At 45.1% G+C, this 57,671-nt stretch carries 42 protein-coding genes and 3 pseudogenes (2 of these 45 only partly in view); 20 read left to right on the top strand and 25 right to left on the bottom strand.

Going from position 1 to position 57,671, the window contains the following annotated elements; all coding sequences use genetic code 11:
- Positions 1–758, bottom strand: partial view of an EamA family transporter gene (locus ACJJIS_RS08320; RefSeq protein ID WP_445361659.1) — the 5' portion only. It extends 142 nt beyond the left edge of the window; the window shows 758 of its 900 coding nt (coding positions 1–758); it begins with the start codon at positions 756–758; the stop codon falls past the left edge of the window.
- 215 nt (positions 759–973) lie between these two features.
- Here ACJJIS_RS08320 and ACJJIS_RS08315 point away from each other — a divergent pair, with 215 nt between their 5' ends.
- Genes ACJJIS_RS08315 through ACJJIS_RS08305 form a run of 3 tightly spaced genes read left to right on the top strand, consistent with a single transcriptional unit; the run spans position 974 to position 4,193 of the window.
- Complete coding sequence (locus tag ACJJIS_RS08315; protein ID WP_413662328.1) at positions 974–1,591, top strand: trimeric intracellular cation channel family protein; 618 nt, start codon at positions 974–976, stop codon at positions 1,589–1,591.
- A 59-nt stretch (positions 1,592–1,650) separates the two neighbouring features.
- Positions 1,651–3,303, top strand: coding sequence for an alpha/beta fold hydrolase (locus tag ACJJIS_RS08310; RefSeq protein WP_444897035.1), 1,653 nt, complete (start codon positions 1,651–1,653; stop codon positions 3,301–3,303).
- Positions 3,304–3,362: 59 nt separating this feature from the next.
- Positions 3,363–4,193, top strand: coding sequence for a sulfurtransferase (locus tag ACJJIS_RS08305; protein ID WP_475709983.1), 831 nt, complete (start codon positions 3,363–3,365; stop codon positions 4,191–4,193).
- A gap of 321 nt (positions 4,194–4,514) precedes the next feature.
- Here ACJJIS_RS08305 and ACJJIS_RS08300 read toward each other — a convergent pair whose 3' ends face one another.
- The 3 genes from ACJJIS_RS08300 to msrA (ACJJIS_RS08290) all read right to left on the bottom strand — a co-directional run bounded on the left by ACJJIS_RS08300 (position 4,515) and on the right by msrA (ACJJIS_RS08290) (position 7,577).
- On the bottom strand, positions 4,515–5,234 hold the full coding sequence (locus ACJJIS_RS08300) for a YopT-type cysteine protease domain-containing protein (protein ID WP_475709982.1): 720 nt from the start codon (positions 5,232–5,234) through the stop codon (positions 4,515–4,517).
- An 808-nt stretch (positions 5,235–6,042) separates the two neighbouring features.
- Positions 6,043–6,678 carry a YopT-type cysteine protease domain-containing protein gene (locus tag ACJJIS_RS08295; protein ID WP_475709981.1) on the bottom strand — a complete coding sequence of 212 codons (636 nt, stop codon included), beginning with the start codon at positions 6,676–6,678 and terminating at the stop codon, positions 6,043–6,045.
- Between the two features lie 359 nt (positions 6,679–7,037).
- On the bottom strand, positions 7,038–7,577 hold the full coding sequence (gene msrA / locus ACJJIS_RS08290) for a peptide-methionine (S)-S-oxide reductase MsrA (protein WP_475709980.1): 540 nt from the start codon (positions 7,575–7,577) through the stop codon (positions 7,038–7,040).
- Positions 7,578–7,886: 309 nt separating this feature from the next.
- Here msrA (ACJJIS_RS08290) and ACJJIS_RS08285 point away from each other — a divergent pair, with 309 nt between their 5' ends.
- Entirely contained in the window at positions 7,887–8,903 is a 1,017-nt protein-coding gene (locus ACJJIS_RS08285) for an IS630 family transposase (RefSeq protein ID WP_444897030.1), read from the top strand.
- A gap of 1,181 nt (positions 8,904–10,084) precedes the next feature.
- Complete coding sequence (locus tag ACJJIS_RS08280; RefSeq protein ID WP_475709979.1) at positions 10,085–12,139, top strand: FG-GAP repeat protein; 2,055 nt, start codon at positions 10,085–10,087, stop codon at positions 12,137–12,139.
- A gap of 212 nt (positions 12,140–12,351) precedes the next feature.
- Here the strand turns inward: ACJJIS_RS08280 and tnpA are convergent.
- From tnpA to ACJJIS_RS08240, 8 genes and pseudogenes are all read right to left on the bottom strand, one after another.
- Positions 12,352–12,786: pseudogene (tnpA, locus tag ACJJIS_RS08275) on the bottom strand (IS200/IS605 family transposase).
- Between the two features lie 861 nt (positions 12,787–13,647).
- Complete coding sequence (locus ACJJIS_RS08270) at positions 13,648–14,115, bottom strand: type III secretion system chaperone (RefSeq protein ID WP_444897028.1); 468 nt, start codon at positions 14,113–14,115, stop codon at positions 13,648–13,650.
- Positions 14,116–14,146: 31 nt separating this feature from the next.
- Positions 14,147–14,380, bottom strand: coding sequence for an EscU/YscU/HrcU family type III secretion system export apparatus switch protein (locus ACJJIS_RS08265; RefSeq protein WP_475709978.1), 234 nt, complete (start codon positions 14,378–14,380; stop codon positions 14,147–14,149).
- Positions 14,374–14,718 (bottom strand): hypothetical protein, encoded by a 345-nt coding sequence (locus tag ACJJIS_RS08260; RefSeq protein WP_475709977.1) that lies wholly within the window; start codon positions 14,716–14,718, stop codon positions 14,374–14,376. The genes ACJJIS_RS08265 and ACJJIS_RS08260 overlap by 7 nt, the downstream gene beginning before the upstream one ends.
- A gap of 17 nt (positions 14,719–14,735) precedes the next feature.
- Positions 14,736–14,948: a hypothetical protein gene (locus ACJJIS_RS08255; RefSeq protein ID WP_444898300.1), complete on the bottom strand. Its 213-nt coding sequence runs from the start codon at positions 14,946–14,948 to the stop codon at positions 14,736–14,738.
- A 47-nt stretch (positions 14,949–14,995) separates the two neighbouring features.
- Positions 14,996–15,445, bottom strand: coding sequence for a hypothetical protein (locus ACJJIS_RS08250; RefSeq protein WP_475709976.1), 450 nt, complete (start codon positions 15,443–15,445; stop codon positions 14,996–14,998).
- Positions 15,446–15,743: 298 nt separating this feature from the next.
- Positions 15,744–16,646, bottom strand: a complete 903-nt coding sequence (locus tag ACJJIS_RS08245) for a helix-turn-helix transcriptional regulator (protein ID WP_475709975.1) — start codon at positions 16,644–16,646, stop codon at positions 15,744–15,746.
- A gap of 55 nt (positions 16,647–16,701) precedes the next feature.
- Positions 16,702–17,547, bottom strand: a complete 846-nt coding sequence (locus ACJJIS_RS08240; protein WP_475709974.1) for a hypothetical protein — start codon at positions 17,545–17,547, stop codon at positions 16,702–16,704.
- A gap of 2,038 nt (positions 17,548–19,585) precedes the next feature.
- On the opposite strand from ACJJIS_RS08240, the gene ACJJIS_RS08235 reads away from it, so the two are divergent.
- From ACJJIS_RS08235 to ACJJIS_RS08225, 3 genes are all read left to right on the top strand, one after another.
- The gene (locus tag ACJJIS_RS08235) at positions 19,586–19,939 is read left to right on the top strand and encodes a hypothetical protein (protein WP_475709973.1); all 354 of its coding nucleotides are present in this window, start codon (positions 19,586–19,588) and stop codon (positions 19,937–19,939) included.
- Positions 19,940–20,306: 367 nt separating this feature from the next.
- Positions 20,307–21,445, top strand: a protein-coding gene (locus ACJJIS_RS08230; protein WP_475708187.1) for an IS3 family transposase whose coding sequence is annotated in 2 segments (ribosomal slippage) — positions 20,307–20,556 and positions 20,556–21,445 — 1,140 coding nt in all. Because the reading frame shifts where the segments join, the coding sequence is not laid out codon by codon here.
- Positions 21,446–21,484: 39 nt separating this feature from the next.
- Positions 21,485–21,994, top strand: coding sequence for an OTU domain-containing protein (locus ACJJIS_RS08225; RefSeq protein ID WP_444898305.1), 510 nt, complete (start codon positions 21,485–21,487; stop codon positions 21,992–21,994).
- A 127-nt stretch (positions 21,995–22,121) separates the two neighbouring features.
- On the opposite strand, the gene ACJJIS_RS08220 is transcribed toward ACJJIS_RS08225, so the two are convergent.
- Entirely contained in the window at positions 22,122–23,435 is a 1,314-nt protein-coding gene (locus tag ACJJIS_RS08220) for an alpha/beta fold hydrolase (protein ID WP_475709972.1), read from the bottom strand.
- A gap of 1,375 nt (positions 23,436–24,810) precedes the next feature.
- On the opposite strand from ACJJIS_RS08220, the pseudogene ACJJIS_RS08215 reads away from it, so the two are divergent.
- Both ACJJIS_RS08215 and ACJJIS_RS08210 read left to right on the top strand, forming a co-directional pair.
- Positions 24,811–24,942 (top strand): annotated as a pseudogene (locus tag ACJJIS_RS08215) (IS481 family transposase); the annotation flags it as partial.
- 264 nt (positions 24,943–25,206) lie between these two features.
- Positions 25,207–25,411: pseudogene (locus ACJJIS_RS08210) on the top strand (integrase core domain-containing protein); the annotation flags it as partial.
- Between the two features lie 325 nt (positions 25,412–25,736).
- On the opposite strand, the gene ACJJIS_RS08205 reads toward ACJJIS_RS08210, so the two are convergent.
- Complete coding sequence (locus ACJJIS_RS08205; RefSeq protein WP_444897020.1) at positions 25,737–25,940, bottom strand: transposase; 204 nt, start codon at positions 25,938–25,940, stop codon at positions 25,737–25,739.
- Between the two features lie 1,458 nt (positions 25,941–27,398).
- On the opposite strand from ACJJIS_RS08205, the gene ACJJIS_RS08200 reads away from it, so the two are divergent.
- Together ACJJIS_RS08200 and ACJJIS_RS08195 are read left to right on the top strand one after the other, a co-directional pair.
- Positions 27,399–30,929 (top strand): hypothetical protein, encoded by a 3,531-nt coding sequence (locus tag ACJJIS_RS08200; protein ID WP_475709971.1) that lies wholly within the window; start codon positions 27,399–27,401, stop codon positions 30,927–30,929.
- A 273-nt stretch (positions 30,930–31,202) separates the two neighbouring features.
- Positions 31,203–32,153, top strand: coding sequence for an IS5 family transposase (locus ACJJIS_RS08195; protein WP_444959510.1), 951 nt, complete (start codon positions 31,203–31,205; stop codon positions 32,151–32,153).
- Positions 32,154–33,402: 1,249 nt separating this feature from the next.
- On the opposite strand, the gene ACJJIS_RS08190 is transcribed toward ACJJIS_RS08195, so the two are convergent.
- The 7 genes from ACJJIS_RS08190 to msrA (ACJJIS_RS08160) form a co-directional block, all read right to left on the bottom strand.
- Complete coding sequence (locus ACJJIS_RS08190) at positions 33,403–33,684, bottom strand: hypothetical protein (RefSeq protein WP_444897018.1); 282 nt, start codon at positions 33,682–33,684, stop codon at positions 33,403–33,405.
- Between the two features lie 32 nt (positions 33,685–33,716).
- Positions 33,717–35,603, bottom strand: coding sequence for a VCBS domain-containing protein (locus ACJJIS_RS08185; protein WP_475709970.1), 1,887 nt, complete (start codon positions 35,601–35,603; stop codon positions 33,717–33,719).
- 750 nt (positions 35,604–36,353) lie between these two features.
- Complete coding sequence (locus tag ACJJIS_RS08180; protein WP_444897016.1) at positions 36,354–36,584, bottom strand: hypothetical protein; 231 nt, start codon at positions 36,582–36,584, stop codon at positions 36,354–36,356.
- 1,134 nt (positions 36,585–37,718) lie between these two features.
- A complete protein-coding gene (locus ACJJIS_RS08175; protein ID WP_444897015.1) occupies positions 37,719–39,494 on the bottom strand; it encodes an FG-GAP repeat protein in 1,776 nt (591 codons plus the stop codon).
- Between the two features lie 871 nt (positions 39,495–40,365).
- Entirely contained in the window at positions 40,366–41,013 is a 648-nt protein-coding gene (locus tag ACJJIS_RS08170) for a hypothetical protein (RefSeq protein WP_475709969.1), read from the bottom strand.
- 1,642 nt (positions 41,014–42,655) lie between these two features.
- Positions 42,656–43,135, bottom strand: coding sequence for a YopT-type cysteine protease domain-containing protein (locus ACJJIS_RS08165; protein ID WP_444897013.1), 480 nt, complete (start codon positions 43,133–43,135; stop codon positions 42,656–42,658).
- A gap of 623 nt (positions 43,136–43,758) precedes the next feature.
- Complete coding sequence (gene msrA, locus ACJJIS_RS08160; protein WP_282932528.1) at positions 43,759–44,382, bottom strand: peptide-methionine (S)-S-oxide reductase MsrA; 624 nt, start codon at positions 44,380–44,382, stop codon at positions 43,759–43,761.
- A gap of 157 nt (positions 44,383–44,539) precedes the next feature.
- Here msrA (ACJJIS_RS08160) and ACJJIS_RS08155 point away from each other — a divergent pair, with 157 nt between their 5' ends.
- Positions 44,540–45,049: a DnaJ domain-containing protein gene (locus tag ACJJIS_RS08155; protein ID WP_445358510.1), complete on the top strand. Its 510-nt coding sequence runs from the start codon at positions 44,540–44,542 to the stop codon at positions 45,047–45,049.
- Here the strand turns inward: ACJJIS_RS08155 and ACJJIS_RS08150 are convergent.
- The 3 genes from ACJJIS_RS08150 to ACJJIS_RS08140 are packed head-to-tail and all read right to left on the bottom strand — an operon-like array spanning position 45,046 to position 46,883.
- Positions 45,046–45,837 carry a methyltransferase gene (locus ACJJIS_RS08150; RefSeq protein ID WP_475709968.1) on the bottom strand — a complete coding sequence of 264 codons (792 nt, stop codon included), beginning with the start codon at positions 45,835–45,837 and terminating at the stop codon, positions 45,046–45,048. The genes ACJJIS_RS08155 and ACJJIS_RS08150 overlap by 4 nt on opposite strands.
- Positions 45,830–46,165: a nucleotide pyrophosphohydrolase gene (locus ACJJIS_RS08145; protein ID WP_475709967.1), complete on the bottom strand. Its 336-nt coding sequence runs from the start codon at positions 46,163–46,165 to the stop codon at positions 45,830–45,832. The genes ACJJIS_RS08150 and ACJJIS_RS08145 overlap by 8 nt, the downstream gene beginning before the upstream one ends.
- Entirely contained in the window at positions 46,152–46,883 is a 732-nt protein-coding gene (locus ACJJIS_RS08140) for a DUF599 domain-containing protein (protein WP_108733516.1), read from the bottom strand. The genes ACJJIS_RS08145 and ACJJIS_RS08140 overlap by 14 nt, the downstream gene beginning before the upstream one ends.
- Before the next feature lie 177 nt (positions 46,884–47,060).
- On the opposite strand from ACJJIS_RS08140, the gene ACJJIS_RS08135 reads away from it, so the two are divergent.
- The 4 genes from ACJJIS_RS08135 (at position 47,061) to ACJJIS_RS08120 (ending at position 53,374) form a co-directional block, all read left to right on the top strand.
- Positions 47,061–49,970 carry an insulinase family protein gene (locus tag ACJJIS_RS08135; RefSeq protein ID WP_475709966.1) on the top strand — a complete coding sequence of 970 codons (2,910 nt, stop codon included), beginning with the start codon at positions 47,061–47,063 and terminating at the stop codon, positions 49,968–49,970.
- 101 nt (positions 49,971–50,071) lie between these two features.
- The gene (cmoA, locus tag ACJJIS_RS08130; RefSeq protein ID WP_108733518.1) at positions 50,072–50,815 is read left to right on the top strand and encodes a carboxy-S-adenosyl-L-methionine synthase CmoA; all 744 of its coding nucleotides are present in this window, start codon (positions 50,072–50,074) and stop codon (positions 50,813–50,815) included.
- 7 nt (positions 50,816–50,822) lie between these two features.
- Positions 50,823–51,800: a tRNA 5-methoxyuridine(34)/uridine 5-oxyacetic acid(34) synthase CmoB gene (gene cmoB, locus ACJJIS_RS08125; protein WP_475709965.1), complete on the top strand. Its 978-nt coding sequence runs from the start codon at positions 50,823–50,825 to the stop codon at positions 51,798–51,800.
- A gap of 188 nt (positions 51,801–51,988) precedes the next feature.
- Entirely contained in the window at positions 51,989–53,374 is a 1,386-nt protein-coding gene (locus ACJJIS_RS08120) for an L-serine ammonia-lyase (RefSeq protein WP_444917444.1), read from the top strand.
- Between the two features lie 104 nt (positions 53,375–53,478).
- On the opposite strand, the gene ACJJIS_RS08115 is transcribed toward ACJJIS_RS08120, so the two are convergent.
- On the bottom strand, positions 53,479–54,378 hold the full coding sequence (locus tag ACJJIS_RS08115; protein WP_475709964.1) for an NAD(P)/FAD-dependent oxidoreductase: 900 nt from the start codon (positions 54,376–54,378) through the stop codon (positions 53,479–53,481).
- A 116-nt stretch (positions 54,379–54,494) separates the two neighbouring features.
- Here ACJJIS_RS08115 and ACJJIS_RS08110 point away from each other — a divergent pair, with 116 nt between their 5' ends.
- The 3 genes from ACJJIS_RS08110 to ACJJIS_RS08100 all read left to right on the top strand — a co-directional run.
- Complete coding sequence (locus tag ACJJIS_RS08110) at positions 54,495–54,923, top strand: Rrf2 family transcriptional regulator (protein ID WP_444908007.1); 429 nt, start codon at positions 54,495–54,497, stop codon at positions 54,921–54,923.
- 678 nt (positions 54,924–55,601) lie between these two features.
- Positions 55,602–56,441 carry a right-handed parallel beta-helix repeat-containing protein gene (locus ACJJIS_RS08105; protein ID WP_445361648.1) on the top strand — a complete coding sequence of 280 codons (840 nt, stop codon included), beginning with the start codon at positions 55,602–55,604 and terminating at the stop codon, positions 56,439–56,441.
- Positions 56,442–56,594: 153 nt separating this feature from the next.
- Positions 56,595–57,671: the 5' portion of an alpha-hydroxy acid oxidase gene (locus ACJJIS_RS08100; protein WP_475709963.1), read on the top strand. 87 nt of this gene lie beyond the right edge of the window; the window shows 1,077 of its 1,164 coding nt (coding positions 1–1,077); the start codon lies at positions 56,595–56,597; the stop codon falls past the right edge of the window.

The raw sequence follows: 57,671 nt of genomic DNA, 5'->3' as shown, positions 1-57,671 counted from the left end.
CCGATTATTCCCACAATAGGAACCAGCAACCCAAATGGTGAAACGCAGGCAGAGGAATAGCGACGAATTAAATCACCCCATAAAATATAACCAACCAATGTCACCATGCACACTTGGTAAACAATTGAAAACCAACTGGCCGTATTCGCCTGAAAAAAGAAAACCCAGGGAGTATGGCTTTCATAAAATATCGACAAAACCAAAAGAGGTACTGGCGGTACCAATGAAGCCCACACCATTAAATGAAGTAAGTTAACTCCTGGCATCCTGCGGAATACGATATTCGCTATCGCCCAAGACAGCCCCGCCCCCATAATAAGGATAAATCCCACTATCGTTGTCGACCCACCTTTATCGGCATAGTAGAAGAATACAGAAAACCCTACAGCCGCTATTACCAAACCCAAGCACTGCTGCATATTTATCTTATCGCCAAACAGCATTGCGAATAGTAATAGGGTGAATGGCACCTGCGACTGCATTAGCAGTGACGCTACACCCGCTTGAATATCGGCCTTCATGGCGTAGTACATCAACCCCAGAGAGAGAAACTCTAAGAAGAAGCCGAGCGCAACAACATTGAGGATCGAGGTCTTGGGGAATGGACAAAAGAAAACCAGAGGAACAGCGACGAGGGTGAAGCGAACCGAAGCCAATAACATTGGCGGGAAGTCGGCCAGCGCCACCTTGGTTATCGGGTAATTCAGTCCAAAAATTGAGACTGCCAGCAAAGCTAACAGTATGCTTTTATACGGCATCTCTACAGCCAGTGAACAATGGACGTAACCAAAGGGTAGCAGCCTCTATTAGTCTTCTGCGCCTAATGGGCCCTTTGTCATTGTTTCAATAGCTCCCTGGTACCCATCTATTGCGGCGCCTCACACTTCTCACCAGTAGATCGCTGCTCAATTCCCTTTGCGTAGACAGAAGTGCTATTCTCCCCTGCCCGCCAATCTCTGGATGTAACGATGATATGGATGAGCTGCTGCACTGGTTTGAATTGATCGGTATCGCGGTCTTTGCCTTCAGCGGCGTACTCGCCGCCGGCCACAAACAGATGGATTTATTTGGTGCCGTGGTACTCGCCTGCGTCACCTCTATTGGCGGTGGCACCGCCCGGGACATTATTCTCAACGTCCCTGTATTCTGGCTTGAGCACACCTATTACCTGTGGATCGCCTCAATTACCGGTGTAGTAAGCTTTTACCTGATACGCTATCTAAAGGTCCCTATGCGCCTGCTAATGGTGGCAGATGCCATTGGACTCGCCGTTTTTGTGGTGCTCGGAACCCAGAAAGTACTCGAACTGGGCTATTCCGCGACCATCGCAATCGTGCTCGGCGTAATGACCGGTACTTTTGGCGGGGTGATTCGGGATGTGCTGTCCGGTGACATTCCACTTTTACTCCGGCGAGAGATCTATGCCACCGCTGCCCTTACCGGTACGGCCATACTCGTTGCCTTGGACAATGTAGGGTGGCTACCCCATGAGCTAGTGGTGGCTATTGCTGTATTTGTGACCCTAGCGATTCGCCTCGCGGCATTGCGCTGGAATATCTCCGCGCCAGTGGCACGCTTCGGCAAGCACTGACCGTTCAAAGGCCTGGAACCATAAACCACTACTTAATAGCAGTCACAGGAATAATCTAAGTGCAAAAAGCCCGATTGCGCATACTCCTCATTATTCTCATTTCCATGGTGATTGGAGCCTGTGAGCGCTCGACAAACTCTGCCCAAACCGGTCAATCCCAGCAAAAACAATACGCTCGCCTGGTAGCAAAGCCCTGCTGGTTCAAAACCGATGAAACCTGGCCTTTCACCCAGTGTTTCATGATGGAGGTGCCGGAGAATTATGCCCACCCGGAAAAGCGCAAAATCCGCTTTCCGGTCGTACGCTTCCGTGCCACAAACCCCGATCCCAAGAAAATCCCCCTACTCCATCTAGGCGCCGGAGGCCCCGGAGCCAGCATGGGGTTAGAGCCCGAGAACGCCAGCGATTGGTTGTGGCTTAACTATGCCGCCATGACAGTAGAAGACGGCCGGGATCTCTTTGTTATAGATCCCAGGGGCACCGGTATGGCCCAGCCACGCCTCACTTGCAGCGAGTTTATCGAAGATGCCGATACCGCCTTCCGGCGCAACCTGTCTCCGGAAGAAGAGGCCCGTGTTTTCTCTTTCAGTATGGAGCGCTGTTACAGTCGCCTGAGCAAAGGTGCCGACTTGGCCCAGTACAACAGTTCTGTGATCGCCAGGGATGTAGAAGAGCTGAGAAAAACCCTCAAACTTGATAAATTCGATCTCTACGGGGTGTCCTACTCCTCCCGCTACGCCCTGACTGTGGCCCGCGACTTCCCAGAGTCAGTGCGCACCCTGGTGCTTAACAGTGCGGTCTTCCCCAATATTGTCTACACGCAGCAGCTCCCACAGGACTCCCTGGCGGCCTACGAACGCGGCCTGAAGCATTGCATCGAAGACGAGAAATGTAACAGTCGCTATCCCAATTTGCGCCGCAGATTGGAAAACCTGATCCAGACCTTAGACGAAGAGCCGCGCACCATTCCGATCAAGCACCGCTACTCAAAGCAAAGCTATCCCTTTGTGCTTACTGGACAGCGCTTGCTGAGAGTTCTATTCCAGGCGCTGTATAACGAAAACTTCTACAGTGAACTGCCCAAGATGATCGAGGGCCTGGAAAATGAGGGCGATGAAGGGCTACAGCCGGCCCAGGATGCCATCGCACACTTTATGGAGATCGTACTGGACCCCTACTTTGGGGATGCAGCCGGCGTTAGCCACTTCTGCTATGAAGAGGCCCCCTTTGTCGATTTTGATCAGGCCAGGGCCAACGCTGCAGACACCGGCATTCTCGGCGGGGCCGTGCGATCAGATTTAAATTTGCTGCAGCTACAATGCCGCATCTGGGCAATCCCCTCTGCTCCTCTCACTGAGTCAGAAGCCATCTCCACCCCAGTTCCAGTGATAGTGTTACACGGCGGCCTGGATCCGGTACTGGCTGCAGATGATGTCGATATCGCACGCAAAGAGCTACCGAATCACCAATGGCTGCTATTTCCCAACCTGGCTCACGATATTATTTCCGCAAGCAACTGCGCGGAGCGGGCTGTAGCGCGCTTTCTCGACAACCCCGCCGAAGATCAAACCGAAACCACCATGACTTGCCGCAAAGCAGAGCTGGCAGACCAGATTTCTACCGAAGAAGAGTCTGAGTCCCAGCAAGAAGCCGAACAACAGGCCGTTGAACCCCAAGCAGCAGAAGTCCCAGCCCCGGAAAGCGGCCAATAACCAAAGACAACAGCTGAAGTTACACGACAAAAGCGGTATCAAGGATTGAGGAGAGGCCGATGGAGAGCAACAACAACCCTGCCCTGATTGAAGTTGCGGATTTGGTAGAGCTCAAAAAGACCGGCGAACCTGTAATATTGGACTGCCGCTATAGCCTGGCGGATCACGATAGTGGTGAGCGGGACTATCGGGCTGGCCATATTCCCGATGCCCATTACGCCTGCCTGCACCGTGACCTCTCTGCCTCCGTGCAACGCTACGGCGGCCGCCACCCAATGCCGAGTGCTGCACAGTTCCAGGACTACGCTCGCAATCTGGGAGTCGATAGTGACACACAGGTAATCGTCTACGACGACACCCGCCTGGGTTTCGCTGCCCGTGCCTGGTTCCTGTTTTTCTTCTTTGGCCACAAGAAAATTGGCATTCTGAATGGCGGTCTAAAAGCCTGGCTCGATGCAGGGGAAACATTGGACACAAGCGAGCCCACTCGATCCAGGCAAGGAAACTTCAGTGCACAACCAAAAGAAAATCTCTTGGTTCATTACGAGACCATCAAACAAAACCTGGGTAAAGCACCCTGGCAGTTAGTAGACGCCCGGGACAGTCAGCGCTTTGAAGGAATTGAAGAGCCTATCGACCCGATTGCCGGACATATACCCACCGCCATCAACCAGCCCTGGCAAAACATTACTGACAAAAACAATGGCAAAGTGAAATCTATTCCCGAACTCAAAGAGCAATTCGGCAACTTGGCGGACAGCAAACCACTTCTCAATTACTGCGGCTCCGGAGTTACTGCCTGCGTTAATTTCTATGCACAATATTTAGCTGGTCGCCACGACTCACTACTCTATCCAGGGAGTTGGAGTGATTGGTGTTCGCATCAGTGAAGATAAAATAGGAGTCATGGAACTTAAATACAGCAGTGCGAGAAGGCTCATGCGAACTGTAGATATAAAATAAAGCTAATAAGCCAGTTACAATTTTTACTATTGCTTATATGCCCAGCGAATCCCCCATCTCCAAATCAGAACACTCCTGCATGGGCGGTAATTGGGCTATTTGATGCTTATTCAGTCGGGCACCAGAGAATTCGCAACGATTTTTACACATAAAGATTATAAAATTAGTTAAACCGATATCCACCAGCACCTCTTTACCGCATAACATGTTAGAGGAAGCCTCCTCATAACACCCCGCCGCTCTGCACTTTATAAGGTGTAAACATGGGTACGCCAACGATCTGAAAGACCTAGGGAACCAAATCCATTCGACAGAATCTTCCGCCGATAATATTCACGGAAGAAATTAAAAAAATCCTGCTTGTTATTAAAACAGTACTCTCCATGGTTAGGGTCAAAAAAAGTGCACTGTTGAGCCATCCCAGCGGGTCCAATATAGAGAGAAACAGCATGGGCCGCCGAAAAGTGCCCAAAGACTTTACCTGACACAGTAATTATTACGTAATGATCGTTTAATTGATCTAATGATGCTATTAAAAAATCGGTCATTGATAAAGGCTGAGCTCCAGGATTAACTATTTGAATACTCGAATCTTCTCCAAGCCCAGGTACTGGATATACTCCACGCTCTCTCAGCCACGCCCCTACATTATTCATATAAGAATTATCTTTATCATGTGCCCACCCCCACTGAGACTTGGCAACACTTCTTAATTCACGAATATTTAGAGAGCGAAGTCGAGTGAATGTAAATGGACCTGCTCCAACTTTCCACTTTCCATACAAGCCCAATTTGCTTGATAGAGATACCCCTTCAGAAGCCCTACAATGTATCCAATGTGCAGTTAAGGCTCCACAAATGCCAAACGTGCTAAATCCTGCATAGTGCACCCAAACTCTTAGCGAACTCTGGGAAAAACCCCAAATTTTTTGCCCTCGATGACGCTCGGCAATTGTACTAACACGCATACAAGCAACCTCCCAACAGACAATTAAAATCCAAAAATCATCTATTTTAATTCGAACAAAAACCTACAATAAATACTGATCCGCACCTAGCCAGAGGCTTTTACCTACAAGGACTGATAACTCTCTTAGAAAATGGGGTGCGCAGATTGACACACTCTTATATTTACGCCAACCCAACAACAATAAAATAGGTCAATCAATCCTTTACCCATTGACTCAAATGAACATTGCCAAATTGATCAACATCACCAATTTTGGACTTTTAATATCTCTTTATAACCAATTATGACAAGCAACTACTCACAGCCCAATACCCGCACAGGATCTAAGTAATTCCAATATCAGCAAAATTTACTTCTCTAACACTCCCTTTCCCAGACTTAACGCCCACTATATCCAGCGCACTGTTAAAACAGTAAAAGTTAAATATGCCAAACCTGAAATAATGAATTTGGTTATATGGAAAGAATTGCGCCTCCATGGCTTTAAACCACACTTACCCCTTACCGGACAATTTTCCACCCTCTCAACCTGCAACTTAAAGGGTAATTCATCCCTAAAAGCCAAAAGAATAGCTCTCTCTTTAGATCTATATTGTGTCGGCTCTATCAAGTAGCGCTTTAGATATTGGGCAAATTTTTTTAGGTTTTGGACTTTCTTTAGGGAAAGGAAAATACATGCAGATTGGGTTGTTTTGTATGGGGAAAGTAAGATGGCCAGAACTCCAACCATCTTAAGCAAACCCCAAAACTCTATACGAGATGAAATACTTCCTGCAACACTAAGCAGAACCAATTTATGAATAGAGCTAGCTTTTCCATACCCTATCGATCTGCCATGAATCGAATTTATGTTCCGCCCGATAATGCATATTACTGACCAAGTGAAAGAAGAAGTAAAAATCCTCTTTATCCTCAAACCAAAACTCCCCAAAGTTCGGATCAAAGAAACAAGCATCCTGCTTTTGCCCGCCAAATGACTGGGCACCAACCCAAGCAGCTACTGCATGAGCGCCCGGATTCTCGTCTCGACTAGAGCGCATTTCAATTAACGCATAGGCTCCATTAATCTGTTTAAGCCGCTGTCGCAAGGAATCCCTGTTTGATCTTCCGGTAGCTGAAGAAAGCACTCTCAACCGATTTAAAAGTAACCATGCCCTATGAGAAGCTTCCCAGTTGGCACTTTGCTGCCAGGCTTGCTGTTGTGCCGCTATTCGTTGGTATTTCCCCATATTGAAAGGGATAAATCTTCGCTGATCCCAAACGCCACCCAAGTGATTTACTAAAGAGTCGTCATAAGCATGATACTTAATCCAGTGTGAAACCAGCGACAAACAGATTCCACTGCCAGAAATCTGTCGGATATTCAACACAGGAAATGATTGGGAAAAATCCCAAGTACATACTCCACCCAACTGGCGCGCCATAGAGTAAACGCTGTACATAAAAGGTCCTACGAAAAAATTATTGTGACTCTGTACTTAAGGAGCCTCTGAATAACTACGCGGATAGAGTGAAATCTGTAACGGCCCCCTTATTAACCGTAACCATTTCTGCTCAAGGTGAAAGTGAGGCTCAAGGGTTCTTTTCTCCGACGCAGGAGTTGGAACTTTACGCGCCAACCCCACCGCCGACTTTATGATTTGGGCGCAAGTTTTTAGATTTTGGTCATATTTTAACGACAACCAAATACAGGGAAGCAAATTCAGAGAAGACAGGAAAAAGACAAAAAAGTGGAGGGGAATTAACTGTGCTAAGCGTCACAACAACAGGCAGCACTCACCGCGCCGCCTGCTTCTGCAATCTAACAACGTTTAGTCGTGCATTGGGTTGCGAAGAATTGGGCAAACAGCGTCTTCTTTCTTAGCCATATACCACTGGTGGTATTCATCGGCATAGTAGAACGGTTGGGCCATGCTGATCTCAGTGGTGATTGACCGCGATCTTTAGCATCCAGCGCCTCCTGCACAGCCGCCCTACTTGCTTCCGCCTCCTGTTTCTGGCCTTCATTCAGCCAGAAAACACAGGAACGGTACTGGGAGCCGATATCGTTACCCTGTCGCATCCCCTGGGTTGGGTCGTGGTGATCCCAGAAGATACGCAGGAGCTCTGCATAGCCCACCTTTTTCGGATCAAAGATTACTTTTACCACCTCCGCATGCCCGGTACGACCGGTGCAGACCTCATCGTAGTTCGGGTTTTCAGTGGCGCCATCGGTGTAGCCTACGGCAGTGGCAAAGACAACATCCGTATCCCAGAACCCATGCTCTGCGCCAGAAGCACCCCATACCAAAAATGGCGACCTCCAGGTGCTCGGGGAGTGGCTCTTTAATGGTGTTGCCATTTACAAAGTGGGTCCCACTGGGTATTGGATAAATATTTTTAGATTTTAGGCGCTTTTAGACATAAAGTAATTAAAGTTAAGTTGAGGGGACCGGCCTCCAAGAGCCCCAGATAACCGAGGGAGCCTTTAAATAATCTCACAATATCTCTACGGATTGTGATTACATTTCACCAAAAATACGACAGGCACTTCAAGCACAAATACAGGCCAATTTTAGGCTTACCCGAAGGCAACAAGCTGCTCACTCTTTTGGGGGAGCACTTACTAGCCAGGCAGAAATAATCAGTACACTCTGGCAATATAAACTGCATGAAATACGATGCCAGAAAACTTAGTACTGAGAAGCAGCACCTCATACGTAAAATTGCTGTTCAGCGAGTATTTGATGGAGAATCTGCGGCGGAGGTTAGTCGTAGCTTAGGGCTGGGGAGCAGAACTATTTTCCCATGGTTAAGGACTGCTCGGGAGAAAGGTATTAAAGCGCTATCTCCAAAAATTAGACCTGGACGCGGTAGAAAGCTATCAGCTATTGAAGAAAAGGAAGTCAAGCGATGGATTATTGGTAGCGATCCAAGGCAATATGGCTTTGACTTCGGATTGTGGACACGTCAGATCGTATCGGATTTGATTTTTGAGAGATTCAAGGTTGAACTTAGCATTTCTGGTGTCGGCACACTGGGCCTGACGCCACAAAAGCCTCTACGAAGAGCTTACGATAGAGATGAGAAGACGGTGAATAAATGGGTAAAGGAAGTCTACCCAAAGATTAAATCTTATGCGAAAAAAACTGGGGCAGAAATATTTTGGCTGGACGAGGCTAATATCAGATCAGACGATCCACTCCAAAGGACATGGGGAGAAAAAAGAAAAACTCCAGTGGTAAAAACGAGTGGTCAAAGACAGTCAATCAATGCGATCTCAGCTTTATCGAACAGAGTTGGCTTCTGGTGTCATATTTATAGTGAAAAGTTCACGGCAGAAAAGTGCGTAGAATGCTTCAAAAATTTCCAGAGAAGTCCGAAAAGACCAGTGATTCTCATTGTTGATGGGCACCCAGTACACAAATCGAAAAAGGTATTGGAGTATATCGATTCACAGGATGGCAAGCTTGAAGTGGTGTTCTTACCGCCATATGCACCAGACTTAAATCCAGATGAGTTGGTCTGGAATCATATGAGAAATATAGGGACCTCAAAGAAGCCGCTGAAAAAAGGTGAGACACTACTGAGTCGTGCAAATGCAGATTTGCAGAGCATCAAGAAAAATAGAAAACTTGTAAATCATTTTTTCAAGAGTCGTCTGTATTCTTTGCTGCTGCCTAGGTAATAAGCTCGAAAATCCTGCCTGTCAGCACAAGCATTCAGTGCTTCTACTAACCTATGATATCGTGCCTTATTGTAGCTAAACTGGTCTTAATATAGCGAAAGGGTTGCTCCAGCTTGGTCCCAACCTGTACTTCTTTCCATTATACGAAATCAAATTTTCTCCGGAAGAGATTTTTAGCTTGCTCGGCTTCAACGTTATGTTACAGACCATATTTCGATCTTCCCACATTTCCACGCCGATGTAGTGCCAACGGCGTGTACGATTCCGGTCTCATCATCAACACCAATAATAAGTTTCATATCAAATACCATTGCCCACCCTTCTTGATCTTGTAGATCTCTGGATTATGAGCTTTTCTTATTTTTGGTAGAACTGCGCGCACTGATAGTTCACTGATAGTTGTTGCATCTACGATGCATCCTTTTTTCAGTAATACGCCATTTTCTATGATCTGCTTGTGAATAGCCGTGAAGAGTTGACGAGCAAATTATTGTGTCTCAAGCAAATAGCAAAACTTAAAGATGATTTTTTTATCCGGGATAGGCTTTGTCAGTGCCACCCCAGCAAAGCGACGCATGACTTCGATTGCATAGAGGACGCCACATGTACGAGCTAGAATTACTTACTTTTTCCCTGTTTTCTAGTAATTCAGGCTTAAACTAACAGTGGTTACATTCTTGCTTCGCTCACTGGGAGTAATTAGTCCACCGCTTGTGATAAGTACGTTTTTTCAAAGTTCCCACTGGAGACAAAATTGCGTCGACCGGGAAGCTTCGTCTGAGTTTTTAGTCAACTAGGTGCTTGGAACATTTGGAGTAAATTTGTACTATTCTATGCGAATAAGATAATCTCGCCACCCCTGAATTAATAGCTTGATTTTGTTCTGACGATGTATTGTGCTTTATTGTATTAACCTGCTGATTATTTATCCTGCCCCCAGCATACTATATCCACCTCTCTGAAGCTTCTGTAGACTTTCGATGCCTGAGTGTTTCACTCCTCACTTGTAGCTCATTCCTGGGCCTTTTTTACCTTTACGCGGCAATAGATATTCCCGATGACTCATTAGGGCCATCTATTCCCGAAATCTTTAGAAATCAACAAAATAATGACCAAAAACTAAAGATGAGATATGGGTGAAATCTAATAATACTTGAACCTTGTGAAACCTATAAGAGTTAATGAAAGTGACTATCCCGTTTTTTAAATCCATGGCTATAGCTATGCTTCTATTCACCCTTGCAGGCTGTAGTGGCGGAGGGGGTAATAATGGCGCTACTGGCGGTGAAGATACCACTATAGCGGGGTCGCCTGCGGAAGACCCAGCTGCTGAGGACCCACCTGCTGAGGACCCACCTGCTGAGGACCCACCTGCTGAGGACCCACCTGCGGAAGACCCACCTGCTGAGGACCCACCTGCTGCCCCCGAAGCAGTTCAGGGTTTTACCCTGAGCTTCGAGGCAATCAAGGTTTTCCGTTTTAATTGGAGCGATGCGGAAGGGGCTACTCATTACCACCTGCTGGAAAATCCTGATGGAATTTCCGGTTTCACACGTTTAGTCGAGGATATTCCCAAGGGTAATGGGACCCTTGAGGTACAAGTCCCACTGCACGCCCGAACAAATGCGCTATATATACTGCAAGCTTGTAACAAGGTGGGAGAGCAAGATCTTTGCACTGATTCTACCTCCCTTAGCGTAAACGACACCTTGGTGGAGAGCATTGGCTACTTCAAGGCAAGTAATACAGGTATTAGGGACGTTTTCGGAGTGTCAATCGCCCTCAGCGCAGATGGCCACACCCTTGCAGTAGGCGCTACCTTAGAGGAAAGCGATGCGACCGGTATCAATGGCGACCAGGAGAACGATGATGGAGTCAACCCAGATGGAACTAGCCCAGCAGGTGCGGTCTATGTGTTTACACAGGTAGATAACGCCTGGGTACAGGAGGCCTATATCAAAGCCAGTAATAATAATGGAGGGGGTCTTTTCGGTGTTTTAGATCTGAGCGGGGATGGCAACACTTTAGCCGTTGGTGCATTCTATGAGAACAGTGGCACAACGGGTATCAATGGCGATCAAACCAATACTGACGCCCCTCAATCCGGCGCGGTCTATGTTTTTACACGTCTAGATGGTGCCTGGACACAAAATGCTTATATCAAAGCTAGCAATACATCCCCCTATGACTTATTTGGACGCTCTTTAAGCCTCAGTGATGACGGCCGTCTTCTAGCTGTAGGTGCGCCTTTTGAAGATAGCAGCACTACTGGCATCAATGGCGATCAAACAGATCCAACTGTTATACTTGGCATCCCTGACGAGAGTGGAACTTGGCAAATAGAGGATAACAATGAGAGTCAGGAAATCGGCAATACTGTGAATTCAGGAGCGGTATATGTTTTCTCCCATATAGATGACACCTGGGTGCAGGAGGCTTATATTAAGGCTAGCAATACCGGTCTTCTGGATGAATTCGGAATTTCCGTCAGCTTGAGTGGGGATGGTACAACTATGGCTGTTGGCGCGACCGGAGAGGATAGCAAAGCGGTGGGTATTAATGGCGAGCAAAGCAATGATGATGCCCTTTACTCGGGCGCTTGCTACGTATTCTCCCGTACGGATGGTAATTGGGCGCAACAGGCGTATATCAAAGCGAGCAACTCTGATTATGACGATGAGTTTGGCTTGTCAGTTGACCTAAGTGCTAATGGTAACATCTTGGCCGTTGGTGCTAATAATGAAGACAGCAATGCCATAGGCACTGATGGCGATCTAAGCAATAATGCAGCCAAAGACTCTGGTGCTGCCTATGTCTTTGCCCGTGCAGATGGCCAGTGGGCGCAGCAGGCCTATCTCAAGGCCAGCAACTCAGATGCCTCTGACAATTTTGGTGAATCAGTTAGCCTGACTGCCGACGGTCGAACTCTGGTAGTTGGAGCACCCAGAGAGGGCAGTATCGCTAAGGGTGTAGGGGGAGACCAAAACAATAACAATGCCGAAAATGCTGGCGCAGCTTATATGTTTGCTCTAGTTGATGGGACCTGGTTGCAGAAAACATATTTGAAAGCAGGCAATACTGATGCAAATGATGCTTTTGGCTTTTCCGTCAACCTCAGTGCAGATGGCGATACCCTGGCTATTGGGGCTCCCAATGAAAGCAGTAGCTCTACTGGTATTAATGGTGATCCGGATAATAACCAAGCTGAGGGATCCGGTGCGGTTTATATATACTGATAGAAGCCTGACGCCCAGTAAAATCCCCCATCTTATTTCTTGGATTGGGGGGGTAGTGGCGCTTGCGTAGGCAGTTCGGTTATAGGGCTGGTATCTTTCAAAGAAAATCGCATTCTAAGAATTTAGTAAGAACTTTGCTTTTAAGATCGGCCCTCAAATCAGCAACCACCCGCATAGCGGGTGGTATGGTGAAAGCCCCCAGAGGGGGCTATTTACAACCCCGCCAGTTGCATCTGCACTTGCCGGCGTTCTTCAACCTCTTGATGCTTGATGTACTCTCGAATCATCTGCTCATCAAGACCTACTGTGCTCACTCAGTAACCCTGAGCCCAAAAGTGTCTTCCTGTGAAATTTCTCTGCACATGCCTGTACTTCCGAAATATCTGGATCGCAGATTTCCCTTTCAGAAAACCAACCGTATTGGAAACACTTAACCTTGGAGGAATCATTAACAACATATGAATGTGATTCCTCATTGCGTACCCCTCGACCAACTCAATACCTTTTTGACGACATAAGTCTCGGAATATTGCTCCAATCTCATGTCTCAATGCTCCAAATAACGCATTCTTTCTATACTTGGGCACAAATGCCACATGGTACCTGCAATAATGTTTCACGTGAGCATGGCACTGCCAATCTAGCATATGGCCTCCTTAAAGAACTTGCCGGTTCATGGAGGCCATATTTTACTCTGCACGCCGGAACGGCGGAGCCTTGTCTAGTCTCACCGCCTGAGGCGGTGGTTTACCTATTTGTTAATTAGAATGCGTTGCAATTACTGCTAGTACATCAGTTAATGGTTGCTCTTCAGCATAAAATTTAAATGGTTCACTCCGTAGATCTTCAGCCAATACATAATTAACCGAAACAGCACAAAAATTAATTAGAAAAAATAACACTAAGGTGCAATATATTTATATAGCTGATTTTCCTTAATTTCGTTAGAGTTAATCTTTGGCAAAACACTTTCACACAATGAACAATGATAATTTGTAAATTCATAAAATTCTTCATAGGAGACGCTATTTTTGATAATGGTCTGAAAACCGAAATATTTTACAACGTCAGCTATTATAGATTTTGCAAACCCAGGCCATGCATAGCCCTTTCGCATAGCATTCGTTAGGAGCACCCCTCTATGGATAGTTCCAGATTAACACTAACTAGCAAATATTCATTTCGTAACTCATAAAATAAAACGCTAAATTTTGAATCAAAATTTAAACAGTAAGATTTATCAGGGCCATCTATGATCTCAGATATGAGAAAATCGAGGCATAATTTTGTTAGTTTGTCATTCAGCGGCATAATGATCCGAAGCACCGCCATAGTCATTTATTCGAACTTCAACAGCGAAAACATAAAAATTCTTTTAATTTTAACTTTTTTATGCAAAGGACAATTGTATAGCGATCTGAAGATATTTATTGATCATGCAATATACAGCTTGATTAACATCCAATCAGCAGTATTTTGCGCACCTCATGAACAAGGTGCACAAAAAGTTATACTTTTATACCGAGCTTATTATCAACACTGAGATTACCTGATAATGCTCCTGAACTTATTGAGTTATTTTTTGATGTAATCAATTCATACCAATACATAGCCGCCTGATACAGTTCATTAACCCTTTTTACTAATGAACCCACCTCAATATTTTCAAAATATTCTTTATCACAAAGTACTACCTTTTGTGACTCTGGATTGATTGATAGCGTTGCATACTCTGTTCCTATCCACAGGTAGTTTGCTTGAAGCATCAAGTTACAGAAATGCAACTCCTGACCTTGGGGTATGCCACATATATCTAGAGTTAAAACTACAAACTCTCGGCTGTTCTCTTCATGGTGATAGATATGCATATCAATATCATCCCAAGAAATACGACATGAATCTTCTACCGGCTCCATTAATGGTTGCTGTAAGTTAATTGATAAATCCTGGATCAGTCTTTGAAAATCTAAATTCACAGTGAGTACTCTTTATAAGATCTCTAAATAGTTAAACTTGTTTTTCATGAGCCCTCAGCCAACGAATAACATCAGCTACAGGTTCAACAAATTCATCGGTTATACTTTGATCAACGCCTATCTTAGAATATAGCGCCCTTGCTAAGGGTACATTTTCAATAATTGGGACATCATTCTTGCTTGCTAAAATTTTTATCTTCCAGGATAATATAAATTCACCTTTCATAGTTACATACGGAGGCCCCGTGCTTGTATAGGTCAGCATACATTCTTATGATCTATGCCGGCTTCGTCAATTAAAGACCTGGCACCATACTCTAAAATACCTCCTTTGAATTCAAATGATGATAATACTGGCTCCTGCTCTCTATCAACTTTCTTCAATATTTTCGAATTACTAATCGAAGCACTTGCTGACTCCGAAAGTTGTGACCTCAATGAAAGAAGGGCTATTCCCTTCTTTGTTATATCTAAAGAAAAGTGTATCGAAAACCTCTTGAACTCTTCTAGAGTTCCAGCTTCAGTAAACTCATCCTTGTTAATTGCGCTCGCCAGCTCAGAAACCCTACTCACATCCTTCACATTTAAAGAAGCTTTTGTCATTTTTTAATGTTCTAGCATCAATATCCTTTCGGGATAACTTTAGCTCTATTTTGGTTTAGATTCTTATATTTATGCAAAAATGATGAAAATTCTTTAAGGCTATTATCTATTGTCTGAAGCATTGATTCCCCTAAAGGGGGCAGCTCAACTTGACGTTGGATACTATCTATAGCCTTGGGATTTTCAACGATACGAGTGACAACAAGTGGCGGACCGTTATATGAGTTCATTTAGCCCCCTTAAGTATAACAAAATAAATTAATGGCTATGCGTACAATTAATTATCGTGCATTGCTGTCAAGCAACTCCTATTTTCCTGAAGCTTACTAAAATTATTCATTATCGTTTCTCTCTCTTCTGGAGAAAGACTTCGAGGATTCAAGCCCATATAGAAACATCCAGGCTCAAAAAATTCCACCTCGTATAACTCTAAATCATATTTCCGAACCGTATGCTCCATGTAATGCATCGAGTCCCAACTCTTGGTTGCAATAACATCTACATCGCCCTCTTTAAGCATGTCTATACACTTACTTATAGATTTACAGTCAACAAATGCAAAAGCATTTGGATGTAAATTTATCAAACTTGGATCAACTCTCAAGGACGAGTCATCAGCAACATGGCTTATAGTTTTTACTTTCGAAAAAACATCCCTGCCAGAAATATTTGCTAGGTTATACCTTTCCTTGAGAGTAAAGCAATTAATAGATGCCTCACCAATCAACCTTTTTCCCAGCTTGTTGCACCCCCCTGATCTGAGATAATCCATTGACTAATGACAACATCATAATTACCTAACGCTAGCTTTCTTTGAAGATCTCTAGCTGATAGTTTGTCAATTGAAAAAGGGGCGAATCCTTCTAAGCAATTATATTTTTAAAACAAAACATCTGACGCTTTACTTGATATTACGCTTTCAACTTGCACTCCAATACTTAGTGTCGAACTTATCTCTGCATCACTTGTCTTTTGTACAGCACCACCTATTATTATAGAACCAAATAGACACGATAAAAAATATCTCAGGTACATTTTTGTCGAGCCTCAGATGGAGATATTCCATATTTTGACTTATACAGCTGGGTAAAGTACGACTGACTAGAAAAACCGCTCTCTAGGGCAATATCCACCAGTCTTCTATTGGTAGTACGAATTTGGATATCTGCGTGTCGGAGCCGCTTTTCGTTAATCCAGGCTTTTGGTGAATTTTCTTTATAAACTTGTCCAAACATTTTTTTAAAAGATGTCAAGCTCATGCCTATTTGCTTCGCATATGTAGCCACAGACCAGTTCTTCGTAGTGTTGGACTCCATGAATCTTCTAAATTTCTCATGTGTAGGATTAACCCTATTTAGCAGTTCGTCAGCAAGAATTTCCCCATGCTCACTATTTAGTTTCAAGAGAAGCAGTTCTTCCAGCTTAAGAGCATTTAACCCATCATTGTCTAATCGGCCTAGCAGCCTAAAGGAGTCCAAAGTTATTCTCGTTAGCTCACAGCTTGGAAAGATGATTGGGGAAGCATACTTGGGTAATGAGGACTCCACCATTTTAGCAGCCTGTTTCTTGAGAATAAGCGCATTGTCATACCTCTCATAGAACCTGGCTAACATTGCTTCACGAATACGAACGCAAATAGCTACAATATCCTGGGACTCACTTTTATTACTCAAATTAAAGTCTGTATCAGAACCAACAAGCCAAACCTGCCCAACTGATAACTCAAATTTGGACTGGTTATATGTAATACTTGCAGAACCGGCTACCATCAAGACTAAATTAATAACCGGTGCAAATATGAAGGCAGCAGATTTTCCTTGAGGAATTGAAATAGTAATCAATTCTATTAAATCACCACTATGGTGACTTTCAATAGTTATTTCCCGTTCTGAACAGCATACCTGCCCTTTACTCAAGGCAATATTCATACTTTCAACAACTCACTAAAATTATTTCTTTAAATATACCGCTCAAACTCAACATCTATACAATAGACTTTGATAGTGCGTTAATTGTTGTACTATTATGAGAGTGTAGATCATCAATCATAGATTGAAATGCACTATTTAGGTTATCGACTAAGTTTATCTGCGCATTATTAGGAAAAGTTTCTGAGGAAAATTTACTTAGCGGGGTTTGGTAGTCCCCTACACCTCTCCAATCAGCAATACTTGCGTTATTTTTGTATGATTTTTTCCAGGGCATGGGATTGTAAGCAGGGTCCAGAGTATTCAATTTCCTTTGCTCAAAATAGAGTCTTTCATGTAGGTCATACATTACGACCATTTCAATTTCGCCTTTTAGTGAAAGCTGCTCCTGAAACCAACTATCTACTGCATTTATCCTGCTTTTTAAATCTGTAACAGCTTTTTGTTTATCCACTAAATGTTCAACAAGTAGCCCATTCATCTCAAAAACAATTTTCTCTGGTGCAACCTCAATATCATTATGATAATATCTACCTGCATCATAGACCGAAAATACACCCGCGTTGATATCCGCCCTCATCTTATTTCGCAAAGCTTCTCTTGCCGCACGAACCTCCTCACTTATTTGCTCGGGTGCTTGATCATCCTGAGTATAGAGCTTCGCAATTGCATCCACATCTTGTTCGAATGCACCATTCGCATCAAACAGAAGTAACTTGGACCCTTCTGATAGCACAGCAATCATAGCTGTAGGCGAACTTCGAGTTTGACCTAGAATCTCACCTTCTGTTGCTTCACGTACATTCCCATCACTGTCATAGCGAAATTTCGATGCTCCAAAAAGCCAAACATCCCCACCACTATCAGATAGGTTAGTTTCTTCACTTTTGGTCGCTTTCATACTATTCTGGGAGGCCATACTAATAACCCTTAGGCTCGCCCCCAATTGATTCCGGTCATACTGTCTCCTTTGAGCCTACACCAGTTTTGTATACATCTTGTGCGAAATCTATATGTTATCGAGTGACCCAGTAAGAATTTTCGGTTTTGCTAAATGCCCCGGGGAAAATTCTTGTTTCAGTACAATATTTAGTAGCCATGTTACGTAGTATCAGAATTCACGCTTTAGATTTTCCTGTTTTTTTTTTTGATTTTAGACTTTTTTCCCTGTTTCGTGGCACAGTGCTTCATCTAGCTTAGCCCCCTCAATCACTCCACTAATATGTGTGTCTGACTTCGCGTATTAAGTGTCCTGCAAGGCTTAAAGTTTATTCTGCTTCACATCTATCGCTCTAAATTTGATTTAACTCATGCTGAAGTAGTACATTTTTTTGAAGCGAGACTTCCCAGTTTATTGTTCTTCGCTGGATATCTCTCAAAGTTATTTATGCTGACCTATTTAAGCCTCATTCAACTTAATCCTATTAAACCCTGTATCCATTTGATCTAGCGTTTGAAGTATCGTTTAATCTATCAGTTGATTGTTCTGTGCCCTTCCATTTCCGTTTTCAGCCCCGACTCAGTCATCGACCTCACAAACATCCACACCCTATCGGTGATCAACAATTGGGATCAGCTCTTTACGAGCTTCTGTCTGCTATACGGCCGATAGCTGAAAATTTTTATCACTCCTTGATTGCCCCGCCTCCCCGCCAAGTTATCAGTCTTGATGATGCGACTGATTTATACTCTACTTACTCAGCGTGACATCAATACTGTTCATGTGTTTCCATTTGGCAGGTTCTACAAAGATAATCTTAGCTTCCTTAATCTGCGGATTTCTTTATGATTTGTATTTAAAACTGTCACTCTCTATCATCAGTATCTCCATATGGATACCACATCAGCTGCCAGCTCTTTGGATTTGCATCACCTAAGGTGATTCTGGATACATCGGTATGGTAAAGCGGGAATATCTGAAAGAGACAATGGTGGGCTGGTACATAGCGTTTAGACCGAACAAGCTAAATCCCTTCCAGGTCAAATGTCACTTCGTAAAGTTGAAAAGAAAGAGATGCAGGTTAGGGTCACCCCTTCCGCTATATCAAGTGTCAGCTTGGCTACAATAATGCTCGATAACGCGGGTTGGTGAAAAATACTTGACACCTGTAATTACAGGTAGGCTTTACGATTTTATGGATAGGGAGAAAATATCTTGCTGCCTTGGGATATTGCGCCTGAAATCCGTACACAGAGGAATTCAGACAAAAACTTGGGAGATTTGTGCAAAAGTTAAAGCTATCTTCGTGAGAAGCCCAATTTTTATCCAGCCCAGGCTGGTCCGATAATAAGACCTCCTTAATCAGAAGTCTCTTCGAGAGTCTCTGAACAACTCCGCAATGTCTCTGCAGGCCTTGAATATTGCAGGGTTAAGCGTAGATCGCCGTGAATGGCTGTACAGCTGTGGCCTTTAAGACCTGCCCTTCGGGGCTTGCGTAGCGATTCACACTCCGCGCTGCGACTTATTGAAAGATCTAGCGATTCCTGCCAAGCCGCGCCTTGATTGTGAACCGCTCTGCATCCAGAGGTATCATGAAGTTGTTCAGAGGCACCTAATTCTTGATGGCGGAAGCCTCCCACGAAAGTTGCCGTAAAATATTTTGCGGAATATTGGTTAATCAACGCTAGAATATTTTTTATTTAATCGATATATTTTTTACAAACTTGAAATTGGCATCTACTGTAACCAGAGGTACTAAAAATGACCAGAACTAATAATTTCGTCGAAGAATTCTAAAGCAGGAAAATCTGCATTTAGTTACCATAACTCAAGTAAATGACTTATAGGATTTTCACTCTATGATAACTAGGTTCCACCTATATATACCTTTTGTATGGATATAGAGGGCCGTAAATTGTTTTTTAATTTGTAAAATACCCGAGATCTTCATAGGATTAGCTTAGCAGGTCTTATAGTTAAGGTTTGAAATTACTACTTTATGTCTAAAATAACTCATGTAAACCAGACAATTAGCACAGGTAAAATAGATTCTAAGTACTCAGCTGACATTGCTGTCGACCAGTATCAGGGGGAGTTCTGCCATGTGCGTAAAGATATGCAAAGATTGATAGATATAAACTTTAATCGCTTACCTCTTTCCTCCCCCAATTTTATTACTGGGGGCGACGCGCCTATTGATGCAAGTACTTCTAAACGAGCACTAATTCGTTTTTTACAACAACTAAGTACAATAACAGGAGCGGCCAGCACTTTAAATATTGCAGAAAAACTCACTGAAGTTGTAAAAATTGTAGAGAATGTTGAAAATGATATTTTGCATAGCAAATCATAAGGGTAATTAGCACAACGGTCAATTTATTCAACCGTATATAGACTTACTACTTTTGATTACCCAAAAATCGCTGAACTGATTAATTTTATACCACCCTTAAAGAATCTAATAATTATGAACAGGATAAATTATGCTGTCCTTTAACTTTAGTCCACCTAAGATTTTCCATACAAGTAAACCATCCAAGAAATCTCTACAGTGCACACTAGAACCTAACACTGCATCAAGCTTTGAGAGACTTCGTAGATATACTTTTAAATCGTATATTATAGTTTTTGCTGATACCAATGGAGTATATAGTGGTTGTAGTGGTCTAATCCTTCCGGACACTTCGCTAAGATGGTAAAACTACCAAGCGAGGTGAAGTATGACAACAAAAGGTACACGTCGGCATTTCAAGCCGGAATTTAAGAAAGACGCCGTAGCGCTAGTCTCTGAGCAAGGGTATTCAATTTCTAAAGCAGCAGAGGTTGTAGGAACAACAGCCAATAACCTGCGACGCTGGATAAAGGAACTGAAGCAGGAAGAAGACGGTGTGAGGTTGGATGTAGGTGAGCGCGCAGAATTAGAGCGATTACGACGTGAAAATAAGCAGTTGCGGATGGAGAAAGAAATCCTAAAAAAGGCCAGCGCCTTCTTTGCGAAAGAAATGAAATAAAGTACAGCTTTATTGAAAAACAGCAAGGCAGCTTTCCTGTTAGGGTGCTCTGCCGGGTAATGCAAGTAAGTAAAACTGGTTATTACGATTGGTGTTGCCGTGGTAATAGCTCAATAGATGCTCAAACATGGCAACTATGCCATCGTTTGAAGGCCCTATTTGCAGAATCTAGACAGAGCCTGGGAAGTCGTCGGTTAATGAAGCTGTTACGTAAAGAAGGCTTTGAAGTCGGGCGCTATCGAGTCCGCAAGCTCATGAAAAAGCTAGGCTTGGCAGTAAAGCGTAAGAAGCGATTTACACTGACGACAGACAGTAAACATCACCTGCCGGTCGCAGAGAACCTTCTGAATAGGGAGTTCTCACCGAGCGCTAAAAATCAAGTTTGGACGACTGATATTACATATATTTGGACTTCGCAGGGCTGGTTGTACTTGGCGGTAGTGATTGATCTCTATTCGCGCCGGATTATTGGTTGGCATCTAGATCGCAAGATGGAAACGGCCCTGGTAACTCGTGCGTTGATGATGGCTGTCAATTTGCGTTCGCCCCCAAAAGGTCTCCTGCATCACTCTGATCGTGGCAGTCAGTATGCCAGCCATACCTACCAAACGTTATTGAGTCAGCATGGGATGGTGTGTTCAATGAGCCGTAAGGGAAATTGTTGGGACAACGCACCGACTGAACGTTTCTTCAGCAGCCTGAAGCGGGAGTGGGTAACGGGAAACCTTTATCCGACAAGGGAGGATGCGGTAGCAGATGTAAGAGCCTATATTGCTTATTACAACTCACGCAGAATACATACAACACTGGGAGACCTAGCCCCTATCGAATTTGAGAAATGTGCTTAAAGAAGTGTCCGGTTGGAGTTGACCACAACAGGTCAGCATATGGAAACCCCCTCAGAAATAACATCTTCTGCATCGATCGAAAAGCCACCCTCTCCGATACAAAAAAAATCAGCTTTACATAAGTGTGTAAATGATATTAAGAAGCGCGGAGCTTGGAACACCAAGCTTTTAGATATGCACCCATCTCTTTTGCCTCAATGTATAATAAGGCCTATCAATATAATTTCTCCTGGCTACAACCAGGTCTTGGCGATAGGTGAAGAGTTTTCTAGTTCGTCTGCAGTAAATTTATTCCTAGACAACAATCACTATCAACTAATTAACAATGTAGTCAAGAATCCATCAGATTTGATTGAGTTAGAAAAAGCAAAGCAGCTAGAATTAACTAATGCCCCAGAAGATGGAAATTGCTTATTTGCAGCAACAGCTAAATATTTAAATAACCTTCAGATTAATTATGCATCTCTTCGACAGAAACTTGGTGACTGGGTAGCAGATAATCCTAACCACTCATTAGCTCAAGGTTTTGTCATTAATGAAATTATTTAGTCTGCATTGCTGCGTTGTGTTTCCAATCTGTCCAGGAAGGCTTGCCTCCCTCTTTGATCCGTCAACCTTATACTCGAAATGAAACTTTCTCATGCATTGAGATTTACAAATCTGCGCCTCCTTTGAGCTAAGTAGAGATGAATTCTTTCACTGCATTTACAAAAACCTTAGAAGCCGGTTCACGCCCAAGCAAAAGGTGGCCATCGCTATTCAAACCCACGAACTTGCAATTTGGGATGCTTGCTGCAATATCAATCCCTTGCTGTATTGGTATTCTTTGATCACCCAGCGAGTGGATAACCAGTGTCGGTACAGTAACCATTTTAAGTTTATCGCGAACATCTATACTACCAAAAACTGAAAGAAATCGGGCTGCATTATTCGCTGATGTTGTAAGTCGCTGAAATTCGTCGAACCAATCTAACTCATCAGCTTTCGCGCTAGGCATAAAGGTGGACGAAAAGATGTGCCTGTATGCAGGGTTGTCTTGCCCCCAACCTGACTCTGTAAGTGTTATTATAGCTTCACGCTCTTTAATGATCTTATCAGTTGCCCCAGTCCGCCAACCTGCTGCATACCCTCCAAAAAGAATCAGCTTATTAACGCGCTCCGGATGGCGTACTGCATATTCAATAGAAACAGCTGCCCCTTGAGAAATCCCGAGTAAGGCGAACTTATCAACACCACTTGCTTCCACAACCGTCTCTAAATCAGTTACAAATGATTCAAATGAAATGGTATCCACATTCCAATCGGATAGACCATTTCCACGTTCATCATAGCGTATAAACTGGTGTTCAGCGGATAAAGCTTGGAACAAAGGGCTCCAAATTGGGGATTCCCAATCATACTCTAAGTGGCTTAACCAGTTCGCAGCTTTTATGATTGGAGTTCCCCTACCGATAGATGCGTAGGCAATTCGAGCACCATCTGATGCTTTACAAAATTTAACTTTCTGGCTCTTAATTAATGTACGTTCTAATGACTGCTTCTTAAATCCTTTTTCATAAGTTATCGCAAAGTTATTCTTTGGTGCCCATGATATGCCAGCCCTTTTAAATCTTTCTAAAAGTTTTGGGCGAATACTATCAGCCTCCTCAATACGCCCTAACATTTCTAGCTTGTTTAGTAATTGAGTTGCTGCGTTAGGATTAAATGGCTCTAGCGTTTCCCAATCTCGCGCCCACTTTAATTGCTCTGGAGGCGGGCTGTTTTTATGGGATGACAAGCGCGATAAGGTTTGCCCTCGCAAGCGTCCCACCTCCTCCCTCTCTGCTACTAACCACTGCTGAAAAAGCTCCTGATCAGGCAAATCTATACCGTCTAGGAAAGTCTCCTTTAGCTCATCATGAATTGACAGAAGCTCACTGTAAGATAACTCAGGAGCTTTAAGCTTTGAAGCTAGCTCCCTCACATCAATATGAATATCTTCCGTATTCATGCGAACCCTTTCTCGATCTGCATTTAAGCGCGCATTGTGCGGGTCATTCACAATAGGCCTGATCTTACTAAGAGACCACCTTAGCGATGCCCTAGGATCATCTGGCAGATCCCAGAAGAGCTCACACAAACGATCACGACGGTGTGGCCTTGAAGCCAATAACAAGAACGCGAGGATTGCTCGGGTTTTTTTGGAGCGAGGTAAACTTATCGCTGAACCATCATGGTAGACAGCCAACTCGCCAAACATTTGAATTGATATATTCACAACAACCTATTTACCAATTCTTGTACAAAGTCCTAAGGAGTCCCAAATTACCTCAGATCATCTTTGGGCTGAAGCGTAAAGCGCAACTCGCCACACCTAGCCTTAGCCCTTAAGAAGCGTCTATACAATCGTAGCAGCCATCAAAAAGACATATTTAATCCAAAGTAATTTTTTGACCCATTGGTTCTACTCGAATAGCTGACTACCCGTAATACCTATGAAAATATCCAGTTAGTGGCTTTCCTATTAGCCTGATATAAATATTTTGTACCACGAACTTGAGGAGCTCGGATGCTCCTGCCTGACTAAGAGCAGTCATCGTATGCTAGTAATAGATGGTACTAAAGTCACGTTAAAAAGGAAGAAACTACACATTGTCTATTTTTCATGCATTATTAGGCTTAAAGTATTATAGAAAGTCGAATATCTTGATTTTTATCTCCCTCTTACTACTCCGCGCATCAGACATGATCGATGATGTCTCAAAGAAAAGTTCTCAGAGTATTACTTTTTTGGCATCACTTACTTGATTGTTGTTAGATACAAAGAAACATTAATCAGGGGGCTCTGGATACGCCTAGACTTCCCGTCGGACCTCAAAGAATATCGGTGATAGGCTAAGCTTTAAAGGAAATAGCTTTTTAGTCATTGCAAGTGTTATTACGCTGGCCCTACGGCATCCTATGATCAATTCATAATCCGCAACAAGGCCTCCAAAAAACCTAATATTTTTAGAAAGCTATCCTCAGGCTGCACCCGCTCTGAGAGGCACTTGCATCACCTGTCCCCTCCCAGAAAAGTGGCCCAAAGGCTAACCTAAAACTATCTATGCCCTACCAAGCCAACTCCAAATGTGACCAGTCGGCCAACAACCTCTCTATGTATCTTCAGCACCCAACATCTATATATGGCACTATCTACCTTGGCACTCGTGCCCAGACCAATCATTGAAAAGAACCTATGGAACTAGAGTACGACTGTAGCGACCAACTGTTTCCGGAAAATAAGTTAAGTTTTTCTTCCGCTTTTGCAGTCGGGCCCCCATCATTGCGGTGGTGGGGGCGCTCCCAGTTATAGTAAGTCATTAGATAATGACTGATATCTCGGCGCGGCGGACCTCCAGAATGACTTTATACTACCGTTTTATGCCATACATGATCTTCCAGTGCTGCGCATCCTAACTGATCGTGGTACCGAGTATTGTGGCAAATTGGAACAGCACGATTATCAGTTATATCTAAGGAGCCTCTGAATAACTCCGTAATGCCTCTGCGGGTTTTGAAAGCTGCAGATGTTAGGCGCAGCTTGCCGCGAATGGCCGTAGCCCTTTGCAAAAGCTGCAACGCAGCAGATGCGGCCTTCAAGACCCGCCCTTCGGGGCTTGCAGAGCGATTCACACTCCGCGTTGCGACTTCTTGAAAGGTCTAGACATTCCTGCGAAGCCGCGCCTTGATTGTGAACCGCTCCGCATGCCAGGGGTATCACGGAGTTATTCAGAGGCTCTCTAAGTGTGAACGAAATAGAACACACTAAGACAAAAGCCAGGCATCCACAAATAAATGGGATCTGTGAATGCCTCCATAAAACCATTTTACAAGCGTTCTACCAACCTTCATACGCCGCAAGATCTATGGATCAATAGAAGAGTTACAAAAGGATCTGGACGAAGGCTCACATATTACAATAATTGGAGAACCCATCAGGGTAAATAGCACCTCCTGAAAAACCGGTAACTGTCAGATCAAACCTGAGCTACTATAGTTGAAGGGTAGGATCACTCGGACCCTTTTAGCTACCCGCAACTTTCTAATAGCGCTAGAAGATACCAGTCTCCCAAGCCACCAATAATAGTCCAATCTTGAGAACCTTAAACACCGACACATCAAGTTAATCGAGAATAGCCCTACATGCTCCTGTATCAGTGCGTACTTTACTCTTAGTGGTTCGCAAAGTACGCAGCTGCCTTTTTAGACACTCGCCCCCCTTACGCGCCTCCTGCAATTCCTTCGTGAGCCTGCGGACTACTGCACTTTCCTACTTGGAGTAGTCGATACCATTTAATCTATTGAGCTGCTTATCTGAGAGACGATTAAATTGACCGCGCCAGCTATAGATCTGCTGTGCACTGACACCCAGCTCGCGTGCCACAGAAGCCGTTGTCACTCCAGGCTTTTCCGCCCTTTTTACTGCCTCGATTCGGAATTCCTCTGTATACGCCTGAGTTCTTTTGTTTCCCATGATACAAGGCCGAAACCTAACTATACAGGGTGTCTACTTAACCTGGGTAAGTCTTATATCGAGCGCCGCTGAACTTGACCTACTAGCTATTAGTTAAAAAGTCTGATTGATTAAAAGCATTTAAAAAATATGGAAGCAACGAATAAAGTGTACCAATGGAAGGACTGTTTCTGAGCCTGGGATTTGAATGGATTCCTTCTCCAGGTTATACATTTATAAAATTAAAATCAGAACCTAATGGCTTACAGCAACTGTGAGCATTCCCACCGGCACAATGGGGATATCTCGCCTAGAGATGGAAAGTAAAATTAACATATTATCCGAAAATAGTTGCAATACACATCATTTAATCCTTAGATATTAATGATCCTTGATTTTAGATAATAAGTGTGGCTGGGAAAGTAGGGTTCAGTTGGTAGAGTCAGCACCTCTCCCGACTAGAAGATGGGCACTGATGGGAGTGTTTTGAAGAATAACTACAGGGGTCGAATATCCTCAAGTAATTTACATCTGTGGACGATCTATTGAGACCGAAGAACACACAACGCCTGGCTACTAGGAAAGACACAGTATAAACAGCCTGCACACTAGATAACAACTAAAATATTTTTCAGAAAAACTTGGAAGGAATTATTTTGGATTAAAGATGTGAGTTTTCGAACCAGAAAGCCCTTATTCATGCAGAGAAATAAATACCGATCTCTGTGATCCAAAAGTCAGAAACAGAGAGAAAGAATGGTAATTGGTACATGCATACCCCCAAAGGGAAGTGACCTATCCATTCATGAAAAATGCAGACATAAACGATAACCATAAAGAAAATTAAAAATAAAATTAAGACCCCTAGAAGCACTATATTCACAAAAAAGGTTAGGGGGGGGGCAACATTTCATCCATCGTCCGAACTCACACAGACAAAGTTGATGAACTTATACTAATGATCTGATCATTATTATTCACCCCAACACTCTACCTATGCTTTTTTCTTTTTCTAAAGTAGAAAGCATATCCATATCTCTTTGGTAAATACGAAAGTATTACCAGTCACAGACCGAAGACAATACGACCCCATGAAACTTTGAATATTAAGCAAACACTACCGCCACACATAAAGCACCCAAAGAAATAACAACTTGCTTTATAAAAGACCACCTTCGCCCCCCATTAAACAAATACAATCGATTACATCCCCAAAAAAAAAGACCAATATTGATAGAACCAGAAACCCCAAAATATATAGTTAAAACACCAATAAGAAACAACACCTAAAATAAAACATAATTACAATAATTACTGATTTTCATCCCCCACACGGGGACTTTCAGAGCAAGGAAAGGAAGGGGGTGGACATGTTTAATATATTTAAATTAATCAAGGAGGGACAACCATATGAGATAACACTGATACTGGCCAATAGATTCAAAATTCCTCTAAGCAACTGTATTAAAATTAATGATTATGTTACCAAAAGATTACTTAATTTTGAAAAAAATACCTCAATCGCTAGCTTATTTAAGCTGCATTATAATGACACTAAGCACTCAAAGTTTCGCGAAGGATTCCGATGGAGATGGGCTCGAAGATCATGTTGAACAACTAATAGGGTTAAACCCCAATAATTCCGATTCTGATCAAGATGGCATTCTTGATCCAGATGAATTTTATGAATTTAGAGATTTTATTGAGGCCGATACTGGTCGCACAATTAACCGGGATCATTTTCTAGTTAACCCATCTATCGATAGCGACGAAGACCAAATTACAGATTTCACTGAAGTCTACGGGTATTATAATGATGGAAACTTATTGAGAGGGGCACAAAGAGCTGTTCCCTCAGATATATGGCTAGATATGAGAGATAACTCCTCACATAATGTCATTTTAAACGGCATAACTATTCGAACTACAAGGTGGGCAATTAAAGCACTCGAAGCTGCTGGAAAGGTCACTACACAACAATTATCAAATCTCGATACAGGAGGCGAGCAAGACTTCAGAGTTCTCATCGTTGATGGGATGTACGATATTATCCGCTCCCATGTTATCAGTAAATTAGATGGACTTGGTGTTGCCAACCCGGAAACACATCAGGTAATTACCGGGTCTCCCCGCGAAGATGGAACCATCGCATCCGTAATGGCGGCGATCATGATCAATAGTGATTCTTTTGGCCCCGCTAGAGAAATCTTCTTTACAGACCCTTTTAGATACAGCACAGATTTTGACCCTTATAGTGACCGAGAAGAGGCAATTGGTATTTTTGGAGCCTCCCAACCGGTCCATGGAGCATCACACCCACTAATTGGAGCAATGCCACAACTTGTAACAACACTCGAGGGCATAACCCTTTATGATATGACTACAATTGGTGAATCTAACGGCACCGAAGTCGGCGAGGAAATCGGTGAGTATCAGACAAGGGAAAATAGTCAAACCAAAGAAAAACTATGGTTTGTTACATTAAACTTTGAAGGCAATGCTGGTACCGATGGCCTAAGCATCGGAGTAAATACCGGTGGGGGTTACGGTCAAAGCACCGGATGGTCCTCTAGTGAGGCAATAGAGACGGGCTCAAGCACATTTGAGTCTTTAAGCAGTGAAACTTCTACTGAAGTTTCAAATAGCTGCTTTTCCTCAATGGCACTGACTTTAAAGGTAACAAATACTGGGTCAGACGCGGCCTCTCAAATATTTCCATTCTGGGATATATATTTTGGCGATCAATTATGGGGAACCGTTGACTATGAAGGCAATGGGTTCTCACTAGCTGCTGGTCAGAGTGAGAGACTAGTTGTACTTGGAAGGAGTGAAGAAGGATCATGCTTAAGTGTGGAGGAAACAGATTACTTAGCGAATGGTGGTGCAGTTGGATTAGCCACAAATATTGCAAGTGCAAAAGTGACTCTCTTCAACAATGCTACAGGTCAACTCAATAACAATGCGGACTGGTCAGCCCTTATTAACTCATTCAATTCTGATCTCGCACGTATAAGTGTAAAAGGCGTGTCTGCGAACGGTAGTGACTTCAATCACAATATCTGGGTTCATGCCTATGATGAAGGTAGTTTATTACCAGACATGTCGGTAACCATTAAGGAAGCATTTGATATAGCCTATACCCAGCTAGACTGCAAGAACAGTGGCTATACAGATGCAGCCTTATGTTATCGTACTTCAGAAGGTGATTTTATTATTGGCGGCGACAATGATCGCGCATCCAGTTTTGAGTTCACATTTACAGATAGCAATTTTAACGTAATTAATGACCCAAATTTTGTAGAGCAACTAACCTCAAAAAATAACAGCTCTAATTTTTGGGATATACGATTGCCACCCAAAACAACTGTAACCATTACTCAACAAATCCCACTGTATCCAATAGTGAAAAACTATGATATTTTCCAGCTATATGGTGACAATGGAATTACTAATAATATAGAAGTGCACGCAGTCATTAATGATCATTTGGGAATAAAGAGTGTCGAGATATGCGATGGCAATCAATGTAACCCATTAAAACCCAAACTAGAATCCGGAGAACGAAGTAATAACTACTTCAAGTCTGTAAATAATATTTCCGATCTAGGTAACTTAACCCTGAAAGTAGAAAATACTTTAGGGAACATCTCAGAAACACCGGTTAGCCCCACGGCTGTAAAATATAGCAAAGAAACACAAAGAAGAATCACTTTTGCAGAAAACTATGCAATTAGCCTTAGTCAGCACCTTAAATACTATGAGGAAGAGATTAGCAGTACCGATAAAGATTACTATATAAGAATGGGATTAATATCAGATATTGACACCTTGCGAGAAAAAGTAGACGGCATCAATAATGATGCATTTTATCTTTCATCCGTATGTGATAATAACCTGAATACAATAACCCAGTGTTTCGACTCAATAGATAAATTCGATAAAACTTATCTGTCAGAAGAGCAAGTTCTTTTCAACTTGAACAAAATGCCAATTCGAAACCGATTACTAATGCCACGCGGTCAAACCCCTTCTTTTTCAGGTGATGTAGATTGTGCGATTCCCTCAAACTCCATCATTGTGGGAATGAAGGCCAAATCAGTAATTAGAGCTCCTGGTACGGATGCCAACCTCAAAATAGGTATATTTTCACGAGAAATCCTACCTACATATAAACCACAAGAGCCATTCTTTATTTTCAACTCAACTGTTGAATCATGTGATAAGTATAGCGGTAATGGCAATATGCATTTTTATGATTTTAATTTTGTAGATGGTGACAACACTAAAGCATATGCTTTCACCAATTTTGGCCTTGATGTTGATAATGGTCAAGTAAATAAACTTTGCGTGGGAAGGCACAAGGTAGACCTATCAAAAAAGGGACCTCTCACATCCACTGGAAGTCATTATAGTTCAATCTGTGGTAATAGTGATAGCTGGAGTGGCATCGAACGTAGAACGTCATCTACCCCAACAACTACGAGAGGACTGCCGTACCACTTAACTGCTGAAGCAGTACGTGCCACCGCAAAAAGTGCATCTTTTTATCGGGTTCAAATGTCTGAAATTGTTTTTGCCCAGCCCTACACTAGCGGGTTAACCAATGGTTACAGGTATCGAATTAAAAATGTTGAAACGGGAAATTATTTAGACAAGAGATCAGGAGACAATGATATTGTCGATATATCGCCGCGCAATGATGATGATCTTTCACAAATATGGATACTCGATGCCGTCAACCCACTCGAGTTTCGAATAATTTCTGCTAGCCAGAATACAATCCTTACTCAACCTAACTCATTAACGGAGAAATTTTTTACTAGGGCTATTCCCAACAATGACCAAGAGCTTGAATCAAATTATTCTCAACACTTTAGGCTCGAGTCACTTAGCGGGGGAGCAAATACTATTAAGTCTGTCTATATGAACAACAAATATATGTCAGCTGCTGGGAATCTATCAAATGCTTCAACAAGCACTAAATGGCTTTTTGAACGGGTAACTGATTAAATATTCTTATACCTCATTAAGCGCTTATGAGTTCGTTAACAAGAGGTTTCATAAGCGCATCTTAAAAAGGTGCTAGCAGCAAACTGATCTGACGAATTTGAATTCCCGATATAGTAACTAGCAACAGTTCTCTTGAGGCAGGGGCTAGTGATACAACCAGCCAGCACTATGGTGATACTATTGATTTATTTTTAACTGTGTAACTAAGGAACCTCTGAATAATTCTGAGTCAATTTGGTAATATTCACCTACCCATCAAGACTACGATGAATCATGCACCAAGTCACCTTTGCCGAAGCAGAATATAAGCTAAAGCGTCGTATAACTCGCCGAGAGAAGTTTCTTTCTCAAATGGAAACCCTCGTCCCATGGCAGCGACTAGAAGCTCAGATCACTCCTTGTTACCCACAAGGTAAACGTGGCCGACAGCCATATCCATTGAGTGTCATGCTTCGTATTCATTGCATGCAGCTATTTTACAATCTCAGTGATCCCGCTATGGAAGATGCACTGTATGAAATTGAATCCATGCGTAGTTTTGCTGGATTGACTTTGAGTAGCCCAATTCCCGATGAAACAACGATTCTTAACTTTCGCCACTTACTGGAGCTCAATCAGCTAGGTGCAGCTCTTTTTGATGAAATCAACAAACACCTTGCTGAGAATGGGATGGTACTGCGTGAAGGCACGATTGTAGATGCCACTATTATCTCTGCGCCAACTTCAACTAAGAATGAAAAGAAAGAACGTGACCCGGAAATGCATCAAACAAAGAAAGGCAATCAGTGGCATTTTGGGATGAAAATGCATATCGGGGTTGATGATGTGCTCGGAGTAATACATAGCATAGATACAACAGCAGCGAATTCGCATGATGTCACAACCACAGAGCGAGTTCTCCACGGGGAGGAGAAAAGAATCTGGGGAGACTCTGGGTACATTGGTGCGGAGAAACGTGAAGAGTTGAAAGAGCGGGAGGCGGATTGGTATATAGCAATGAAGCCGAGCAAGCTAAAAACTCTTCCAGGGCGTGATGCACTCCGTAAAGCGGAAAAGATCAAGGCGCAGATAAGAGCGAAGGTCGAGCACCCCTTCCGCTACATCAAACGGGTATTTGGTTATGACAAGGTCCGCTATCGGGGACTGGTAAAAAATACTGAGAGGCTGTGCTTACTGGCAGGCTTTACCAACTTATTAATAGGGAGAAAATACTTGGCTGCCTAGGGGTGGTTCGCCTGAAACCCACCTATTGAGGGTTTCAGATGAAAAATTAGGGGACTATTACGCGAAAATTACGCGTTTGTGCGTAATAAAGTGAATTTTTCAAGCAGCTCAGCTTAATTCTGGAAAAATGCTTCGTTGATCAGAGGATCCCTAATTGCTTTCCAACACTCAACACCTAAGTGTCTCATGAGTAAAATAATGACTGAAAACACCCTTAGTTGACTCACCCAGATGCCTATCAACATAATAGGCGGTTTTGGCTGAGCGCACCCCCCCCTCTGTTCGAGGTTTTGACAACAACCACAGCGGTAATAACTCCACTCACCTTAAAGGGCAACATAGTAGAGTTGAAATAAGTGGTCTCAACTGTCAAACCGGATAATTTAAAAGTCAACTTGTTAATACAGGGCCAACCCATCTAACACAGATCGATAACCGGATTTTGGCTCAGTATGCACCCGCAATATCGTCAATACCCATGAGGAAACTGTGGATCTATATTTCTGCAGATTTTGCGCTATAGGGTACTAAGCTGCTTATGAAGTCGAGATAGGTCGGCACACACATCCTCTGGATTGGAAGTCCGCAGTTATCCATCTCAAAGAAATTGCGCTTCACGCTGCCCCAAAAAGCACTAAGCGTCAGTATGGAAGGCCAGAGGGTCCCTCTGATCTTATATCTCAGAGGAACAGTGGATGTTAAATTCTGGTTGTTCGTGTAGTATTCATCGAGTTGAAGGTATTTTCCGTAGCGACTGCAGGAGAATATCTTACATCACGTTGATTCGCATCAAGTATAAACTGGGGTAGGATTCATCGACAGACTTCGAGGCGGTTGCCGCTGGTCTAAAAAATAGCTCCGGGAATAAGCCACTCTCTGCTGAGAATTGAGGCAGCAATTACCCACAGACTAGCAAGTCCAAGAGCAGTACACTAGCCAAACTTTTATATTCTGTTTGGAAATCCGTACGGGATTCATAAATTAACTTATACAACGAATATACTAAAGCGCCACAACAGCATGATCGGATAAACTAAAAACACATAAATTTCAACCACCTAATGAACCTTCAATGCAGGGAATATATCGAAAAGTCGATAATTTTATCCAAAACTGGAAGCCGATCTTATACCGACTTATAATCGAGCGTAGAAAGCAGCTTACCGACTTCCAGCAATATATTAGCATGATTGATTAAATCTAATCATCAATCTCTACTTTATATACATTTCGTACCTAATGATATACTTCATAGCAAACTAATATGTCTAACCTCAACAATCTGAGAACCCTCATATTCAGCATCAATACTTATACGATCTCCGTGCTTCACACTAAGGCCTTTTATTTTCTTCTTATCTAAGAAAAAATAGTTTCCAGAAACCTCATCTTTAATCAAAAAAAGATGCTCAACCTTACTAAAGCTTTTATCTTCTACAGTGACTTCCTCTAGCTTTCCGACTATAAAATCTTCAGCCGTGACACTCACCGACAAAAAAATTGAAATCGCCATCAGTAGTATTCTAAACATAATTTACACCAAAAAAGATCTGTATTTAAAAATTAATTACTATATTTTACAGTAAATTTTGCAAACTTTCTCATAGCGTCCACCGATTCAAATTTAATAGACAGGCCATTCCTGGAGTCTGTGAAAGACTCACCGACCTTTACAATCGCCACATCATTATATGCCCCACCATCAGCATAGCTGATAAATAACTCATCCTCAATTTGGTAGGGATTCATTATGGGGTGGGAAGCATGATAGTTAACATAATAATATTCTTTTCCATGACTATGACCTTCACCTCCTATTTTTACTTGCTGAGGAAGATTTTTTGAAAGCTCTCCGGGACCAAGATAAATTGACTGAATTTCTATTTCTTGTAATCCACCCAGATATGGTGTGACTACCTTTGTATACTCAGGGAATTGCTCATACCACCCTAAAAATTCACGCTGGCCACTCCCAAATAGGTTAGACCACCCTAAGCCCATTATTCCTCTTCCCCCATAATAACTTTCAAGATTTCCATCGTTATTCTCATCAAAATTTGCATGGCCTAGTCCAAAGTTATGACCCACCTCATGCTTAATAGTGGCTAAGGCTGCAACTGGCCCGCCCTCTAACCCTACAAACGACCAGTTCCCCCAAGTTGCGGCCACTCCAGCCGCACCAAATATAGATATCGGATAAAGATATACTCGATGGTCCCATTTTGTTAAATCCAGAGGTTCATTATTTTCATCTAATAAATTTTCTCTGGCCCATTCGTCAGCTTCATCTCGAAAGGTCATACCTTTATCTGTATATCGACCACCAAGGTGTTGTCTATCGAGTAACTCCTGGTAGCTGAGCATGTCGCCATTTATTTCATCGGGCACATTGTAGATTACACAATCAATTGATGAGTTTTCCTGGCCAGAGGTTCCATAGCAATAATTATCTAGAGAGCTATCATTAACACGATGCCGTACAAAATTATGCTGACCTAAAGAGTTATAATAATACACTCTATTCATTGAATTTGGGTTATTAAAAACACTATTAGCCAAATCAGATATACCGAGACTATCTAAGGATGAATTGCCATCGAACTCCATGTAAACAAATACAATACTACTTTCCTTTACCTTTATCGTATTAATAGAAAGCAATACTACCTGAGAAGTATTATCGCTTAATGACAGACTTATCGTTTCAGTAGCTGACTCTCCTGAGGCAATATTTTCAACTCCATCATTAAGGCGGTACTCCCAGTCACCATTCTTATCTACACTAAATTCACCATATTCACCATCAATGGTATCTTCAGTAAATGTTGGGGCATTTCCGTCGACATCAGTAATAGTTACTGTTCCAGATAAGTACTCTGTATCGCCAACGACTAATGTACCAATTGGAGACTCTACGTTAAATTCGTATGGATCATCAAAACCTACAATAGTAATCGTAATAGGTGTTGTTTCACTACTTGAGTCAATACCTATAACAAAATTATCTCTGACAACTTCCTCTCCCTTAATTGGATCTGATAGAGCCTCATCAAGTACATACACCCAACTCCCATCTATACTTACTTCAATCTCCCCATATGCTCCCTGAAAACTGCCTTGAGCGAATTGAAGGCCGCTATTTGTATCACTGATGAGCTTTCCAGATATTTTCTCTTCGATATTTTCTGAAATTCTACCGGTTCCACCTGTTATTTGATACGAACCTCCGCCTCCAGAGTTACTACCACCTCCTGAGTTACTACCACCTCCTGAGTTATTGCCACCTCCTGAGTTATTGCCACTTCCTGAGTTATTGCCACCTCCTGCGCTATTGCCACTTCCAGCAGAACTTTCATCGGTAGCTTGGCCTGAGCTTTCCCCACCACCTCCACATGAGGCTATAAGAACAGACAACAAAATGCTAACGGCGATCTCTCGTATATTTTTCACATATTCTCCAAAGTACTATCTCTAGGGTTGTTTGGCTTTGTCCTACATTATTTTCTATAAACATAAACCTATCAGTAAGTAAATACTGCGAGTGTTATAGAAATAAAAACTTCAGATAGAACAATTAACCATCTATATACAACCCTTATATTGCGTATACAACCACTCATTCGACGTATATTGATTAAATGCTTATACCTGATGTCAAATGGTGAAGGCGTCATTATTTTATATAACCCATTATTTTCATTATTTTTTGGTCTGATAATTTTAGGAATTGGTCTTTATTGACGGGTATTTGGTATTTTTTCTTACTTTTGTGAACTTTATTCAGTTATCGATATCCTCGCCGGAACCCAACACCCCCTCATATATTCGAACTTATTCGATTATATATTCCACAACCGCTACACAATAAGTTTATCGACTCATGTTATTTAACCAGGGAATACTCCAGCTTATTTACATTGGTCTACTTTTCCACATTTTTATTTACATAACCACCATCTAGACAATATGGAAAAATCTTTACACGATGATTAATTTTTATTCCAAGGAATAACTACGATTCTTTATTCCACAAGTGGATCACCATGTGGCCTGGCAAATAATTCATTTGACGGCCATCCTCTTTTACTCGCTCCTGATCTACTGTTCAAAAGATCCATTACAAATTGATCCTGCTCGGCCATCACCTTATTAAAACCGGCATCCTTTGGGAAATATTTTCGCTCCAAGCCGTTTGTATTCTCACTGATTCTTCTCTACCAAGATAAATATGGGTGAACAAAGTAAAATATCTACTTCTAAGCAATCTACAATTGTTTCTTGTTCAGCGAATTCGAGACTACTATCAAAGGTAATCGTTTTGATTTTATCTTCGAAACTTACCTTGCGACTAATCGCTGCTTCAGCCAGCAAGTCTGATTGTTTACATATCAATGTAACAATAACAGTAAATAGTGTCTTGCGTTCAGGCATAGTCAGTAATTAACCGCGTCGATCACACCTATCGTAGCACTTGCCATGGGACTTTGATGCAATCCTAAGGTGCTTGTATTAGCTTCATAATTTTCCGATCTAAATAAATTTGTTGGTAGATCATCTCACCGTGTAACGACAACCCCGTACACCTCTTCATATAGCTTACGACTTGCTGTGGTCTGAGTTAGGGCCTCTATTTGTTTCCACATGCCATCAGTCACCCTCTGTGCTTTATACACTTGCTAGCGTCTTAGCGCTGCAAGCTTATGTTCTTGTCCCGGGCGATATCCTAAGTATTACACTGCAGCTTTTAGTCGATCATTGCGAGATACCTCTCTAACGGTTTTGCTATTGTTTTCTAAGAATGCATGGATGTTCTAAAACTGTAAATCTGGCATCGTTCGATCTCGCTCCGTTGGTAGCAGCTCATCATTTTCTTTCACTTGATTGAGATAGATTCCGGCTCTACCAACTGAGCCCACTCTTACCAATTACTCTTATTATCCGAAACCAACAATTTGTGTCATTGCAGGTATCAATTTAATTAAAGCAAAACAGTTTAATGGTTTCAAAACTTAGGGCGGGATCCTGTGGCGTACTGGGTATGCTTGATACGGCAGGTTCCTCTTTGTGATTACTAGAGTCAACACCAGAATGGATTGCGGGGGTATAGTGCTGGAGTCTCTTGGCTTTTAAATGTAGCTTATGAAGTGACCCACTAACCCCGGATACCATAATGACTTTATGCTTTCGGGCATTTTCATAGGTTGTAGAGTCCAAATGCGATAGGCCCGGATTTTGGTTGGCATTTCAGCGTATCGGGTGAACGCCTGGCGAGAACTCTTTATAGAAATATTAAAGGGGAGCTAGCGAAGGCAGACTCAAGGCCAGTCCACCACTTCAGCGACGCGGCTGTTGAGCGAAAAAATGAGGATGTGATTTTTTAGAGGTACCCTCGAGTATAAACAGCACGGCGGAGGGGATGTGCATATGGGATTGCTCCTATACCTTTCTGAAAACTGTAAGTATTAAGAATACCAGTAACCTGTTAATAATCATACAACTGTCTGTCGCATGCTAATCCCCCCCCGCTTTAATGTGAGGGGGTATTAGAGTCGCGAGCAAAAATAATTAGTAAGTATAGATCTCTATCGCTGAGGATCCATCCGGGTCTACTGGGTATTCATATGCGCTAACAGCCAGCGTTTGCCCATCGCCACTGAGGCTGATAGTCGTTCCGAAAGAGTCACCCTGCTCAGTATTGCTACTCTTGAGATAAGCCTGCTGCTGCCAGGTATTGGCCTGCCGTGCAAACATGTAAGCTGCACCAGAGCTTATAGCACCATTATTGTGTTGATCACCATTGATACCTTGGGCACTGCTGCCCTCAAAAATAGCGCCAACAGCCAGAGTTTGGCCATCGGCACTGAGACTGATAGGGAACCCGAAATGATCACCCTGTTCAGTATTGCTGCCCTTGAGATAGGCTTGCTGCTGCCAGATATTGGCCTCTCGAACAAACACGTAAGCTGCGCCAGAGCTTATAGCATCATTGCTGTGTTGATTACCATTGATACCTTGGGCGCTGCTGTCCTCAAGATCAGCACCGACAGCCAGAGTTTGGCCATCGGCACTGAGGCTGATAGCCATTCCGAAAAAGTCATCCTGTTCAGTATTGCTGCCCTTGATATAGGCTTGCTGCTGCCAGATATTGGCCTCTCGTACAAATACGTAAGCTGCCCCAGCAAATGGGGCATCATTGTTGTGTTGATCGCCATTGATACCCTGGGCGCTGCTGTTCTCAGAAACAGCACCAACAGCCAGGGTTTGGCCATCGGCACTGAGGCTGATAGAGCTCCCGAATTCATCACGCTCTTCAGTATTGCTGCCCTTAAGATAGGCTTGCTGCTGCCAGATATTGGCCTCTCGTACAAATACGTAAGCTGCCCCAGCAATTGGGGCATCATTGTTATGTTGATCGCCATTGATACCTTGGGCGCTGCTGCTCTCAGAAACAGCACCAACAGCCAGAGTTTGGCCATCGGCACTGAGACTGATAGAGCTCCCGAAAGCGTCACCCTCTTCAGTATTACTACCCTTGAGATAGGCTTGCTGTTGCCAGGTATTGGCTTCTCGTACAAACACGTAAGCCGCCCCAGCAATTGGGGCATCATTGTTGTGTTGATCGCCATTGATACCTTGGGCGCTGCTACCCTCAAAATGAGCACCAACAGCCAGAGTTTGACCATCGGCACTGAGACTGATAGAGCTCCCGAATTCGTCACCCTCTTCAGTATTATTGCCTTTGAGATTGGCATCCTGCACCCACACTCCCCCCTCTCTGATAAACAGGAAGACTGCATTTTCACTGTGATTAGCTACGGCCAGGGTGTGGCCATCACCACTGAGGCTGACAGAGAAGAGCTCTTCGGTATCATCGATCTTGAGGTAGCCAATGGCAGCGACCAATGCGTCGCTCACTGAGATAAGGTCTGAGTCACTGCACTGCTCCAATTCACCCTCCCCGTTACAAGCTTGTAGTAGGTACTGAGCATTTGCCCGCGCGTAGAGCGGCACTTCTAGCGTTATGGTTTCACTCCCCTGGGGAATATGCTCTGCGACAGGAGTAAACCCAGATAGCCCATCTGAGTTTTCCAGTAAATGGTAATGACTGGCGTTGCCGGTATCGGTCCAACTAAAGCGGAACAACTTAACGGGCTCAAAGCTTAGGGTGAAATCCTGTGGTGGATTAGGAATATCGGGTGTCTCTTCTACGGCAGGTGTCTCTTCTACGGCAGGTGTCTCTTCGTTGTTACTCTCGTTGCTACCGGACCCTCCACTGCTGCAAGCAGTAAGGAGGGAGAGGATAGTTATTATAAAGATGGCTTTAATGGACTGCGGGGGCATGGTGATAGGATCTCTACGCTTTTTAATACAACAGCTCAATTATTCATATCGCCCGTGCTGTTTCTTTAGGATTTGGGCATTTTTTATAGGTCACAGAGTCACAAAACTAATAAGACGGCACTGAGCAGTGGGGTCTTAGGTTCAATGTACCTGTCAAGATGATGATCCGAGGAGTTGGGTGCACACAGGCGCAATTCCCAGTCCGGGTATTGCTTACGGAAAACCAGCAGAACAGGTACAGGGCAGCAATTGTGGCAATGAGAGTGGAGTAGTGAACCCAGGCTGATTCTGCCCCACCGGGTAGAAAGTGTTTTTCTTCAACGCTGCGACGGCGATATAAAATTAGCGCATAAAAAATGACTGTCGCAATCACAAAGATGCGGGACCAACGGGTTTATTGTTCGTCAGATCCCACCTGGGCCACAAGACAGCACACCGCTGAATCAGCATAATCACAGTAAACAGACAGTGCTGCTGATGCGGCATTTTGTCAAACGGCTGACTGACTGTTGGAAATATGGTAGTAAGCATCAGTTGGATTAGTTCAGACCAAATCTGAACTACTACAGTTTAGTCGTCAGTGGGATCGATAGTTATCTTCTTACAGAGTTTTTTCCATATTGCCTGCATGTTAATTACGCTAAAGAAGTTATGAAACAGTTTCTAGGGGAAAGGAGCATCTGCGATATTTCATCTACAGATGCCTACCCCCTTAATTATTAGAGTCAATATTAGCTAAAATGAAAATTTCAAAGCTTAGGTATCAGCTATTACCTTCTAAATTTATGCACCTAAAAAATTTAGCAGCATATCCCCTCTTGTCCGATAATAATCTTCGTTCGCACCCTTTCCTGTATGCAGCACCCTAATATCATCCAATATTTTTTTCTTGTGCTTCACCACCGAGCCTACTATAGAAATCTTTCACCTCATGTGCGCAGTTTTCACCAAGCTTCCCTTTGTCCAGTAAAACTGCATTGAAGTGTATCAGAGATTCCTTTTCTTTATAGCTAATTTCTCCGCACAACTTATCTGCCAATGCACCCAAGTTATTACTTCGAAGGTTTACCAACAGCTTCAACTGCCGATCAGGAAATAATTGTTTGAAAATATTATGTTGCTGTTCAGGTTTCAGCTGGGTAGATAAAATTGCAGCGAGCGTAAGGTTTTGCTTATGGATCATCACAGACATCAGTGCTACTGAGCCATCAAAAAGATATGATACGAGCCCAAAGAATAGATTGTTATCGGATTTAATCCTATGAATAAAGCATGTATAGTTCCGTCTCAGGTACTTTCCATCGGTTGCGTTTAGATATCCATCAAAAATTTGACTGTTGTTCAAATTTTGACAAAGCTTGTCCGCGAGCTTATCCATTCCTGGGTCCCGACAGCCTCCAAGTAACTTCATTTGCTGGCCTGGATCTAGCTGTTCAATCATGCCATTCTGTTGATCGGAACTCACATGTGTAAGTAATAAGGCTGCACGGTGAGGACTTTTGTAAATTAATGTGGACATAACCGTAGGTTTTATGTCCCCTAGGCTTAGTGACTTAGTCTTTATTTGATTCGGACGGACGGCTTTGGGGCGTGATCAGTTTGTTTTCTGCCACAGAATCTAGTAAAAATTCGGCCGCAGAGATCGGCCCTGCGCGCTTCGATTAATCTTTTTCGACATGTATTACGCTCAGCGGATCGCTTACCTTGTGTGTTATTTTTATGCTGAGGCGCTCCACTTGTTGCTCTTGTGCTACCGACTGAATTTACACCCATTGTTTTCACTTCTTCTTATGATGCTAATAATTTCTATATTTTATCTTGAGGAACCTCTAAATGCTTTATTTTATGGGCTTTAGTTTTTAACTCCTTGGTTTCAGATAATAATCCACCATATCCTTACCCCCCAATAAGCATGATCGTTATTGTAAAATACGGGGCATTCGTCCAGATACACCTGAAGACCCCCAACAAATCCATAGATAATCACCAAATAATGAAAACAGGCAGAATTCCTATAAACTAGTTATACCATAACGCATATAGTTATTATTTTGTTTCAGATGTCCGCTTTTAAGTGTCCCCCATCTCATTCATGTTCAATATTGCTCATATTCATATCCCCCTAATTTACTTCGATACCTCGCTTCCTAGACAGTTAGGATGTGCATCAATAGAATATTAGTTATTGGATGCAATAGTAATACAGGGTCCTTCAGAAGTTCCTCCACAGTAATGTGGTATTTTGATTGAATACATCCGATCATGAGGCAACTGCGCATAACTATTAATTAGGTTTCCTTAGCAATCCGGCATAATGAAGTATCCTATGGGCCTAGATAGCCTGGGTGCTGGGTACCGATGTCATCACAAGCTTCGTCATGCTGCTTTCGCGCTAAAGCCTGGATTTGCAATTAAGGTAAGATGAGCCTCTCCTTTAACACCTTTGCCTCAAGCTAATCGAAATTTGAAGCTCCCCAGGTCAAGCAGCCACAACCAGGTGCACTGTTATGCCCTAGACCCCATAATCGACTCAATGATATGAGCGCTAGTTTCTAAATCTTGGCCATAAGTTGAAGACAGCCCAATAACGGGAAATAAACTTAGAGAATGCAGAAAAAAAGAAAATTGATGGGGGGGGAGCTCTGCTCAGCACAAAACAGGCAGCATTCAACGCGCCGCCGGCTTCTGCAATCTAACAATTTTTAGTCGTACATTGGGTTGCGAAGAATAGGGCAAACCGCATCTTCACTCTTAGCCATATAATGGCTCTTTGATGGTATTGCCATTTACAAAGTCGGCCTCATTGGGTACTGGATAAATATTTTTAGGTTTTAGGCGCTTTTCGACATAGGGTAATTAAAGGTAAGTTAAGGGGACCGGCCTCCAAGAGCCCCTGATAACCGAGGGAACCTTTAAATAATCTCACAATATCTCTACGGATTGTGATTACATTTAGCGGACTTACAGCAGTGGCGACCCATTACACCTAAATTAATTTCTATCGGTAACGGCGGGCAAGTTGCCGGCCTCCTATCCCGACAGCTGGATCGACTATTGTGCACACCAGTGAACTCACCCTCAACAAGTCGCGATTAAATCAGATTTATTCTTGCCATTTCATTACCTGAAACTCAACACTACTTACTCAAAACTAAAAATTATTACCAAGCGCTTATCTTGTAAGCATTAACATTCCATTGACCCGAGTAAGCTTGCCAACGTGACAAATAAGCATGGCGATAAAAAGCATCAAAAAAATTAAGAAAATCATTTTTTGATGGGAAGCGGTATTCACCATAGTTTGGGTCAAAGAACAGAGCACCAACCTCAGTGGGAATACGCTCATCCGCGATCCAAACAGCTATTGCATGTCCAGCACGCCGTGAACTAATAGAAACATATCCATAGGTTTCTTGAAAGCGTCCAAATGCATTTACAAGACATCTATTAACCGGTGGAATGGGGTTCGCAGGTGGCTGCGGATTGCCCGGTACTATTGGTGCAAGGTTTTGTAGGGCTAAATCTGCCCAACTAGTGCAATACTCATTCGCCTTAGTAAGACCATTGTGAATTAACCAATTATCGATATTATCCCTCTGCCTACCTCCCCCCTTAGTCCAAAAATGAAAATCCTTTGCCACCTTGACTAATTCACCTGTATTAAGCGATCTATAAGTGGGATATCTTATTGGACCTAGAGTTATAGAGCATGGAGTTAATCCAAGCTTGTCTGGTAGGCTTTTATCATCTACCGCATGAGTCTTGATCCAGTGCGCACTGAGCGCGGCACATATTCCACGCGGACCATACTTGGCATAGTGCACCCAGCTCCGAGGTGAACTTTGCGAAAATCCCCAGGTTTTAACCCCTCTATGTGCTCTCGCAATTCTATTTACCCACATTATCTCTCCTTAAACCTGCTATCGTATTTCATTACTATGTCTCTGTGCCTAAGTACGCGGCTAAAGCGAAACTTGTAACCTGTTCCTATATTTAAGCCACCGCTACATCAAGTAATGAAGCGTTCCAAGGCACTCTCTACGCTAACCTAGAGATAAGACTTTACGCGCCGAGAGCGCAGATAACTTTAGATTGCAGGCTTAATTTTTTAGACTTTGGCCAAAACTTGTCTACATCCAAATGCAGGAAAACTAACTTGGTGAAGGTAGGTGGGAAAAAGAAAGTGACGGGAAAGTAACTGTGCCAAGCATCACAAAAACAGGCAGCAGTCACCGCGCCGCCTGCTTCTGCAATCTATCAATTCTTAGTCATGCATTGGGTTGCGAAGAATTGGGCAAACCGCGTCTTCATTCTTAGCCATATATTGCTGGTGGTACTCCTCGGCGTAGTAGAACGGTTGAGCCATGCTAATTTCGGTGGTGATTGACCCACGATCTTTGGCGTCCAACGCTTCTTGCACAGCCGCCCTGCTCGCTTCCGCCTCCTGTTTCTGGCCTTCGTTCAAGCAGAAAACACAGGAACGGTACTGGGAACCGATATCGTTACCCTGGCGCATACCCTGGGTTGGGTCGTGGTGATCCCAAAAGATCCGCAGGAGTTCTGCATAGCTCACCTTTTTGGGATCAAAGATCACTTTCACCACCTCTGCGTGCCCGGTACGGCCGGTGCAGACTTCATCGTAGTTCGGGTTTTCAGTGGCGCCATCGGTGTAGCCAACGGCAGTGGCAAACACACCATCCGTATCCCAGAACACATGCTCTGCGCCCCAGAAGCATCCCATACCAAAAATGGCGACTTCCAGGTGCTCAGGGAATGGCTCTTTAATGGTGTTGCCATTTACAAAGTGGGTGCCACTGATCTCCATCGGCTGGGGCCGGCCGGGCAGCACCTGGTCCGCATCGGGTATCTGAAATTTGTCGTATTGCATACTGTTTTCTCAAGTGCAGGTATTTTCTTTTGTCAGGATAGCTTGAAGGCGCTTATCCTCCCAGATCAAGTAATATCAATCCGCGAATCAAGTAGTTAAGAGGACTCTATGATACGCAGAACAAACATTGGCAGATCAACACTATAAGGAGTCGTCATTGGCGCGCTTAATCTTACTGATTTTAATCGCCATCGGTGCCTGGTATCTCTGGCAAAAAATCAAATCTAGCTCACCGCAGGAGCGGCGCAAGCAGATTTTTATGGCCTGCATCGCCGGCGTCGCCGCAATAGTGGTTGTGCTGGCTATCACCGGGCGCCTGCATTGGGTAGGAGCAGCGCTGGTGCTCATTCTTCCTGTGTTGGGCCGTTTACTCAGTCAGCTCTCCCGTTATTTACCCTGGTTGATGCCACTGTTTGAAAAGTATTCAAGCCGGCGCCCAAATCCAGGGGCCACTCAACATCCGCCGCCACACAACGCCGAGGGCCCGCCACTCTCGGAACACGAAGCGCGCCGAATCCTTGGCGTTGACGCCGATGCTGGCAGAGATGAAATCATTAGTGCACACCGCAAATTGATCCAAAAACTCCACCCAGATCGCGGCGGCAACGATTACCTGGCATCGCGTATCAACGCCGCTAAGGAGTTACTACTGAGCATTCTTGGTTAAACCTTACAAAGCAGGTGGATATACCTGGCCAATTGCCGATAGGGGGCCACCTGGGAGTATTCAAGCTCCTTTTCCACAATGGCCGACGCGGGCAACTTTTCCCGGATTGATGGCGTCATAAAATCGTGGAAGCAGCGGATGCCGCTGTGACAAGCCACGGAAAAGCCCGCTTCGGTCAGCCAGTCTTCCACCCATTCCGGCAAAAGTGGATTCTGTGGAGTGAGGCTGCCAGGGTGGCCACCCCAGTTATCCCCTTCAATATTGCGGTCCAGCTGGCGAAAGCTGCCCCGCTGTAATAGACGGAACTCAAGGGCACGCCGATTGTAGAAAGTGAGCGAAAGATGCCCACCAGGCTTTAACAGGCTGCGCAGCTGCTGCAATGCCTGTTGCGGCTGTTCCAACCATTCCAGCACAGCGTGGCAAATTACCAGGTCTGCGTCCTTTAACGCTTCTATTTGCGGCAGTTCTTGCAGGGGTTTATGCAGCAAGGTCATTTGCTTTTGCAAATGGCGCTGGCGAATTTCCGCATCCGCGAGTTCAAGCATCTGCGCGGAGATATCGGCTAGGAAAACCTCGTGCCCCGCTTCAGCCAGATCCATCGCAAAATGGCCCTGGCCACCCCCAGCGTCAACGATTTTTAGAATGCGCTGCTCGCTCCCCAACAGCGGCGCCAGATCCCGGTTGAGCACTGCCAGGCGGATATCCCCTTTAAGGCCACCGTAGATACGGTTGCGAAAACGGTGAGCGAGATCGTCAAAGTTTCGATCTTTACGCAGGCTATCACCCATCGGAGCCCTCACCTTGCAAAGCCTCATTACAACGGCGGCGGTTCTCGGCGAATTTGCGCTGTAGCGCCTCTTCCATATCAACCCCCAGTACAGCGGCCAGTTTGCTCAAGTACATCTGAATATCCGCCAGTTCAGCGGCAACTTGATCGGCCTTGTCGCCTGCCATTAGATCCTGGATATCTTTATCACTGCACCATTGAAAGTGCCGCCCTAACTCTGCAACTTCCACAGATAGCGCCATGGCCAGGTTTTTTGGGGTATGCAGTGACTGCCAGCCGCGCATTTCAGCGACTTCATCAAAAGCCGCCAGGATTTCACGGTCTTTCATCGAATTTTTTCCTCTGCTGGCGCTCCAGCCCACCCTCCCGGGCCGCCAAAATTGAATTCAGTGCGCGGGACAAAAACTCACGCCTGTATAAAACACAAACAACAAACAAATAGCCGGCAACAAACAGGATTGGGTGGATAAACCAGCCCAGCACTGACATTGAGAAATAATAAGAGCGCAGACCGTAGTTGTAACTGTGGCCCGCATGGTCGATCACCTTGGCTGTACTGATGGCAAACCGGCGTCGCTCTTCCTCAGATAGATCACCGGTTTCCGGCGGCGGTGCTGCACCAATGAGTACATTGGCGAAAGAGTACTGGCGCAGTGACCAGGTAAAATTGAAAAAGGCGAAGATAAAAATCAGGATCAACAACATCACCTTGAGCTCAAACTGCTCAACGGTGGTGGGCTCCGCAAAAGGCAAACTGGTGAGCACTTCGATGGCGGCCTTGTTCGCCGTCAATGCCGTGACTAAACCCGCCAGGATAAGAATACTGGTGGAGGCAAAAAAACCAATGACCCGCTCCAGGTTACTGAGAATAGCGGTATCCGCCATGCGCATATCCCTATCGAGCATACGCATCATCCATTCAACGCGGTACCACTGAAGCGATGAAGTAAGGCACCAGGTTTCTTTGGCTTTTTTTCGCGCAAAAACGGTGTAACCCACCCATGTGATAAAAAAGCCAATGACACTGGCAATATCCAACCAGGACAACCTCTAATATCTCCGTGTTCGTCTACATTTATGCCGTAGCTTCGGCAAGCGAAGTCTTCGCCCTACTGGCATCCTTGTCAACACTGTCTTTCCGATGTGTGCAAGCGGTAGAATAGCGCCCTTTCGCCGGCAGCAGTGGCCGGCCAGAAAATTCATATAACTCCAGGGAGCTGTCTTTTGAGCAACTCACATCCTGCATTTGAACTGGTTACCAGCGCAGATATTGATTCTCTCGGCGTGCGCGTCGAGGAATACCGACACATTACGACCGGTGCCCAGCACCTGCACATCGCCGCAGACAACTCGGAAAATGTTTTCCTTGTCGCCCTGCGCACCGTGCCCGAAGACTCCACCGGTGTCGCCCATATTCTTGAACACACCGCTCTGTGCGGCAGTGACAAGTACCCGGTGCGCGATCCCTTCTTTATGATGATCCGGCGCTCACTCAATACCTTTATGAACGCCTTCACCAGTTCAGATTGGACCGCCTACCCGTTTGCCAGCCAGAATCGAAAGGATTTTGACAACCTTCTCGACGTCTACCTGGATGCGGTATTTTTTGCGCGCCTGGACCCGCTGGACTTTGCCCAGGAAGGCCATCGCCTGGAATTTGCCGAAGCGGATAATGCGAGCAGCGAGCTCGTCTACAAAGGTGTCGTGTTCAATGAGATGAAAGGCGCCATGAGCTCCGTCACCTCGCAGCTGTGGCACACCCTGAGCAAATATCTGTTCCCCACCACCACCTATCACTACAACTCCGGTGGCGAACCTACCGATATTCCAAAGCTGAGTTACGAGCAGCTGGTTGCCTTCTACCGCAGCCACTACCATCCCAGCAACGCCACCTTTATGACTTTCGGTGATATTCCCGCAGCGGAACACCAGGCCGCGTTTGAAGAAAAAGCGCTGCACAAGTTCGAGAAACTCGACAAGACCATTTCCGTTGGGCGCGAAGACCGCTACCAGGCGCCGCTGAAAGTCGAAGAGCACTACCCGTTAAATGGCGAGCCTCTGAAGGCCAAGACCCATATCGTATTGAGCTGGCTGCTGGGTGATGTCACCGATCTTGAAGAGGCCCTGACCGCACACCTGCTCGCCGGTGTGCTGCTGGATAACAGCGCTTCACCTTTGATGAAGCTGCTGGAAACCACCGACCTGGGCACTTCCCCTTCGCCGCTGGTTGGCCTGGACGATTCCCAACGCGAACTGGTGTTTGTCTGCGGTATTGAAGGCAGCGAACGCGAAAGTGCCGACGAGCTTGAGCAACAAGTTCTCGACGTGCTGAGGGACGTGGCGGAAAACGGCATCCCCTACGAACAGGTAGAAGCCAGCTTGCACCAGCTGGAATTACAACAGCGGGAAATTGGTGGCGACGGCTACCCCTTCGGCTTGCAATTGATTCTCACCGCATTGACCGGCGCCACTCACCGTGGCGATGCCATCGGCCTGCTGAATATCGATGCCACCCTGGAGCGACTGCGCGAGCAGATCAAAGATCCGAAGTTTATCGCCAATAAAGCCCGTGAACTTCTGCTGGAAAACCAGCACCGCGTACGTATGGTACTGAGTCCCGATGAGCAGTTGGCTGCGCGCCGCGAGCAGGCGGAGAAAGACCAGCTGGCGGAAATCAAAGCCGCTCTCAGCGACAAAGAAAAAGCACAGATTGTCGAAACCGCCAAAGCCCTGGCCGATCGACAAAACCGCGAGGACGACGCTTCTATCCTGCCCAAGGTCGGCGTGGAAGATATTCCCGCAGAGCTTCCGGATGTCGAAGGCGAAGCAATAGAGTTGGGCCCACAGAAGTTGACTCGCTATAGCGCGGGCACCAACGGCCTGGTTTACCAACAAATGGTCTGCGCGTTACCGGAATTCACCGAAACCGAAAAGCAGCTGCTGCCCTACTACTGCCAGGTACTGAGCGAAGTCGGTCTGGGTGAAAAAGACTACCTGGAAGTCCAGCAGTGGCAAACCAGCGTGGTGGGTGCCCTGCACGGTTTCACCAGCAACCGCACTGCCATCGACAACCTGGATCACTTGTCCGGCCACTTTATCCTGTCCGGTAAGGCATTGGCACGCAATCAGGGCGGCCTGACCGAACTGATGCAAGCCACCATGGAGCAGGTGCGTTTTGACGAGCACGCCCGCATCAAGGAACTGCTACTGCAAACCCTCGCCCGCCGCGAACAGGGTGTTGTCGGCAACGGCCACGCCCTCGCCATGGCTGCCGCCAGCGCCGGCTACAACCGCGCCGCCTGGGAAAGCCATGCCAGCGGTGGCCTGCTGGGTCTGCGCAACCTGCGGGCCCTGGTTGCCGGGCTGGAAAAAGAGGAAGGCCTGCAAGACCTTTCCACCCACTTCCAGGCTATCCACCAGAAAATCCTCGCAGCACCGCGCCAGTTCCTGCTGGTGGGTGAAGAAGAGAAAATTGGCGATTTCAGCCAGACACTGATGCCACTGACCTCGACTTCCAGCATCGCCGCAGCCAACCCCGCTGCACCTTTCGAGCGCAAACAAATCGAGGAACTCTGGGTTGCCAACAGCCAGGTGAACTTCTGTGCCAAGGCCTACGCCACTGTGCCTATGTCCCACCCGGATGCGGCACCGCTGTCGGTTTTGAGCGGCTTCCTGCGCAACGGCTTCCTGCATCGCACTATCCGCGAACAGGGCGGCGCCTACGGCGGTGGAGCCGGCCACGACAGCAATATCGGCGTATTCCGCTTCTACTCCTACCGCGATCCGCGTATGGGTGAAACCCTGGAGGACTTCGACGCATCCCTTAAGTGGTTGGCCGAAGAGAAGCACAAGGAAGAACAGGTTGAGGAAGCGATCCTCGGCGTCGTCGGCGGTCTGGATAAACCCGGCTCCCCCGCTGGTGAAGCCAAGAAGAACTTCCACTCGGGCCTTTACGGCCGCACCCACGAGACGCGCCAGCAATTCCGCAAGCAGGTTACGGAAGTTACCCTGGAAGACCTGCAACGCGTCGGTGCCACCTATCTGGACCCGAGCAAGGCCAGTACCGCCATTGTTACCGGTCCCCAAGGTAGCGAAGCGGCAGCCAAACTCAATCTGAAGGAAGAAAAGCTCTAACTGGAGCTCGACGATTCCCCGGCAATTTGTCCGGGGAAGCTCTGCGGCGCCGGCCAAAAACCGGCGCCGATCTATCGCCGTTATCCTCTAGCGAAGTTCCAATGAGTAAACACGACAATATTTATGCAAACCCACTGGGCCAGGTAGCCGGCTTCGAGTTCGATCGCCAGGTGGTGCAAGTTTTTCCCGATATGATCAAGCGCTCCGTGCCCGGCTACACCACGATCGTAGCCATGATCGGCACCCTGGCAGAGCGCTATGCCCAAGCCGGAAGCCGCTGCTATGACCTGGGCAGTTCCCTGTGCGCGGCAACCCTGGCCATGCGCCATCGTATTCCCGCTGCCGACTGTGAGATCGTCGCCGTGGACAATTCGCAAGCCATGGTTGATCAGGCGCGCACGGTCCTCGAGGCCGATAGCGGCGAGGTTCCCGTTCAACTTATCTGCGACAACCTGCAAAACGTTGCTATCGAAAATGCCTCGGTCGTAGTGCTCAACTTCACCCTGCAATTTATTCCGGTGGAAGAGCGCGAAGAAATCCTGCAGAAAATCCACGATGGTTTACGCCCCGGCGGCATTCTGATTATTTCCGAGAAAGTGGACTTCGCCGATAAAGCCCACAACGAGTTAATGATCGAACTGCATCACTCCTTTAAAGCCGCCAACGGTTACAGCGCGCTGGAAATCGCACAGAAGCGCTCTGCCCTGGAGAATGTATTAATTCCGGAAACCCTGGATACCCATCGCACACGACTGAAAAATGTCGGCTTTACCAGTGTCGATGTCTGGTTCCAGTGTTTTAATTTTGCCTCTTTAATCGCCATCAAAGGCGCGCCGGAAAAGTAAGTACCCCGTGATTGACTACACCCAACTCTATCAAGGCCTGCAACACGTTCCCGCCCTGCGCACCTGGCTGGCCCAGCTGCCAACACAGGTGGCTGAAAACCTGAGTCCTCATCGCTGGGGCGACCTGCCCGATTGGCGCGCAGCGGTGGAAGCCCTACCGGAAATCACGCCCTCCGCTATCGAACTCAACAGCAAAGTCAGCACGGGCACTGCCGCTGATGCCAGCCCGGAACAACTCGAAGCCCTGGAGCGGGAGCTGCGTAAGTTGCACCCCTGGCGCAAAGGCCCGTGGGAGTTATTTGGACTGAATATTGATACTGAGTGGCGCTCCGATTGGAAATGGGATCGGGTACTTCCGCACTTGGCACCACTGAAAAATCGACTGGTGCTGGATGTGGGCTGTGGCAATGGGTACCACTGCTGGCGATCCTACGGTGCCGGCGCGCGCCGGGTAATCGGTATTGATCCCTCGGCCAAATTTGTCGCGCAATTTTACGCCCTGAAAAAATACCTGGGCCAGGAAGCGCCGGTGGATTTGTTGCCCCTGGGTATTGAAGCGCTCCCGGCAAACTTGCACGCTTTCGATACCACTTTTTCCATGGGGGTGCTCTATCACCGCCGTTCACCCATGGACCACCTGCGCGAATTGCGCGAGACCCTCCGCCCCGGCGGCCAGCTTGTATTAGAGACACTGGTTATCGACGGCGGACTCGGCGATTGCCTGGTACCCGAAGACCGCTATGCAAAGATGCGCAATGTGTGGTTTTTCCCCAGCTGCGCCACCCTGGAGAGCTGGCTGCGCAAGTGCGGTTTCCGCAACCCCAGGACCGTGGACCTGAACACCACCAGCCTGGAGGAACAGCGGCGCACCGACTGGATGCACTTCGAATCCCTGGCAGATTTTCTCGACCCGGAATCGCCAGACAAAACCGTGGAAGGTCACCCCGCGCCCAAGAGAGCGGTTTTGGTCGCGGAAGCGCCGTAGCTTGTCTATACGCTTAAGGTCTGGGAACTCATAAATTCCGCAAAATTTGCTGCTAATAGAATTTTGTACGGAATGGGGAGCACCATCTTGATTGTTGCGACTCATAAGGCAAAGTGCGCCCCTAAATAGTGCAACTATATCCTTTAGGGAGGGCTGCCGCAGGATGCAGCCCGGCGCAGAGAATATTTATGAGTATTAGCGTTTTTGAGCTTTTCAAAATTGGGGTTGGCCCTTCCAGCTCCCACACGGTGGGCCCTATGGTCGCTGCCCGCCAATTCGTGCAGGATTTGCAAGACCGGGACCAACTGCCCCGCACAGACCGCGTACAAGTCCATTTGTATGGTTCACTGGCCCTGACCGGGGTTGGTCACGGTACCGATATGGCGGTACTGATGGGGCTATTGGGTCAATCTCCAGACACCATTGATGTCGATTCAATCGACGAGAAAATGGCGCAAATCCAGAGCGAGCGCCGCCTGTTATTAAATAGTGACCAGGATATCGAATTTATTCGCGAGCGCGATCTGGTTTTCCATATGGAGGAATTTCTTCCCCAGCACTCCAACGGAATGACCTGCCAGGCTTACGCTGGCGAAGAGCTGCTGTTCGAGCGCAGCTACTTCTCCATCGGCGGCGGCTTTGTGCTCTCCGAAGAAGATTTCGCTCACAAAGAGGAAATCGCCACCCTTCTGCCCTATGACTTCAGCAATGCAGAACAGCTGATGAAGATCTGTGATCATCACGGTTGGACTATTGCCGAGCTGGCCATGGAAAACGAAAAAGCCTTCCGCAGCGAGCAGGAAGTCAAAGACCGTTTGTGGAATATCTGGAAAGTAATGGATGCCTCTATTGAGCGAGGCTGCCACCAGAATGGCATCTTGCCCGGCGGCCTCAATGTTCGCCGCCGCGCTGCTGAACTCTACCGAGAGTTGAGCAAACAGAGTCCGGAAGAGCGCAACCACGGCCTCGCCATTCTCGACTGGGTTAGTCTTTTTGCCCTCGCCGTCAATGAGGAAAATGCCGCGCGCGGGCGCATCGTCACCGCGCCCACCAACGGTGCCGCCGGTGTGATTCCCGCCGTTATCGCCTACTACGTGGAATTTGTACACGACAGCAAAATTCACGGTGAATTGAAAGACCAGGTAGTGAAATTCCTGCTTACCGCCGGCGCTATCGGTATGCTGTTTAAAAAGAATGCCTCTATTTCTGCCGCTGAGGTGGGCTGCCAGGGAGAAATCGGCGTAGCCTGCTCCATGGCTTCCGCCGGCTTGGCCGCCGTAGAGGGCGGCACCAACCAGCAGATTGAAAACGCTGCTGAAATTGGTATGGAACACAACCTCGGTCTTACCTGCGATCCAATCGGCGGGTTGGTGCAGGTTCCCTGTATCGAGCGCAACACCATGGGTGCCGTAAAAGCCATTAACGGCGCACGCCTGGCCCTGCGCGGTGATGGCGCTCATATCGTACCGCTGGACAGCGTTATCGAGACGATGCGTCAAACCGGTATCGATATGCAGAGCAAATACAAAGAGACCTCTCTCGGCGGGCTCGCAGTAAACGCTGTGAACTGCTGATATTTTTCGGCAGGAGCACAAATCCGCTCCTGCCGCTTACTTAGGAAAGATACCAAATTCTTTTTGTGGCATATCTCCAACGAACCCCCACCGGTCTTTAAAAGTCACTGGTTAAATATCAACGAGCGATGAGCCCCAACACCTGCCATGGTACCGGATGCAATCGCAAAGGTTCCGCTTTGCATCGGGTTGGATAAATCCCCAGCAGCAAAAACTCCCTTTACAGAAGTTTCCTTAAAGCCATCCACCTTCACAATCCGCCCGGTAAAAGACTCCTCCAGCTCCAACCCCAATTGATCGATAAACGGAGAGGTCAACTCCGCTTTGGGGCTCACGTAGAGACCCTCCAGTGGCAATTTGCGGCCATCCGCTAAAACAACTTCACGTAAACTATCCCCCTCTCCCTCCAACTGCGTAATCGGGGCTTCTTCCAGCATTACTCCCCGAGCCAGCAGATGATCGAGCACTTCCCCCTGCGGATTAAACTGGCCCTGGGTAAACAAGGTAGTTGCGCCCCAATCGGGAATCATCGCCGCCTGGTGGAAAGACAGCTCACTGGTAGCCAGCACACCTAAAGGGCGATCACTCAGCTCATAACCGTGGCAATAGGGACAGTGAATCACACTCTTACCCCAGCGCTCTTTCACACCAGGGATATCCGATAGCTGGTCCGTAATGCCGATTGCCAGAATTAGCCTCTTCGCTTTAAAGGTGGTACCTCCCTGTGCAGCAACAGCAAACCCCTCTTCATGAACATCCACAGTATCCGCAGTGTCTTCAACCACCTGGAAGCTCGAGTAAGCCTGTAGCTGGGAAAGCGCCGTGCTACGAATTTCCTCGGGCGTCTTACCATCCAGGCAAAATACTCCATGGGACGCTTTTGCAAAGCGGTTTCTAGGTCTTTTAGCATCCAGTACAACGACCTTACGCCTGCCTCGAACCAGCTGCATCGCCGCAGACAGACCGGCAAAACTTCCACCGATAATCAATACATCCGTATCCATAGCCACCCCTCCGATATCATGTAACTTTTATTGTTACACAAAAATTCAAAACCGTACAACACACGTAACAGCAAAAGTTTCGTGATAAACTGCAGGGTCGGAAACTTAGGTGAATTATGCGCAAAGACAGCCGATTATCCCGGGCACTTCATGTCCTTATCCATTTGAACATGACCGACAAGCCGGTTACCTCAGACAAGATGGCAGCTATGCTCCTCACCAATCCTGTGGTGGCTCGCAGAACTATGGCGCTATTGCGGGATCAGGGGTACGTGCGCTCCAGTAAAGGGCACAATGGGGGCTGGTCACTCGCGAAGCCCCTTAATGAAATTACACTTCTGGATATCCATAAAGCTTTGGGAGATAGCTCAGTTTTTACCATTGGTCTCACAGACGAACACACTAACTGCGTTATTGAACATGCCGTTAACGCCACATTAAAAGACGCAATGGATGAGGCAGAAAATATTTTGCTCACGCGATTTGGTGAGATCACTCTAGACCTGCTCGGGCGAGATTTCGAACCACCAGGAGCCTCGAAATAACTACTATAACCAGACGGCCAGCGAGGCTACGTTGCCTATAATGCCCCCCAAACACCCACTTCTGCCAGAAATTTAGCAAGCGACTTGCCCCTCAAATTGAAAGCCTGGGGGCTCATTAAATATTTTTTCCGTCAAGAGACTTTGGAAACCCCAGGTATTCCTTAAGAATAATAAAACTAAATTTATGGCATCCCTGTTATCTAGTTTACATAGCAGGCTGCAACTATCCAAATCGGAAAAATAGTATAAACATTTTCAAGGACCTTAATATAAGTTAAATTATTTTGCAGCAAAAACCCAAACACACCCTTAAAAATCCCCACAAAGAAACTAGAACTTTGACCATTAAAAAAATTAAAAAACCTCCCCCAAAAACCAACCAAAATATGAACAGACTCACCTAGCAATCACCCATTAAAAATGGCTTATAAAGATTTATTGTAAAATAGTCGCCAATAAGAGCCTCACCTAATAACTACAATATATCCTACCCTGCCAAACCTTAAGAAACCTAACTTTAGAACCCGAATAAAATCAAATAAAAAACAGATAGTAAATCACCAATCATTCTTTTAAGAAAAACGACTATTGAGACAGAATGCAAAATTGATGCGAGATCTAATTAGCCAGGAAACTTACTCGCCATCAATAACTTTCAAATCAATAAAGGAGATACAAATGATTAATTTTCGAAAATCGTATAAAATAAGCACTTTTACCGCAATTCTGTTTGTTGCATCCAACAGCGCAACTGCTGTCAATTGTGGTGATACTATTACAACCCCTACTGTACTTACAGAGAATCTTACCTGCCCGATAGACATAGATAACCAAAATGGTCTCATTGTTGAAGGTCCTTCAGGGAGTCTATATATGAATGGGTATACGCTAACATGCAATCTTGACAACCTCCCACTATTTACCGATGCAGCGGGTATTCGTATCACCGGCATGGCATCTCTTGTTACTGATGGAACGGTAAACAACTGCAATTATGGAATATTTGTAGTTGGCACTGGATTCCATACCATTTCAGATATGACAATCACTAACAGCTTAGAAGATGGCATAGATCTAAGAAGCGACAATAATACCGCCATAAAAAATCATATACAGTTCAGTGGTGAAGATGGTATCGACATGCAGGGAGATTTCAGTAGCGTTATACAGAATTATATTGAATTCAGTGACCGTGACGGCATTGAGGCCGATAATGATTTCGGTACAGTGGCTTTTAACTTCGTAACAGGCAGTCAGAGAGCTGGAATAGAGATGGAAGCCTCAGACAATAATACGATAGTACAAAATACAGTAATGAATAATGGTGATGGTATTTCCGGAGATTCTGGAGGGATTGTAATTACCAGTCAATCTTCATCTAATAACTTAATACTTGGGAATACTGCCGAGAACAATCTACCCTTCGACCTAAAGGATAGAATAGATCCAAACTGTACAGGCAGCAACCAATGGGTTGCCAATAATTTCGTAACTGCTGATCCAGCCTGTCTGGAATGAACTACCTGTATTTCGAAATCCAGCATCACCACTTATTAGAGGGGTGGTGATGCGGTTTTAAGTATTATTATTAAAGCGACACATTCTACCCAAATGAGGCAACAATCACCCACCTAACTAATCTTGAGTCAATAACAATCCTAGGAGCTAAGTGTGACCAACTGCAGCAATGGATTCAATCGCCACTTCGCAAGCTCCCAAAGGCTAAAAAATCGCGCAAAGCAGAGAGTTCCAAAATTCTCCTATGAGTACTTAATAGAGGGCTGTATGGATGATATTGGCTTATGCCGCAATCGCCAAGCATTTGCCTCCGTAAAATTCACTCCCCAATATATCCGTCCAAACTCTACTCCGAATTTAAACTGTGAGCTTCTTGGGAAGTTATACAGTGCTCCATTTGGCATAGCCCCCATAGGGCTACAGGGGCTTATGTGGCCAAATGCACCTGTCATACTCGCTAAAGCTGCATACGAGCACAATATCCCATTCATTCTCAGCACTGTATCCTCAGAAGCACTAGAGCGAATTTCTGAAGTCTCACAGGGAACAGCCTGGTACCAACTCTACAACCCAACAGATCCAGCTATTCTTTCTGACCTACTATCCCGACTAACCTCTGCCCAATACCAACATTTAGTCATTACCATTGATGTTCCTACATTTGGCTTACGCCCCAGAGACTTCCACAACGGATTGGCAATGCCACCGAAATTGAATGTAAAAAATATCTGGCAAGCGATACTCAGGCCAAATTGGAGCCTATCCACATTGCGATACGGTCTCCCTAAATTTAAAAATCTAGAGCCTTACATTGATACCGATAACAAAAAACTTGAACTAACTGAGTTTATGAACACCACAACTATGGGCCCACTGGATTTTGATAGTGTCAAACGTATAAGAGATCTATGGCCCCATAAACTTATTATTAAAGGGATAATGAGTGAGTCAGATCTTCAAGAAGCAATCAAACTCGGAGCAGATGGAGTCATTTTATCCAATCACGGTGCACGGCAACTTGATTTAGGCGAAGCGACTCTCCCCTTACTGGGACGGTTTTCCAGCTATCAGGATAGGATTTCCTTGGCTATCGATAGTGGAATAAGATCCGGTGTAGATATCGCAAGCGCTTGTGGCCTAGGGGCAAAGTTTTGCTTTCTGGGAAGATTTTTTATGTATAGCGTCTGTGCCCTTGGCAATGAAGGGGCTAACCATGCAATTTACCTGCTT

The sequence above is a fragment of the Microbulbifer maximicatervae (SeqCode) genome (genome assembly GCF_056231245.1).
Note: the sequence above shows the minus strand (reverse complement) of the source record. Positions and strands in the feature narration are given on the sequence as shown.

Coding starts and splice junctions, on each gene's coding strand:
- ACJJIS_RS08315 (WP_413662328.1), top strand. CDS start 974: ATGGATGAGCTGCTGCACTGGTTTGAATTGATCGGTATCGCGGTCTTT.
- ACJJIS_RS08305 (WP_475709983.1), top strand. CDS start 3,363: ATGGAGAGCAACAACAACCCTGCCCTGATTGAAGTTGCGGATTTGGTA.
- ACJJIS_RS08300 (WP_475709982.1), bottom strand. CDS start 5,234: ATGCGTGTTAGTACAATTGCCGAGCGTCATCGAGGGCAAAAAATTTGG.
- ACJJIS_RS08295 (WP_475709981.1), bottom strand. CDS start 6,678: ATGTACAGCGTTTACTCTATGGCGCGCCAGTTGGGTGGAGTATGTACT.
- msrA (WP_475709980.1), bottom strand. CDS start 7,577: ATGGCAACACCATTAAAGAGCCACTCCCCGAGCACCTGGAGGTCGCCA.
- ACJJIS_RS08285 (WP_444897030.1), top strand. CDS start 7,887: ATGAAATACGATGCCAGAAAACTTAGTACTGAGAAGCAGCACCTCATA.
- ACJJIS_RS08280 (WP_475709979.1), top strand. CDS start 10,085: ATGAAAGTGACTATCCCGTTTTTTAAATCCATGGCTATAGCTATGCTT.
- ACJJIS_RS08265 (WP_475709978.1), bottom strand. CDS start 14,380: ATGCTGACCTATACAAGCACGGGGCCTCCGTATGTAACTATGAAAGGT.
- ACJJIS_RS08260 (WP_475709977.1), bottom strand. CDS start 14,718: ATGACAAAAGCTTCTTTAAATGTGAAGGATGTGAGTAGGGTTTCTGAG.
- ACJJIS_RS08255 (WP_444898300.1), bottom strand. CDS start 14,948: ATGAACTCATATAACGGTCCGCCACTTGTTGTCACTCGTATCGTTGAA.
- ACJJIS_RS08245 (WP_475709975.1), bottom strand. CDS start 16,646: ATGAATATTGCCTTGAGTAAAGGGCAGGTATGCTGTTCAGAACGGGAA.
- ACJJIS_RS08240 (WP_475709974.1), bottom strand. CDS start 17,547: ATGAAAGCGACCAAAAGTGAAGAAACTAACCTATCTGATAGTGGTGGG.
- ACJJIS_RS08235 (WP_475709973.1), top strand. CDS start 19,586: ATGTCTAAAATAACTCATGTAAACCAGACAATTAGCACAGGTAAAATA.
- ACJJIS_RS08225 (WP_444898305.1), top strand. CDS start 21,485: ATGGAAACCCCCTCAGAAATAACATCTTCTGCATCGATCGAAAAGCCA.
- ACJJIS_RS08220 (WP_475709972.1), bottom strand. CDS start 23,435: ATGAATACGGAAGATATTCATATTGATGTGAGGGAGCTAGCTTCAAAG.
- ACJJIS_RS08205 (WP_444897020.1), bottom strand. CDS start 25,940: ATGGGAAACAAAAGAACTCAGGCGTATACAGAGGAATTCCGAATCGAG.
- ACJJIS_RS08200 (WP_475709971.1), top strand. CDS start 27,399: ATGTTACCAAAAGATTACTTAATTTTGAAAAAAATACCTCAATCGCTA.
- ACJJIS_RS08195 (WP_444959510.1), top strand. CDS start 31,203: ATGCACCAAGTCACCTTTGCCGAAGCAGAATATAAGCTAAAGCGTCGT.
- ACJJIS_RS08190 (WP_444897018.1), bottom strand. CDS start 33,684: ATGTTTAGAATACTACTGATGGCGATTTCAATTTTTTTGTCGGTGAGT.
- ACJJIS_RS08180 (WP_444897016.1), bottom strand. CDS start 36,584: ATGCCTGAACGCAAGACACTATTTACTGTTATTGTTACATTGATATGT.
- ACJJIS_RS08175 (WP_444897015.1), bottom strand. CDS start 39,494: ATGCCCCCGCAGTCCATTAAAGCCATCTTTATAATAACTATCCTCTCC.
- ACJJIS_RS08170 (WP_475709969.1), bottom strand. CDS start 41,013: ATGTCCACATTAATTTACAAAAGTCCTCACCGTGCAGCCTTATTACTT.
- msrA (WP_282932528.1), bottom strand. CDS start 44,382: ATGCAATACGACAAATTTCAGATACCCGATGCGGACCAGGTGCTGCCC.
- ACJJIS_RS08150 (WP_475709968.1), bottom strand. CDS start 45,837: ATGGGTGATAGCCTGCGTAAAGATCGAAACTTTGACGATCTCGCTCAC.
- ACJJIS_RS08145 (WP_475709967.1), bottom strand. CDS start 46,165: ATGAAAGACCGTGAAATCCTGGCGGCTTTTGATGAAGTCGCTGAAATG.
- cmoA (WP_108733518.1), top strand. CDS start 50,072: ATGAGTAAACACGACAATATTTATGCAAACCCACTGGGCCAGGTAGCC.
- ACJJIS_RS08120 (WP_444917444.1), top strand. CDS start 51,989: ATGAGTATTAGCGTTTTTGAGCTTTTCAAAATTGGGGTTGGCCCTTCC.
- ACJJIS_RS08115 (WP_475709964.1), bottom strand. CDS start 54,378: ATGGATACGGATGTATTGATTATCGGTGGAAGTTTTGCCGGTCTGTCT.
- ACJJIS_RS08110 (WP_444908007.1), top strand. CDS start 54,495: ATGCGCAAAGACAGCCGATTATCCCGGGCACTTCATGTCCTTATCCAT.
- ACJJIS_RS08105 (WP_445361648.1), top strand. CDS start 55,602: ATGATTAATTTTCGAAAATCGTATAAAATAAGCACTTTTACCGCAATT.